We start from the raw sequence: 57671 nt of genomic DNA, 5'->3' as shown, positions 1-57671 counted from the left end.
AGGTGCCGCGCTGCGGCACGGCGGCCAGCGAGGTCCGGATCATGCCGGTGCTGTACTCGTTCGACACCACCAGCACCCCGAACACGATCATCGCCAGCTGGCCGAGGGTCATGCCCGCGAAACTGATGAACGTCGGGTCGAACGAGAGCCGGTCGTCGCGGCTCAGATTGTCGAACTCGTTCTTCGACAGCAGGGAGATCAGCACCCCGAGCGCGATCGTGACGAGCCCGGCCAGCGACAGCGTCCACACCGTCGACGCCACCGAACGGATCTTGGTCCATTCCGAGCGGACGACCTGTGCCGCGGTCACGGCCGGCCCTCCCGCTTCCAGTCGGCGCCCCAGGCGGGCGCGGAGGGCGGGCTCGCCACCGGGGTGCCGTCGTGCGCGTGGTACTCCACCGACTCGGCGGTCAGCCGCATGAACGCCTCCTCCAGCGAGGCCTGTTGGGGGCTCAGCTCGTGCAGCACGATCCGGTGCCGGGCGGCCAGCTCGCCGATCTGTTCCGGTTTTCCGCCGTCCACCTCCAGCGCCCCGTCACCCGTCGCCGCGGACACGACGCCGACCGTGTGCAGCGCGTCGAGCAGCTGTTCCGGCTGGGGAGTGCGGATCCGTACGTACGACCGTGAGTTCCGCTGGATGAACTGCGCCATCGAGGTGTCGGCGAGGAGCCGTCCCTGTCCGATCACCACGAGGTGGTCGGCGGTCAGCGCCATCTCGCTCATCAGGTGCGAGGAGACGAACACGGTCCTGCCCTGGGCGGCGAGGGACTTCATCAGGTTCCGGATCCAGTGGATGCCCTCGGGGTCGAGGCCGTTGACGGGCTCGTCGAACATCAGGATCCGGGGGTCGCCGAGCAGCGCGCCGGCGATGCCGAGCCGCTGGCCCATGCCGAGCGAGAACCCCTTCGCCTTCTTCCGCGCGACCGACGTCAGTCCGACCGTGTCCAGCACCTCGTGCACCCGGGCCCGGGGGATCCCGTTGCTCTGGGCGAGGCACAGCAGATGGTTGAAGGCGCTGCGGCCGCCGTGCATGGCCTTGGCGTCCAGCAGGGCGCCGATGTACGTCAACGGGTCCCGCAGGCGGTCGTAGTGGGTGCCGTCGATCCGGACGTCACCCGCCGTCGGGCGGTCCAGCCCCAGGATCATCCGCATCGTCGTCGATTTCCCGGCTCCGTTGGGCCCGAGGAAACCGGTCACGATCCCGGGCCGCACGGCGAAGGTCAGATTGTTCACCGCGACCTTCTCGCCGTACCGCTTGGTCAGCCCGTCGAGCTCGATCATGCGGCCACGCTAGAACGGTGCCTGGGGCCCTGCCACCGGAGCACTGGTGACCGCCGCCCCGCTTTTCAGGGGCGCGGGGAACTGCGCGCCCAGCCACGTACCGGTGGCAGCCGCGATCCGACGTATACCCCCGACCCAATAGGCACCCGGCGCCAGAGCCGGCTGCCCGCAGGCGGGGGCGGCCGGTTGGCGGGAGCGGCCGGCCGGGCGGCGTCGCGAGGGCACCGAAGGCCAGCCCCCGGAACGCCGAAGCCCGCGCCCCCCGGAGGGGAGACGCGGGCCCGTGGTGCCTCGGCCGGTGGGACGGCAGGAGACGGGGTTACCGGGACTGCTGCGCCGGAACCCCGCGGGAGATCGGCTCGTCGTCGGTGACCGGCGTGCCCGCGGCGGCGACCGCCGCGCCCGTGAGGGTCGCCAGCATCTCGCGCACGTTCGTCAGCTGCGCGTTGATCGAGTCGCGGCGGTTGGTGAGCGCCGCCAGCTCGCGCTCGGATTCCGAACGGATCCGGTCCGCCTTGGCGTTCGCGTCCGCGACGATGTCCTCGGCCTGACGCTGCGCGGTCTCCACCGTCTGGCGGGCGCGGCGCTCGGCGTCGGTGCGCAGCTTCTCGGCCTCCAGGCGGAGCTGCTCCGCGCGGTGCTCGATCTCCGCGAGACGCTTCTCGGCCTTCTGCTGACGCGAGGCCAGGTCACGCTCGGACTGCTCGCGACGCTTGGCGAGGTTCGTCTCGAAGTCGGCGGCGGCCTGCGCGGCCTTCGCACGGGTCTCCTCGAAGAGGGCGTCCGCCTCCTCGCGCTTGGACTGCGCGTCCTTCTGCGCCTCGGCACGCAGCTGCGACGCGTCGCTCTTGGCCTTCTCGACGATCCGGACGCCCTCGTCCTCGGCCTTGGCCTTGCGCTCCGCGGAGAAGGACTCCGCGTCGTTGCGCACCTGCTGGGCCGCCGACTCGGCGAGCTCACGGTGCTGCTCGGCGGCGCGGCGGGCCTCCTCGCGCAGGTCCTTCGCCTCCTCCTCGGCGAGGCGGAGGATCTTCTCGACGCGCGCGCCGAGACCGGCGTAGGACGGCTCGGCGTCGGTCACCGCGGCCTGGGCGTTCTGCGTCTCGAGGTGGAGCTCCTCGATGCGCTTCTCCAGGGCGGTGATGCGGGCGAGAGCGGAGTCACGGTCGGAGACGAGCTTGGAGATACGTTCGTCCACCTGAGCGCGGTCGTATCCACGCCGCACAAGCTCGAAGCCGTAGGGGGAAGTGTCGCTCATGGGGTTCCTGTCGAATGAGACCGGTGAGGTGATAGGTGGAATCCTAGGGGGCGAAGCGGCGTGTCATCGAGCAGATGCACGTTTGATCTGGAGAATGACACCCCTTTTGAGTGGCCGACCATCGGAATACTTGCCAGAAACTTTGCGTAAAGGCCCTGAAAGCACAGACGGCACAGATGGCAAGCACAGAACGAGCACAAATTGGTGTCCGTAACGCCAGGGCGAGGCGGGAAGATACCCGCAACACCCCGGCACCGCTAGCCGTCTGACGACTTGCCACCCGAACGGGTCGCGCCCGCCGCGGCGCCCGTCTTGACTCCACCGTCCTTGCCGCTCGACGGGGCCTCAAAAGACTCCAACGCGACCAGCACGTCCTGGACACGGGAGATCTCCGCATTGATGTCCTCGCGGCGGCGGACCAGCACCTCCAGCTCGCGCTTGCCCTCCTCGACCGTACGGCGGGCCTCGCGGATCGCCTCGGCCTTCAGCTCCTCGGCCTCACGCACCAGCGTGGACTTCTTCTGCTCGGCTTCCTTCAGCAGACCCTCGGCCTTCTTCACCGCGGCGATACGCACCTTGCCCGCCTCGGAGTTCGCCTCGGAAACGATCTCCTTGGCCTTGGCCGTCGCCTTCTCCAACTGCTCCTCGGCGGCCTTGATGAGCGCGTCACAGCGATCACCGGTGGATTTCATCGTCTCGGCGGCCTCACGCCGGGCCCGCGTGTGCAGCGCCTCGATCTCGGCCGTGATCCGGTCGCGCAGCTCCTCGGCCCGCTCCCTTATGGCGGTAGCGTCCCGGCGCGCGCCGACGAGCAGCTCGTCGGCGTCCGTACGGGCCTTCTCCACCGTGGAGTTGCCCTCGACGGTCGCCTCGGCGACCAGCCGCTCGGCCTCCTTGCGGGCCGCGCCGACCATGGAGTCGGCCTGCCCCTCGGCGTCCGCGGTGGTCTGCAGGGCCTGCGTCTGCGCCTCGGTGAGCAGCTTGTCGGCCTCGGCCGCCGTCTCCGAGATGAGCTTGTCGACCTGCTCGGCGGCCTCGGAACGCCGCTTGTTGGCGTCCTTGCGGGCCTCGTCGAGGGTGTTGTCGGCCTCCTCGCGGGCGTGCGCCATGAGCCGGTCGGCCTCCGCCTCCGCCTCGGCCCGCGCGCGCTCGGCGTCGGCCCGGACCCGCTCGGCGTGCTGCTGCGCGGAGCCCACCGTCTCTGCGGCCTCGGCCCGCAGCCGCTCGGCCTCGTCGGTGGCCTCGCCGATCAGCCGGTCGGCCTTGGCGACGGACTCGGCCCGGACCCGCTCGGCCTCCTCGTTGGTCTCCCGGGTCAGCCGCTCCGCCTCGGCCGTCACCTCGGTGATCAGGGTGTCGGCCTGGGTCGCCGCGTCCGAACGCATGCGGTTGGCGTCCTCGCGGGCCTCCGCACGGGTGCGCGAGGCGTCCTGGTCGGCCCGCGCGACGGTGTCCGAGGCCTCCGTACGGACCCGCTGGGCGTGCTCGGAGGCGTCGGAACGCACCCGCTCCGCCTCGGCGATGGCCTCGGCGACCGTGCGCTCGGCGAGCGACTTGGCGGCCTCCGACTCCTCCCGGGCCTCGCGGCGCACCCGATTGGCGTCCTCGGTGGCCCGCTCCCGCTCCGCGTAGGCGTCGGCGCGGACGCGGTCCGACTCCTCCTCGGCCTCCCGGCGCATCCGGTCCGCCACGTGCTCGGCGGTGTTGCGCAGCCCGGCGATCTCCTCCTGGGCCTGCTCGTGCAGCCCGGCGACGGAGTCCCGCACCTGCTGCGCGTGCTGCTCGGCCGCCGACACCATCTCGCCGGCGCGCCGCTCGGCCTCCTCGACCAGCCGTACGGCCTCGGCCTGGGCCTCCTCGACGCGCTTGCGCGCCGAGGCCAGCAGTTCCTCGCTCTGCTCGCGGGCCCGCAGCCGCTCCTGGTCGGCCTCCTGACGGGCCGCGCCGAGGAGCTCCTCGGCCTCGCGGCGGCGCCGGGCGGCCTCCTCCTGCGCGGCGGCCAGCGCCTGAGAGGCCTCCGTGGCGAGCCGCTCGGCCGCGGCCTGCGCCTCCGCCCGTACCCGGTCGGCGGTCTCCTGGGCCTCCGACTTCAGCCGCTCGGCCTCGGACGCGGCCTCCGACCGCAGGCGTACGGCGATGGCCTCGCCCTCGGCGCGGGACGCGGACGCGTCGGACGCGGCCTCGTCGCGCATCCGTTCGACCTCGGCCTCGGCCTGCGCCTGGAGCGTGCGGATGCGCTCGGCGGCCTCGGAGCGCAGCCGGTCGCTCTCCTCGCCGGCCTCGCGGCGGATCCGCTCGGCCTCGGCGCGGGCGTCGGCGAGCGCCTCCTCGGCGGACGCCAGCCGGCCCTCGGCCTCGGTGTGCAGCCGGGTCAGCTCCTCGGCTGCCTCCGCCTTGCGGGCCTCGACGCCGCGCTCGGTCTCCTCGCGCAGCTCACGGGCGGCGCGCTCGGCCTCGGCCTTCAGCTCCTCGGACTGCTCCTCGGCCTCGGCGCGGTGCCGCTCGGCCTCCTTGCGGGTGCGCTCCAGCGTCTCCTCGGCCTGGCGGCGCAGCGTGGACGCGCGTTCGATGGCCTCCGTGCGGACCTTCTCGCTGTCCGCGGTGGCCGTCTGCCGCAGCTCGTCGGCGTCCGTCCGGGCCTTGGCGAGCAGCTCCTCGGCGGTCTTGGCCGCCTCCTCGATCTGCTGGACGGCCTCGCGCCGGGCCTCGGAGCGGATCCGCTCGCCCTCGGCGACCGCGTCGGAGCGCAGCTGCTCGGCCTCGCCGCGCAGCCGGCGCGCCTCCTCCTGCAGCTCGACGGTCTTGGCGCGGTACTCCTCGGTGTCGTCCTTCGCCGTGCCCTTGAGCTGTTCGGCGAGGTCGTGGGCCTCGGCCCGCAGCCGGTCCGCCTCGGCCTCGGCCTCGGCGCGGATGCGCTCGGCCTCCTCGGCGGCGGCCTTGGTGGTGTTCCGGGCCTCCTCGGACGCCTTGTTCAGCACGTCCTCGGCGGTCTTGGCCGTCTTGGCGAGCTGGGAGGCGGACTCCTCCGCGGTGATCGAGCGGGCCTTCTCGGAGGCCTCGGCGACGATCTTCTCGGCCTCGGCCTTGGCGTCGGCGACGACCTCCTCGGCGGACGCCTTGGTCGCCTCGGCCTCCTTGGTGGCCTCCTCGACCAGCCGGGCGACCTGCTCCTTCGCCGTACGCGTGCGCTGTTCGTTGGTCGACTCGGCGCCGGCGATCGACTTGGCCGCGTTCTCCTTGGCCTCGGCGACCAGCTTCTCGGCCTCGGCGCGCGCCTCGCGCAGCGCGGCCTCCGCGTCCGCGGCGCGCTGCTCGGCGGCCCGGCTCAGCTCGGAGGCCTGACGGCGGGCGGAGTCCGACTCGGTGGCGGTCGAGGTACGCAGTTGCTCGGCGTGCTCGGTGGCCTCCTGGGCCTGGGTGGACGCCGCGTTCAGCAGCCGCTCGGCCTCGGCGCGGGCCCGGCGCAGGATCTGGTCGGCCTCGCTGCGGGCGGCCTCCGAGTCGCTCTGGAGCCGCTGGCGGGCCTCGCTGGCGAGCCGCTCGGCCTCGGCGCGGGCGGCGGCCAGCGCCTGCTCGGCCTCCGCGCGCGACTCGTCCACGAGCCGACGGGCCTGGGACTCGCTGCGGGCGCGCAGCTGTTCGGCCCACGCCACGTTCTCGTTGACGTGCGACTCGACCGTCTGACGGCGCTCGGAGAGCTCCTGGTCGAGCTGCTGGCGGCGGGTGACCGCCTCCTGGTGCAGCTCCGCCTGGAGCCGCGCGGCCTGCTCGGCGTGCTCCTGGAGGATCCGCTGGGTCTGCGCCCGGGCCTGGCTCAGCTCGCGCTCGGCGTCCGCGCGCAGCTGGTCGGCCTGCATCTGGGCCTGGCGGAGCATCTGCTCGGCCTGGTAGCCGAGGTCGCCGCCGCTGTCGTAGGCGGGCCGGGACATGAGGGTGCGGCGCGCCTCGTGCAGCTTGGCGCGCAGCACCTCGACCTGGTAGCCGAGGTCCTCGGCGTGCTGGATCGCCTTTTCCCGCTCGGTCTTCAGCCGCTCCATCTCGGCCTCGAACCGAGAGAGGTGGTCGACGTCAGCCGCCGGCTCTCGCTCCTGGCGTTCGTAGCCCCGCACTGCGCGGTCCCATCCGTCCCCTGGTCGCAACCTCTGGCAAACGAGCTCCGTCCAACCGCCGAACGGGGCCCCCGGGGCATGGTGTCAGATCAACGGCGGAGCACGGGCTGCCGCCCTCACCCTCGTCCCCCGAAACCTGGACCCCGGCCCTAGGACAACCGCTGATGGATCTCCGCGGTGCCCTTGGATCCCGCTCCTCGGAAGGCGGCAGGACCCGGGCCGTCCCCCTCGAAGGCGACGGCCGACCCCAACCCTACCGGCCCATATGTACGGGGGTCAGTGCTCAGGTGACTCAACTGGCGCCGAAGTGACCAGTTCTGTCAGTACGCCATGACAATCCTTGGGGTGCAGGAACGTGATCCGTGACCCCATGGAACCGACTCGCGGCTCCTCGTACAGGACGCGTACGCCCTTGTCCTTGATCGCGGCCGCCTCGCCGTCGACATCCGCCGTACCGAAGGCGATGTGGTGGACCCCCTCGCCGTTCTTGGCCAGCCACTTCGCGACCGTGGAGTCCTCGCGGGTCGGCTCCAGGAGCTGCAGGTAGGAGGCGCCGCCGTCGTCCGTGCTGTTGATCTTGAGCATGGCCTCGCGTACGCCCTGCTCCTCGTTGACCTCGGAGTGGAACACCTCGAAGCCGTACGTGGCCCGGTAGAACTCGACGGTGGTGTCGAGATCGAAACAGGCGATTCCGATGTGGTCGATTCGCGTCAGCATGGTGTCAGTGCAGCGCTCCCCGGGCGGTTACGCAACGTGCCAGCGATCACACCGACAGCCCGATGACGGCACGGAGTGCCACTCAGTACATTCGAAGTAAACCCTCGTTCACTCCTCGGCTGTGCAAGCTGGAAGGGGATCGCACCTCATGTCTGGTTCGAACGGCAACACATCGGTGATCGTCGCGGGCGCCCGTACGCCCATGGGACGGTTGCTCGGATCGCTGAAGTCCTTTACCGGAGCCGACCTCGGCGGCTTCGCGATCAAGGCCGCCCTCGACCGTGCGGGGATCGGCGGCGACCAGGTGCAGTACGTGATCATGGGCCAGGTGCTCCAGGCCGGGGCGGGGCAGATCCCGGCGCGCCAGGCCGCGGTCAAGGCGGGCATCCCCATGAACGTCCCCGCGCTCACGATCAACAAGGTCTGTCTGTCGGGCCTCGACGCCATCGCGCTCGCCGACCAGCTGATCCGCGCCGGCGAGTTCGACGTGATCGTCGCGGGCGGCCAGGAGTCCATGACCAACGCCCCCCATCTGCTCCCGAAGTCCCGTGAGGGTTACAAGTACGGGGCGATCCAGATGCTCGACGCGATGGCGCACGACGGGCTCACGGACTCCTTCGAGAACATCGCCATGGGCGAGTCCACCGAGAAGCACAACACCCGCCTCGGCATCCTGCGCCCCGAGCAGGACGAGATCGCCGCGCAGTCCCACCAGCGCGCCGCCGCCGCCCAGAAGAACGGCCTCTTCGACGCCGAGATCACGCCGGTGGAGATCCCGCAGCGCAAGGGTGAGCCGGTCGTCTTCAGCCAGGACGAGGGCATCCGGGGCGAGACGACCAGCGAGTCGCTGGGCAAGCTGCGTCCGGCCTTCGCCAAGGACGGCACGATCACGGCCGGGTCCGCCTCGCAGATCTCCGACGGCGCCGCCGCCGTGGTCGTCATGAGCAAGGCCAAGGCGGAGGAGCTGGGCCTCACCTGGCTCGCCGAGATCGGCGCCCACGGCAACGTCGCCGGTCCGGACAACTCGCTCCAGTCCCAGCCGTCGAACGCGATCCGGCACGCCCTGAAGAAGGACGGCCTGGAGGTGGCGGACCTGGACCTCATCGAGATCAACGAGGCCTTCGCCGCGGTCGCCGTGCAGTCGATGAAGGACCTCGGCGTGTCCCCGGAAAGGGTGAACGTCAACGGTGGTGCGATCGCTCTCGGGCACCCCATCGGCATGTCCGGCGCCCGGCTCGTCCTCCATCTCGCCCTGGAGCTGAAGCGGCGCGGCGGCGGGGTCGGCGCGGCCGCGCTGTGCGGCGGCGGTGGTCAGGGTGACGCGCTGATCGTGCGGGTACCCAAGGCCTGAGGCCCGTCGGTTCCGGGCGTACGTGGCCCTCGTCTTCTCGGATCGGAGCTGTGATGCAGGACGTCCCCACGCTGGTGGCACAGGCCAGGGAAGGGCGGCCCCGGGCCGTCGCCCGGCTGATCTCCCTGGTGGAGGGGGCGTCCCCGCAGCTGCGTGAGGTCATGGCGGCACTGGCCCCGCTCACCGGCGGGGCGTACGTCGTGGGCCTCACCGGCTCGCCCGGCGTGGGCAAGTCCACGTCCACGTCGGCGCTGGTGACCGCGTACCGCAGGGCCGGCAGGCGGGTCGGGGTGCTGGCGGTGGATCCGTCCTCGCCGTTCAGCGGTGGCGCGCTGCTCGGTGACCGGGTGCGGATGTCGGATCACGCCTCCGACCCCGGGGTGTACATCCGTTCGATGGCGACCCGGGGTCATCTGGGCGGCCTCGCCTGGGCCGCCCCGCAGGCGATCCGGGTCCTGGACGCGGCGGGCTGCGACGTGGTCCTCGTCGAGACGGTCGGGGTCGGCCAGTCCGAGGTGGAGATCGCCTCCCAGGCGGACACGTCCGTGGTGCTGCTCGCCCCCGGCATGGGCGACGGCATCCAGGCGGCCAAGGCCGGGATCCTGGAGATCGGTGACGTCTACGTCGTCAACAAGGCCGACCGGGACGGCGCGGACGCGACCGTGCGCGAGCTGAACCACATGCTGGGGCTCGGCGAGTCGCGGGGGCCCGGTGACTGGCGGCCGCCGATCGTCAAGACGGTCGCGGCGCGGGCCGAGGGGGTCGACGAGGTCGTGGAGGCGCTGGAGAAGCACCGGGCGTGGATGGAGGAGCGGGGGGTTCTCGCGGAGCGGCGCCGGGCGCGGGCGGCTCGTGAGGTGGAGGCGATCGCGATGACCGCGCTGCGGGAGCGGATCGGGGACCTGCACGGTGACCGACGGCTGGACGCGCTGGCCGAGCGCATCGTGACGGGCGAGCTGGATCCGTATCGGGCGGCGGATGAGCTGGTCGCGGGACTGACGGAGGGCTGACCTCGGATCTTTCTCGCCCCCGCCGCCCCTACCCGTCCCGTCCTCCAGGGGCTGCGCGCCGCCTCCGACCCCCGCGTCAAAGACTCGGGGCTCCGCCCCGGACCCCGTTCGCGCAGTTCCCCGCGCCCCTGAAGGGGCGCGGGGAACTGCGCGAGAAGCCTCACCGGCCCGTAGACGCCCGCGCACCCGAACCCCCGACCCCTGTCGCGAGCTGCTAGCTTGGCCGCGTGTTCACTCACCTTGCGTAGAGACGCCCCCCCGCAGACGACGTGCCGACGTCGCGCGGGGCATCGGTGTCCCTGTTCACGCCTCCCGGTGAGGAACCTTTCGCATGTCCGCGACCTCCCCGCGGCCGTCGTACGCAGCGGTGCTCCGCCTCCCGTACGCCCGCCGCACCTTCGCCGCCGCACTCGTCGGCCGCCTCTCCTACGGCATGGTGCCGGTCGCCGTGCTGCTCGCCGTGACCCGGGCGACGGGCTCGTACGCCGTCGCCGGCACGGTCATGGCCCTGTTCGGGGCCACCAGTGTCCTCCTGTCGCCCGCGAGGGCGGCGCTCGTCGACCGGTACGGCCCGCGCCGGGCACTGCCGCCGATGGCCTCCCTGTACGCCGTGCTGCTCGGGCTGCTGGCGCCGGCGAGCCTGCTGCCGGGCACCTCGGCCCCGGTGCTGGGCGCGATCGCGGTCGCGGCGGGTGCCTGTACGCCGCCGCTCGGACCGACGATGCGCACGGTGTGGAGCGAACTCGCCGCCGACCGGGGGCTGTTGCCACGCGCGTACAGCCTCGACGGGGTCGCGGAGGAACTGCTGTTCGTGTCGGGGCCGTTGGTGGTGGGCGCGGTGGTGCAGATCGCGCCTCCGGCCGCCGCCGTGGCCCTGGGCGCCGTGCTGGTGGCGGCGGGGACCTTCGCGTTCGCCGCCTCCCCGGCCGTCGCGCGCGTCCCGGGACGGAGCGCGGTCCCGAAGGAGCCCGCGGGCCGACGGGGTTCGTGGGCCGTCTCCGCGATCGTGCCGCCCGTCGTCGCGGCCGGCGGCGTCGGACTGTCGCTCGGCGCGCTCGACCTGCTGGTGCTGGCCTTCGCCGGACAACGGGGCCACGGGGACGACGTGGTGGCCTGGATCTTCGCCGCGCTGTCCGCCGGCAGCGCCGTGGGCGGGCTGCTGTACGGCGCGGTCGGGTGGCGCTCCGGCGCGCGCGCACGGCTGTCGCTGTTGGCGGCCGGGCTGGGCCTCGCCCTCGCGGGTGCCGGGCTCGCGCCGAACCTGGCGGTCCTCACCGGCGCGGTCGTCTGTGCCGGGCTCTTCGTCGCCCCGGCGCTCACCACGGCGTACCTCGTCGCCGACGACTCCGCCCCGCCCGCGGCCCGCACCCGGTCCGGCGCCTGGGTCAACATGGCCGTCAACGCCGGCGTCTCGGTGGGGGCGGCCGGCTCCGGGCTGCTGGTGGCCCGGGTCTCGCCCGCCCTCGGCTTCGCCCTCGCGGGCGGCGTGGCCCTGCTCACGGCGGCGGTCGTGGCCGTGGGGAGCCGGGGAGGCCGTAAGACTGTGCCGGAAGCTGAGGGGCCCACGACCGAGCGGGTCGGGAGTGCGACGGCGGGGGTGACGGAATCCCCGTGAGGTGAGGTGAGCCGACCGTGCGAACGGCGGTAGGGGCACCCGGTGTCGGGTGCCCCTACCTGGGGTGAGGAAGGCCGCTCACCTCTGGGGGGGGCGAGGTGGCGGGCTTCCCGGCGTGGAAGGAGGAACCGGGCTCCCGGGGTGTGGGGGGAGAGCACCGGTCCTCCTGGAGGACGACGCCCGGCCGAGGGGGTCGGCGGGGTCGGTCCTCCCGGTGGTTCAACGGGACCGCGCGGGTCAGTCCTCCGTGCGGTCGGCGGTCAGCTTGCCGGAGTCGAGGTTCACCCTCCAGTCGCTGCCGGTGCCGTCGGCGGCGGTGGTGTCGACCTCCCAGGCCTGGTCCGCGCTCTCCTCGTCGAGGTCCACGGAGGTCACGGTGCCCTTGTCCGCGGCGGCCTCGGCGGCCTCGGCGGCGGTCACGGAGCTGCCCTTCAGCGCGGCCCGGATCTGCGCGGTCTCGGCGGCGTCGTCACCGTCGTCGTCGCGGTCGGCGTGCGTGCCGAGGACCTTGCCGGTGCTCGGGTCGACCTGGACGCTGAACCACTTGTCACCGGCGGTCAGGACGTCGACGTCCCACACCAGGTTCGTGCCCTCGTCGTCGAGGTCGGCGGAGACGGCCGTACCGGCCTTGGACTTGAGCGCGGTGGCGATCGCGTCGGCGGCCGTGACCTGACCGGCCTTCGCCTCGGCCGCGTTCTCGGCCTTGTCGTCGGCGTCCTGGTCCGTGTCGCGGGCGGCCCGGTCCTCGGCCTTGTCGTCCGCGCTGTCCTGGGCGGTGTCGTCGGAGTCGTCGTTCACGTCGTTGACGTCGTCGCGGTCGTTGTCGTCGTTCGACACCGACACGGTCTTCTTCGCCGGCGCCTCGTCGTCACCCGAGACCGCGATGGCGGTCGCGGTGCCGCCGCCGATCAGGGCGACGGCCGTGATGGTGGCGATGACGATGTTGCGCTTCATGGGGTTCCTCCAGGATGCGACTGGCTGCGACCAGTTACGGATGATGTCGCGGTCGCAGCGGGGCTTGTCCGGGCTTATCCGCCTCGTCTGCTTTCGACGTGGACCAATCTGGCCGACCGACGCTGAAGCGGACCTGAAGCCCCCTGAAGACCGCTTCAGGTTCGGTTTGCCAAGCTGAACGCATGCGCCTGTTGATCGTGGAAGATGAGAAGCGGCTCGCGGTGTCGCTGGCCAAGGGCCTGACGGCCGAGGGGTACGCCGTGGACGTCGTCCACGACGGGATCGACGGACTGCACCGGGCGAGCGAGGGGTCCTACGACCTCGTGATCCTCGACATCATGCTGCCCGGCATGAACGGCTACCGCGTCTGCGCCGCCCTGCGCGCCGCCGGCCACGACGTGCCGATCCTGATGCTCACCGCCAAGGACGGCGAGTACGACGAGGCCGAGGGCCTCGACACGGGCGCCGACGACTATCTGACCAAGCCGTTCTCGTACGTCGTCCTGGTCGCCCGGGTGAAGGCGCTGCTGCGGCGGCGCGGCCCCTCGGGCGGCGCCTCGCCCGTGCACGAGGTCGGCGATCTGAAGGTCGACACCGCCGCCCGGCGCGTGTTCCTCGCCGACGACGAGATCACCCTCACCACCAAGGAGTTCTCCGTCCTGGAGCAACTCGTCCTGAGAGCCGGTGAGGTCGTCTCGAAGGCCGACATCCTGGAGCACGTCTGGGACTTCGCCTACGACGGCGACCCGAACATCGTCGAGGTCTACATCAGCGCCCTGCGCCGCAAGCTCGGTTCCCCGCTCATCAAGACCGTGCGCGGGGCCGGATACAGACTGGAGGGCCGCTCGTGAAACGCCGTCTCGGCTCGGTACGGGCCCGTGCGACCCTCGCCGCGACCGTCGTCGTCGCGGTGGCCCTGGTCGCCGCCGGCGCCGCCGTCCTGCTCTCGCTGCGCTTCACCCTCACCGACAAGGCGGACGCGGAGGCCGACTCCGTGGCCCGCAACGCGGCCTCCGCGCTGGCGAACGGGTTCGCCTACGCCGAGTTGCGTCTGCCGGACGGCGACGAGAACCCGGTCGAGGTCCTGGACCGGGACGAGAAGCCCGTCGCCGTCGGCGAGGACGTCGAGGGCATGGACGTGACCGCCATCGACTCGGACCGCCTGAACTCCGAGACCAACGACGACGCCGACGACCGGGCGGAGGGCGACAAGGACGCCGAGGACGGGGGCAGCCTCCGGGCGGGCGAGATCGCCGACGAGACCTGGTACGGCGAGGGCACCGCGACCGTCGAAGGGGACACGGCGGACTACCGGTTCGCCGGGGTCGACGTGGTCACGCCGGCGGGGGTGCCGCTGACCGTCTACGCGGGCGCCCCGCTCTCCACCGAGGAGGACGCCGTCGGCACCGCGCTGACGACGATGCTCATCGGGCTGCCGCTGCTGCTGCTGACGGTGAGCGGGGTGACGTACGTCGTCACCCGGCGGGCACTGCGGCCCGTCGAGGGCATCCGTGCGGAGATGGCGGCGATCACGGCCTCCGAGGACCTCTCCCGACGCGTCCCCGAGCCGGACACGCACGACGAGGTCGCCCGGCTCGCCCGCACCACCAACGAGACGCTGGCCGCCCTGGAGGCCTCGGTGGAGCGGCAGCGCGCGTTCGTCGCGGACGCCTCGCACGAACTGCGCAGCCCCATCGCCTCGCTGCGCACCCAGCTGGAAGTGGGCGCCGCGCACCCGGAGCTGCTGGACCTGGACGGGGCGGTCGAGGACACCGTGCGGCTGCAGAGCCTCGCCGCCGACCTGCTGCTGCTCGCCCGTCTGGACGCGGGGGAGCGGCCGCCGCCGGACGCGCGGTTCGACCTGGCGCGGGTCGTACGGGAAGAGGTGGCGTCCCGGGAGGGCGTGACGCTGGACGGCGTGGACGCGGTGGAACTGCGCGGCTCGCGCAACCAGATCTGCCGGGTCCTCGGCAACCTCCTGGACAACGCGGCCCGCCACGCCCACAGTCGCGTCGCCGTCACCCTGCGCACCACGCCCGACCTGGCGATTCTCCAGGTCACCGACGACGGCTCGGGCGTTCCGCCCGCCGACCGGGAGCGCATCTTCGAACGCTTCGTCCGCCTGGACGAGTCCCGCGCGAGGGACGACGGCGGCGCGGGCCTGGGCCTCGCGATCGCCAGGGACATCGCCACCCGCCACGGAGGCACCCTGACGATCGACGACGCCCCCGGCGGAGGCGCACTGTTCGAACTGAGGCTGCCTTTGCGACCCCCGAGTACTTAAGGGGCGCGGGGAACTGCGCGACCAGCCACGACGAACCCGCGGCCGAAACCGAACCGGCAGCCCCCCGACCCCCTACGGTTTACCCCTGTGGATTCGGAGATGTTCCGCGATCGGCACCAGCGACTTGTGCAGCTCCTCCATCGCCTCCTCCGACAGCAGATCGATGAAGTGCCGCCGCACGGAGGCGACATGGTGCGGAGCCACCCGCTGCATCGTCGCCATGCCGTGCTCCGTGAGCACGGCGAACAGCCCGCGCCGGTCGGACTCGCAGTTCTCCCGGCGCACCAGGTCGGCGTTCTCCATCCGGGTGATCTGGTGCGAGAGGCGGCTCTTGGACTGGAGCGTGGCGGCGGCGAGATCGCTCATCCGCATCCGCCGCCCCTCGGACTCGGAGAGGTTCACCAGGATCTCGTAGTCGTTCATTGTCAGGCCGAACGGCTGCAGATCCCTTTCGAGCTGATGCGTCAGCAGCCTGTTGACGTCCAGATGGGTGCGCCAGGCGCACTGCTCCGCATCGGTCAGCCAGCGCGTGGCCGTTTCGGTCTCCATGAATGAAGTCTACCTAAAATGTTGAAATGCGAACTAGTGAGGGTCGGGTGTGTCTCTCGTGCGGACAGGTCGGGTCTTACGGGTTGGAGCATGACAACGCGCACACGTTCGATGTCACACTCCGCAGACTACCGCTCACAGCCCGAAGCGACGCTGGAGGTCCCCCAGCTGTCCGGGAAGGCGCGGTGCCCCCGCCGGCTGTCCGTGATGCCCGGGTACCCCACCGCCGCCGGGTACGCCCGGCTCGTGCGGGACCACACCCGTGGCCTGCTCGGCCATGAGCGTCTCGGACGACTGGAGCAGCACCGTGCCCGCCCCGACGAACTCGAACTGGTGCTCCTCGCCGGACGCCCCGCCGATCCCCGTCATCGCACGTAGACCGCCCATGACCCCGGACATGTAGGTGTGGTCGTAGTGGTGGCACGGCGAGGGGCAGTCGGCCCACCCGACCAGGGCCTGCGGGTCCACCCGGATGGGGGGTTCCATGAACACCACCGGGCCGTTGGAGGCCGCCACGAACTTGCCCGTGCCGATGAGGGTCAGGAAGCCCGGGACGATCGACTGCTTCAGCGCGAGACTTGGCTGAAAAGCGAGGAGGTTGCCCGAGCGAATGGTGAGGTTGCCGTCCTCCAGGTCATACGAATTGACGTCGAAGGCCCGGTCGGCGAGGAGCATCTTGCCCGATCCCTCCGCCACGACCCAGTCGCTCGCGTGCAGAGGCGAATGGAACGACGTACGGACGAGACCGCCGAGACGGCCGTGCCCGATGCCGTTGAACTCCATCTGGCCGTAGTAGGCGATCATCTTGCCCTTCTGCAGGAACCACTGGCTCCCCTTGAGCTCCACGCAGAAGGTGTAGTTGTTGACGTTGTCGTCGGACGGCAGCGTCATCGGGTCGTGGACGGTCGGACCGGCGACCGGGGCCCCGTACATGCTCACAGCTTCTCCTCCGAGGCCTGGACGTACACCGCACCACTGCCGCTCAGCTCCAGCTGGAACGCCTCGCCGGAGCCCCGGCCCACCATGTCGCGCCAGCCGAGCGCGGTGGAGAGCTTGTTGCGTACGTCGCCGTGGTGCGCCACGTACGCCTGCGGGTCGACATGGACCGGGCGCTGGGGGGTGATCGGGACCTCGATCACCCCGCCGTGCGCCATGACCGCGACCGCCCCGTGCCCCTTGAGGGTGGTGGTGAACAGGCCCTGGCCCGTCACCTGGCCGCGCACCATGCCCATGACGCCGCCCTGCGAGCCCATGAACATCGTGCCCTGCTGGAGGGTGCCGTCGAAGGCCAGCAGCCGGTCGGCCTCGACGTAGAGCGTCTCGCCCGTCAGGCTGATCACCTGGATGTGGTGGCCGCCGTGCCCGAACAGCACCGTGCCGCTGCCCTCGACGGTCATCAGCGGTGTCGCCTCGCCCGCCACCCGGCGGCCGATCATCGACGCGATACCGCCCTGCCCGCCCTGGATGTTGGGAGTGAAGGACACCTCGCCCTTGTAGGCGAGCATCGCGCCGCGCTGGCTGAACAGCCGCTGGCCCGGCATCACGGTCGCCTCGATCATCTTCGAGTTGATCTCACGGAAGGCCATGTCAGACGTCCCCCGCCACCGTGTTGCGCTCGCTGGGCTGGACGTAGACGAGTCCGTCGCCCTCGAAGCGGATCTGGAAGGCCTCGCCGCCGCCCTCGCCCATGAACGTGCGGAACGTCACACCGGACTGGAAGGACTGCTGGAGGTTGCCCTGGTGGGCGATGTACGCCCCGGGGTCCACCGTCAGCGGGTACTGATGGCTCACCCGGAGCACCACCGCCGGGCCGTCGGACATGATCGCCGCCTGGCCGTGGCCCTCTATGGTCGTGGTGAACAGGCCGTTGCCCTGCGAGGCGCCGCGCAGCCCCGTGAAGCTCGTGCCCGTACGCAGCCCGGAGTCCGTCGCGAGCAGATTGCTCGACTCCACGTACAGCTTGTCCCCCTGAAGATTCACGAGGTTGATCTCGGACGCCCGGTCCGCGAACCAGCAGGTCCCTTGCCCGGTCACCTCCATCAACGTCATCTGCTCACCTGTGAGTCGCCGCGTCACCATCCCGCGCAGGCCCTCACCGCCGCCGCTCAGTTTCTTGAACGACATCTGACCGTCGTAGGCGACCATCGAGCCGTTCTTCGCCTTCACGGCGTCCCCGGTCATGTCGACGGCCAGCACTTTGCTGCCTTGAAGTCGGAACATTGCCACGGGGTGACGTTAACCGGCCGATGGCCGGACAGGACAGGGCCCAGGGGTGGATCTCGACCCCGAAGGGACCCTAGGGGGCGCCGGGCGATCGGCGGATGCCAGAATGGGCCGAGCTTGTGCTTCCGTTCACAAACCGACCCCACCGAAGGTGACCCGTGGACATAAAGACCGTCTCCGCCCTCCGCCGTCTGCGCCTCGTCTCCGCCCCCGAGGCCGTCTCCTTCCTGCTGCTGCTCGTCTGCTCGGTGCTGAAGCGGACCACGGAGTTCGACGCGGTGCCCGTGATGGGCTGGGTCCACGCCGGCTTCTTCGTCCTGTACCTGATCTTCTGGGCCGACGCCTGGAACCGTACGAAGTGGTCGCTGAAGACCGCCGCGCTCTACTTCGCCCTCTCCGTCCTGCCCACCGGCGGCTTCTTCGCCGACCGCAGGCTGCGCCGCGAGGCCGACGACGCGGTGATCGCCACGCGCGCCCGCAAGGAAGGGGTCGTGAACGCGTGATCGTCGCCTTCTCCGTGACCCCCCTCGGTGTCGGCGAGGAGGTGGGGGAGTACGTCGCCGACGCCGTCCGGGTCGTCCGTGAGTCGGGTCTGCCGAACCGGACCGACGCCATGTTCACCTCGATCGAAGGTGACTGGGACGAGGTCATGGACGTCGTGCGCCGCGCCGTCGCCGTCGTCGAGGAGCGCGCGCCCCGCGTCTCCCTCGTCCTCAAGGCCGACATCCGCCCCGGCGTCACGGACGGCCTCACGTCCAAGGTGGAGACGGTGGAGCGCCACCTGTCCGAGCCGTCATAGCCCGCCGCGGGCGCTGCCGCGGCTGCCGGAACCCCGGCCCCCGAGGGCCGGGGTTTTCTCATGCCCTGCTGATTGAGCGATCGCTCAAATCGGAGTACGGTCGTCCCCGACAGGTTGAGCATTCGCTCAAAAACTTCGTCGACCTGGGGGAACGCGGATGGGGCTCTACATCGAGGCACGAGTACGGGCGGACCTGGAGGAGGTGTGGGCCCGTACCCAGGACCCCGCACTCCATCAGCGGTGGGACCTCCGGTTCACGGAGATCGGCCACCTCCCGCGGGTGGAGGGCGAGCCGCAGCGCTTCCGGTACGCCACCCGCGTGCTCCCCGGCCTGACGGTCGCCGGGACCGGTGTGTCGGCCGGGGAGAAGGAGCGGCCGGACGGCACCCGCACCTCCGCCCTGCGGTTCGCCTCGCCGCACCCGCTCTCCCTGATCGCCGAGGGCAGCGGCTACTGGCGCTACGTGCCGGACGGCGACGGCGTGCGCTTCCTCACCGGCTACGACTACCTCCCCCGCTGGGGCCGGCCGGGCGCCCTCGTCGACCGGATGCTGTTCCGCCCGCTCATGGGCTGGGCCACCGCCTGGTCCTTCGACCGGCTCCGCCTGTGGCTGGAGCGGGACATCACCCCCGAGCGGGCCCTGCGGCACTGGCTCGCCGAGGCGGTCGTCCGCGTGCTGACGGTCCTGGCCGCCTGCGCCGGGCTCGCGTACGGGGCGCTGGGGGACCCGGCGGGCGCCCTGGCGCCGCTCGCGCTGTTCGCGACCCCGGTCCTGGCCGTGTCGGCGGTCCTGGCCGCCCTGTTGGCGCCGCCCCTGCCCGGCACCCCGTCCGCCCGCCGCTGTGTGCGGACCGCGCCCGCACGCGCGCGTGCGCCCCGACTGCTCGCGACCCTGAAGGGATGACGGGATGACCGGCATGGACGCCACGACTCCGGGGACCACCCCGTCCCCCTCCGCCCCGTCGGCCTCCCCGGCTTCTCCCGCTTCTCCGGCCTCGATCTTCCGTACCGTCATGGGCGCCGACTTCGAGCGGCTGCACCCCGAGCTGCGTCGCCGCTTCTCGGTCGGACTGGCGAGCGGGCAGGCGTGCACGGGCCGGGGGGTGATGGACCGTGTCTGGCACGGGCGGGGCCTGGTGAAACCCTTCCTCGCGCTCGGGGGCACCCGGAACATCCTCGTCCCGCGCGAGGGGCGGCACGTTCCCTTCACCATCGAGAACGTGCCGTACACCGACGGTTTCGGCCGTGAGACGGTGAGCTTCGTGCGTACCTTCGACCTGCCCGGCCGGTCCCGCCGGTTCGACGCCCAGATGGTGCTGAGCCCCCAGGGCGACCGCGTCCTCGACTACCTCGGCACCCACCAGCACCTCGCCAGCGACCTGCACTTCCGTGCGGAGCCCGACGGGTCGCTGCTGATCCGCTCCGGCGAGCACCGCTTCCGCGAGGGGCCCCTCGACGTCCGGGTCCCCGGGCTCATCGGCGCGGACGCCGAGGTGCGGGAGCGGTTCGACGATCGGACGGGACGCTTCCGGATCCAGGTGCGGGTGGTGAACCGGCACTTCGGGCCGCTCTTCGGCTACGAGGGCTCCTTCACCGCGACCTACCAGGACGTCCGGGTGTGCGGGGTCCGGCCCGGGCTGCGGCCGGTCCGCGAGGAGGCGCGGGCGTGAGCGGGGCGACCCGGACGAAGCTGCTGGAGGGCGCGCTGCGGACGCTCGTCGAGCAGGGGATCGCCAAGACGTCCGCCCGTACGATCGCCGCGACCGCCGGGGTGAACCAGGCGCTCGTCTTCTACCACTTCGGGTCGGTCGACGAACTCCTGGCGGCGGCCTGCCGGTACGGGGCGGAGCAGCGGGTCGCCCGCCACCGGGAGCGGATGGCGGCGATCGGCTCGCTCTCCGAACTGCTGGCCTTCGGGCGGGAGATGCACGTGGAGGAGCGGGCGGCGGGACATGTGGCCGTGCTGGGGCAGCTCCTCGCGGGGGCGCAGACCCACGCCCGACTGGCGCCGGCGACGGCCGCCGGGCTGGACCTGTGGATCGCGGAGGTCGAGGGGGTGCTGCGCCGGGTCCTCGCGGCCTCGCCGCTCGGGGAGTTCGCCGACGCGGGTGGGCTGGCGCGGGCCGTGGCGGCGTCGTTCGTGGGGCTGGAGCTGTACGAGGGGGTCGACCCGGAGGGGGCGGGGGAGGCGCTCGGGGCGCTGGAGCAGCTCGCGGGGCTCGTCGCCGCGCTGGACGGTCTCGGGCCGGTGGCGCAGCGGGCGGTGCGGCATCAGTTGCGGAGGGCCGCGGGGCGTTGAGGCGTCGGGGTGCGGGGGCTGCCGTTGGCGCGGCGGGGTTTTGTCGCCCCCGCCGCCCCTACCCGTCCCTCCCCCACTCTCGGCTTCGCTCGAGCGGGAGGTGCCCCCACCCAGGGGCTGCGCGCCGCCTTCGACCCCCGTCAAGGATTCGGGGCTCCGCCCCGGACCCCGTTCGCGCAGTTCCCCGCGCCCCTTGGGGGCGACCGAAAGGCGAGACGGGGCTGACCAGCATGTGACCGGCCGGTAAGGTCGATGCCGTGCCGAAGCCGCTCAGCCTCTCCTTCGACCCCATCTCGCGCGCCGACGAGCACTGGAAGCAGCGCTGGGGAAATGTGCCGTCCATGGCCGCGATCACGTCGATCATGCGTGCCCAGCAGATCCTGCTGGCGGAGGTCGACGCGGTGGTCAAACCGTACGGGCTGACGTTCGCCCGCTATGAGGCCCTCGTGCTGCTGACCTTCTCGCAGAAGGGCGAGCTGCCGATGTCCAAGATCGGTGAGCGGCTCATGGTGCACCCCACGTCCGTGACGAACACCGTCGACCGGCTGGTGAAGTCCGGTCTGGTCGACAAGCGCCCCAATCCCAACGACGGCCGCGGCACCCTCGCCTCCATCACCGACAAGGGCCGCGAGGTCTGCGACGCGGCCACCCGCGATCTCATGGCCATGGACTTCGGCCTCGGCGCCTACGACGCCGAGGAGTGCGCGGAGATCTTCGCGATGCTCAGGCCGCTGCGGGTGGCGGCGGGGGACTTTGAGGAGGACTGACCGGAGGCGGTCAGGAGGCGGTCGGGAGGCGGTCAGGCGGCGGCCGGGTTCGGGGCCGCCTCCTTGATGATCAGCGGCTCGACCTCGCGGCTGACCTTGCGCTCCACGAAGAAGGCGGCCGTCGGCACGGTACCGGCGAGCAGCACCCAGGCGAGGCGGCCCAGCGGCATCTTGGCCTTGCTGCCGAGGTCGAAGGCGAAGACCAGGTAGAGCACGTACAGCCAGCCGTGGGCGAAGCCGATCACCGTGACGAAGCCGTCGAAGCCGTCCATGCCCAGCAGGCGCTTCCCGATCACGCCCACCGTCAGCAGGATCAGCAGCACGGCGGTGACGTAGGCCATCACCCGGTAGCGGGTCAAGACGCTCTTCTTCATGGCACCGAGCGTAACGGGTGCCGTTTCGCGCCCCGCGCGCGCGTCCTGAGCTGCGTTGCTGTCGTTTACTAGGACGTCCTAGTAAATTGGTTCCATGGACGCTGACGCCATCGATGAGGGCCGCCGCCGCTGGCAGGACCGTTACGACTCCGCGCGGAAGCGGGAGGCCGACTTCACGACGCTCTCCGGGGACCCCGTGGAGCCCGTGTACGGGCCCCGGCCGGGCGATGTGTACGAGGGGTTCGAGCGGATCGGCTGGCCGGGGGAGTTCCCCTTCACGCGCGGGCTGTATCCGACCGGCTACCGGGGGCGGACGTGGACGATCCGCCAGTTCGCGGGGTTCGGGAACGCGGAGCAGACGAACGAGCGCTACAAGAAGATCCTCGCCAACGGAGGCGGAGGACTGTCCGTCGCGTTCGACATGCCGACGCTGATGGGGCGGGACTCGGACGAGCCGCGCTCGCTCGGTGAGGTGGGGCACTGCGGGGTCGCCATCGACTCCGCTGCCGACATGGAGGTGCTGTTCAGGGACATCCCGCTGGGTGACGTCACCACGTCCATGACGATCAGCGGGCCCGCCGTCCCCGTCTTCTGCATGTACCTCGTCGCCGCCGAGCGGCAGGGCGTCGACCCGGGTGTGCTCAACGGCACCCTCCAGACCGACATCTTCAAGGAGTACATCGCGCAGAAGGAGTGGCTCTTCCAGCCCGAGCCGCATCTGCGCCTCATCGGGGACCTCATGGAGCACTGCGCGGCCGAGATCCCCGCGTACAAGCCGCTCTCCGTCTCCGGCTACCACATCCGGGAGGCCGGGGCCACGGCCGCGCAGGAGCTGGCGTACACCCTCGCGGACGGCTTCGGATACGTGGAGCTGGGGCTCAGCCGGGGGCTGGACGTCGACGTGTTCGCGCCCGGGCTGTCCTTCTTCTTCGACGCGCACGTCGACTTCTTCGAGGAGATCGCCAAGTTCCGCGCGGCGCGCCGGATCTGGGCGCGGTGGATGCGGGACGTGTACGGGGCGCGCACGGAGAAGGCCCAGTGGCTGCGCTTCCACACGCAGACCGCCGGGGTCTCGCTGACCGCGCAGCAGCCGTACAACAACGTGGTGCGTACGGCGGTGGAGGCGCTGTCGGCGGTGCTCGGCGGGACCAACTCGCTGCACACCAACGCGCTGGACGAGACGCTGGCGCTGCCGTCGGAACAGGCCGCGGAGATCGCGCTGCGGACGCAGCAGGTGCTGATGGAGGAGACCGGGGTCGCCAATGTCGCCGATCCGCTGGGTGGTTCGTGGTACGTCGAGCAGCTGACGGACCGTATCGAGGCCGACGCAGAGAAGATCTTCGACCAGATCAAGGAGCGGGGGCTGCGGGCGCATCCGGACGGGACGCATCCGATCGGGCCGATCACCTCCGGGATCCTGCGGGGGATCGAGGACGGGTGGTTCACCGGGGAGATCGCGGAGTCCGCCTTCCGGTACCAACAGGCGCTGGAGAAGGGGGAGAAGCGGGTCGTCGGCGTCAATGTCCACCATGGGTCCGTGACCGGGGACCTGGAGATCCTGCGGGTCAGTCACGAGGTGGAGCGGGAGCAGGTGAGGGTGCTCGCGGGGCGGAAGGGGGCGCGCGACGACGGGGCCGTGCGGTCCGCGCTCGACGCGATGCTCGCGGCGGCGCGCGGCGGGGCCAACATGATCGGGCCGATGCTCGACGCGGTGCGGGCCGAGGCGACGCTGGGGGAGATCTGCGGGGTGCTGCGGGAGGAGTGGGGGGTGTACACGGAGCCGGCGGGGTTCTAGGCGCGGTTGCCTCCGGCGGGGGCGGGCGAGGGCCGTTGTCGGGTGCGGGTGGGTGGGGGCTTCTCGCGCAGTCCCCGCGCCCCTTGCGGGGCGCGTCTTACGGCGCGCGTTTTATGCAGTGCCCCTCAGGCCGTTCAGCAAGAGGGTCGTGAAGTCCCGGGCCCACTCCTCGTCCGCCGGTTCCGCGCTGACCAGCGTGCGGTGGACGACCGTACCCACGACCACGTCGAAGATGAGGTCGACGGTGCGGGCGGCGGTGGCGGGGTCGGATTCCGGGGGGAGTTCGCCGCGGGCCTGGGCCCGGGCGCGGCCCTCCAGGACGAGGCGTTTCTGGCGGTCGACGACGGACGCGCGGATGCGCTCGCGCAGGGCGTCGTCATGGGTCGACTCGGCGACGACGGCCATGAGGCCGCTCTTGGCCTCCGGGCGGGCCAGGATCGCCGCGAACTGGAGCACCACGCCCTCGATGTCGGCCGCCAGGCTGCCCCGGTCCGGGAGGCGCAGCTCGTCGAAGAGTTCCGCCACCGCGTCCACGACGAGTTCGTTCTTGCCGGCCCAGCGGCGGTAGAGGGTCGTCTTCGCGACACCGGCCCGGGTCGCCACGTCGCCCAGGGTCAGCTTCGACCAGCCCAGGTCGACCAGCGCCGCACGGGTCGCGGCCAGGATCGCGGCGTCCGCGGCGGCGCTGCGCGGACGGCCGCCCGTGGCGCGTGCGGCGGGGGTGCGGCTCTGCATCCGGCGACCATATCCGGCCGTTGTCGAAGTCCTCCCCGTCGTCGTGAGGCAGATCACTGCGGAGTGGGTAGTGAGGGGTGCAGGAGAGTCGCCGGGACGGTTACGCTACGAGTCGTAGCGAAAGCCGGGTGGGTGCCCGGCTCCAGGACGCTTTTCACCTGCGTGCTCGGAAGGGGGAGGATGTACTCATGCAGCCACGGAACATGTCCATGAGCGGAGTCGTCGACCTCGCCGCGGTGAAGGCGGCCCAGGAGGCCAAGGCGAAGGCGGAGCAGGCGCGCGCCGAAACGGCCCGGCAGGGCGGGGGAGGGGCGGTCTCCCCGGCCGACCTGGTCATCGACGTCGATGAGGCCGGGTTCGAGAGCGAGGTCCTGCAGCGGTCCACCGAAGTCCCCGTCGTCATCGACTTCTGGGCCGAGTGGTGCCAGCCCTGCAAGCAGCTCAGCCCGGTGCTGGAGCGCCTCGCCGTCGAGTACAACGGCAAGTTCGTCCTCGCGAAGATCGATGTCGACGCCAACCAGATGTTGATGCAGCAGTTCGGGATCCAGGGGATCCCGGCCGTGTTCGCCGTCGTCGCCGGTCAGGCCCTCCCCCTCTTCCAGGGCGCCGCCCCCGAGCAGCAGATCCGCGCGACCCTCGACCAGCTCGTGCAGGTCGCCGAGGAGCGCTTCGGGCTCACCGGCCTGGTGGTGGACCCGGACGCCGAGTCCGGCGCCCCCGTCGAGGCGGCCCCGCAGATCCCGGCCGGCCCTTACGACCACCTGCTCGAAGCCGCCGTACGAGCCCTGGACGCGGGCGACTTCGGTGGCGCGGTGCAGGCGTACAAGAACGTGCTGAGCGACGACCCGGGCAACACGGAGGCCAAACTCGGCCTCGCCCAGGCCGAGTTGCTCCAGCGTGTGCAGGGCGTCGACCCGCAGGACGTGCGCAAGGCGGCCGCCGAGAACCCGGGCGACGCGCAGGCGCAGATCGCGGCGGCGGACCTCGACCTCGTCGGCGGACATGTGGAGGACGCGTTCGGACGACTCATCGACACGGTGCGGCGCACGGCCGGTGACGACCGGGACGCCGTACGGCTGCGGCTGCTGGAGCTCTTCGAGGTGGTCGGCGGTGACGATCCGCGGGTGGCCGCGGCGCGTCGCTCGCTGGCGCGGGCCCTGTTCTGACCTGTCTGTGGACCCCCTGCCTCGGTTGAGCGTCGGCTGTGACGGGCGGAGGCCCGGGGGCTCGTGAGCACCTCCGTCCCGGAGTGCCGGGACGTGTGGTGCGCGAGTGAGAGATTTGGCGACACAGCGACACCGCGGCCGCGTTTTACCAAATCTTGGTAATCGCGGCCGCTGTTACTGGCAGTAAGAGAATCCCGTCGATCTGTCGGACTCTGTCCGACTGTCCACCCATGTGTCGCCTCACTCGGCGCCACCCAGGGTCGCTGGCCGATGCCGATGGGTCGTTGTTCGGTTATCCGTCCGTTACTAGCCAGTAACGACCCCCCTTGCGGGGGCGGCGAGAATGCACCACGATCGGCGACGCTCGGTCCTGTCCCGTACCCCGCCAGCCAGTCGGGTCAACGGGTTTTCTGGGTCCCCACCGAGTAGAGCGGGCGACAGTGGCGCCGGCTCTTGGGCAGGGGGGTCTCCGCTCAACCGCGGAGCCTGTCCAGCAGGTTGTGCGTGATGCGTGTCAGGCGCGACCAGTGGTTGTCGCTCGGGGGTGATCGCCGGTGATTCGGGCGCTTTTCGCGCCACCGAGCGCGGGCGCTCTCCTTCCCGAGGACGTAGCACTTCTCCCATCCCTGTCCGGCCGAGCCGCCGCCAAGGGGCGAGCCGGTATCAGGAGATGTACGTCCGAGAAGGAGGAAATATGGAGTCCCAGGTGCGTGGCGGGACCAGATGGAAGCGGTTCGCTGTGGTCATGGTGCCCAGCGTCGCCGCCACGGCAGCGATAGGTGTCGCCCTCGCGCAGGGTGCTCTCGCCGCGTCGTTCAGTGTGTCGGGCCAGTCGTTCAAGGTGACGGCGGGTCAGCTCGACGGTACGGGCTTCTCGCAGTACGGAGCGCTCGACGAGGGTTACACCCTCAAGGGCGAGAAGACGGTTCACCCCGTCGCCGTTTCGGCGTTCAAGTCCGCGACCATCACCAACATGTGCCAGTCGGTCGTCACCCCCGGTGTCCCGATCCTCGGTAGCGTCAGCCTCAAGCTGACCGCTGGCACCGGTGGCAAGAAGGTCGAGGCCGAGAACCTCTACATCGACGTCGAGGACCTCGAGGCGGACGCCGTCTTCAAGGGCATCGACATCGGTGTGGCCGCGAAGGACGCCAACAAGGGTCCTGGCATGAAGGGTGGCTCGGAGCAGGCCAACCCCTACGGGTTCGCTCAGCAGGCCGACTCGGCCTCGCTCACCGGCGTGAAGCAGACGGCGTGGGCGACCACTGCAGGAACCTTCAAGCTGAGCAACTTGAAGATGTCGCTCCACAAGGGCGTCGTGGAGTGCTACTAGGCACTCCCTGGGCGGGTGAGGGGGCGTCCGCTTCTTCGCCCGCCCGTCCCTCTCGTCGTGCGCTCCACCGCGCACACGATCTCCGTACCTGAATTCCGTACGCCCGCGTCGTACGCGTCGTACGCGAACTTCTCACAGCAACACCGTTCCAGGGAGCTGTTGTCCATGAGCGCCGAGTCAACGGGGCAGAACGAAGACTATCTCCGCGCCTTTCGGCGGCGCTTTAGCGACTGGAGGGGCTCTCGTCCCTTCTGGGCGGGCCTGTTGGTCCTGCTCGGCGGTTTCCCGATCATGTATCTGCCGTACGCGAACCTGCAGATCGGTCATCTGACGCTCGCCATGTCGACGACGGGCGGCGCGGGATCCCTCATCATCGGCGTGCTGCTGGTGGTGCTCGGGGTCAGCCTCTGGTTCCAGCGGCACGTACGCACCTTCGCCGGTACGGCGGCGATCCTCCTGGCGCTCGTGTCCATCCCGGTCTCCAACCTCGGTGGCTTCGGTGTCGGCTTCCTGCTCTCCCTGATCGGCGGTGCACTGGCCATCGCCTGGGCGCCCGGTCACGAGGAGGCGGCGGTGCCGTCCACCTACAGGACCCCGTCGCGGACACCGGTCGCGCAGGACACGGCTCCCGAGAACACGGCACAGCAAAGTGCGGTCCCCCTGCACAAGGGCGACGCCCCGGAGTCCGCGGGAGCGGGCTCGGCGAGCGGGGCGGCGAACGGCGAGGGCGACGACCTCACAGGTACCACCCACACGAACGGGACGAACGGGAGGCACAGTGCCGGCTGACGAGGTGACCCACGGGACTTCGGTGGGAGAGTCCCGTGCGAGATCCGGACCGCGGCACGCGGCGCCCAAGAAGCCCCTTCTCACCCGGCTGAACATGCCGGCGGGCAAGGCGATAGCCCTGGCGGCGATGCCGACGGCGGTCCTCATGGGCATGGGCTTCACGCCCACGCTGACGCTCGCCCGCGCCGACGACCCGACGAAGCTGTCTCTGACGGCCGACGAGTACAAGGACTGCGTGGAGGCCCTGGAGGCCGCCGAGGAGGGCACCGACGCCTCCGCGACGCCGACGCCGACCCCGTCCGCCGAGGAGAGCACCGACTCCACGGACGAGAGCCCCTCCACGGACGAGGACACGTCGACGGACGAGGGCAAGGACACGTCCACGGGCGACGACTCCGCCGACGACAGCAACTCCTCCGGAGACTCGGCCTCCGACGACACGGCCACGGACGACTCCGCGTCGTCGGATTCAGGTTCCGACGACAAGGACGGCTCCGCCTCGGACGAGTCGTCGACGGACGACAGCGACAAGTCCGCGACCGACACGGCCGGTTCCGGCGAGGCCCCCTCGGCCGACACCTCCGAGACCGACGGCGGCGGCAACGTGCTGGAGGACATCGGCACCGCGATCGAGGACCTGTTCAAGCCGGACGACAAGGAGACGGAGACCACTCCCTCCACGTCGACCAGCCCGTCCCCGTCGCCCTCCCCGTCGGAGGACGCCTCCGGCTCGAAGGAGGACGACGACGCGGGCTCGGACGCCGGCAAGGACGCGAAGGACACCGCCGGCAACGCCTCCGACAAGGTCGAGGACGCCGCCAAGGACGTCACCGACACCGCGGGGGACACCGAGGACGCCGAGAAGGCGGCCGAGGACGCCACCGACGATGCCACGGACGACGCCACCGCCACGCCGAGCCCCTCGCCGAGCGAGAGCGCGGACACCGAGGGCTGCCCGGTCGCCACGGACGACGAGAGCGGCGTCGAGAAGGGCATTCCGCCGCTGCCGAACGACCCCTGGTACCTGGACGCCAGCTCGCTGCTGCTGAAGGGCGCCGACTACCAGGGCGTCGTCAAGGTGAAGACCGCCGACGGCTCGGTCAAGGAGGTGCTGAAGTACGTCATCTCCGACGGCACCGACATCGGCGACCTCCACCAGACGGTCGACGACAAGCAGGCCGGCGTGACCTACCACGTGCAGGCCGGCAAGGGCACGACGTCCACGATCCGTGAAGGCAAGACGGTCATGTACACCGAGAGCATCTCCGGCAACCTGCTCGGGCTGATCCCGGTGACCTTCGACCCGAAGCACCCGCCGCCGCTGAACATCCCGCTGATCTACTTCACGAAGGTCAAGGTCGTCCAGGCGGGCCAGTTCGGCGGAACGCTCACCGTTCCCGGCATGCACCAGTTCATGACCGACTGAGCGGCCGGTCACCCCGCGGCCCGGGTCACCGGGCCGCCCCAGGACCCGTCCGGGAGCCGCACAGCGCCGAGGGCGCCCCCTGTTTCCGGGGGGCGCCCTCGGTGTCGTCCTACGGCGATGACGGCCGCGTCAGTCGCGGGCGCCGCCGCCCAGGTGGTGCACCCGGACCATGTTGGTGGTGCCGGGGACGCCGGGGGGCGAGCCGGCGGTGATGACCGCGATGTCGCCCTCGTTGAAGCGGTTGAGCTTGACCATCTCGTGGTCGACCAGGTCGACCATCTCGTCGGTGCTGTTCACGAACGGCACGACGTGCGACTCGACACCCCAGCTGAGCGCCAGCTGGTTCCGGGTGGACTCGTCGGTGGTGTACGCGATGATCGGCTGCGACGCGCGATAGCGCGAGAGCCGGCGGGCGGTGTCACCGGACTGCGTGAACGCCACCAGGGCCCGGCCGCCGAGGAAGTCGGCGATCTCACAGGCGGCACGGGCGATCGAACCACCCTGCGTGCGCGGCTTCTTGCCGGGCACCAGCGGCTGGAGGCCCTTGGAGAGCAGCTCCTCCTCGGCCGCCGTGACGATCTTCGACATCGTCCGCACCGTCTCCAGCGGGTACGCGCCCACGCTGGACTCCGCCGACAGCATGACCGCGTCCGCGCCGTCCAGGATCGCGTTGGCCACGTCGGAGGCCTCGGCGCGCGTGGGGCGGGAGTTGGTGATCATCGACTCCATCATCTGGGTCGCCACGATCACCGGCTTGGCGTTGCGGCGGCACAGCTCGATGAGGCGCTTCTGCACCATGGGGACCTTCTCGAGCGGGTACTCGACGGCCAGGTCGCCACGGGCGACCATCACACCGTCGAACGCCATCACGACGTCCTCCATGTTCTCCACCGCCTGCGGCTTCTCCACCTTGGCGATGACGGGGACCCGGCGGCCCACCTCGTCCATCACCTTGTGGACGTCCCGCACGTCGTTCGCGTCCCGCACGAAGGACAGCGCGACCAGGTCGCAGCCCATCCGCAGCGCGAACCGCAGGTCCTCGACGTCCTTCTCGGACAGCGCCGGCACGTTGACGGCCGCGCCGGGCAGGTTGATGCCCTTGTGGTCGGAGATGACACCGCCCTCGACGACCTCGGTCCGCACGCGCGGCCCGTCGACCTCGATGACCCTCAGCTCGACGTTGCCGTCGTTGATGAGGACCTGGTCGCCGGGGGAGACGTCACCGGGCAGGCCCTTGTACGTCGTACCGCAGATCTGCTTGTCGCCCGGCACGTCCTCGGCGGTGATGGTGAACTCGTCACCGCGCACCAGCTCGACGGGACCCTCGGCGAAGGTCTCCAGACGGATCTTCGGGCCTTGGAGGTCGGCGAGGACGCCGATGGCGTTGCCGGTCTCGGCGGCGGCGGCCCGGACCCGGTCGTAGCGGCCCTGGTGCTCGGCGTGGCTGCCGTGGCTGAAATTGAAACGGGCCACGTTCATGCCGGCCTCGATGAGGGCGACCAGTTGCTCGTGGGAGTCGACCGCGGGGCCGAGAGTACAGACGATTTTCGAACGGCGCATGGGACGATCCTATCGGTTTGTTTCGCTCCGGAATATTCCGTCTGGCGGAATGCTGCAATTCATATGGGCGGCTATGCGCTCAGGCGTGTTACCGGCGTGTATTGCCCGATGGTGCTCAGTTGTTCTTTTCGAAGCTCAGATGTTCTTTCCGACCAGGGCGTACGTCTGGGCCGCGATCTCCAGTTCCTCGTCCGTCGGGACCACCGCCACGGCGACCCGCGCGCCGGCCGGCGAGATCAGCCGCGGCGCGTCGCCCCGTACGGCGTTGAGGTCGCTGTCCACGGCCAGGCCCAGCCCCTCCAGACCCGCTACGGCGGCCTCCCGCACCGGCGCCGCGTTCTCGCCGACACCCGCCGTGAACGCGACCGCGTCCACCCGGCCGAGCACCGCGCAGTAGGCGCCGATGTACTTCTTCAACCGGTGAATGTAGATGTCGAAGGCCAGCTTCGCCCGTTCGTCGCCCTCGTCGATTCGCCGGCGGATTTCCCGCATGTCGTTGTCGCCGCACAACCCGATCAGACCGCTCTTCTTGTTGAGGAGAGTGTCGATCTCGTCCGTGGACATTCCGCCAACGCGCATCAAATGAAAGATGACGGCCGGGTCCATGTCTCCGGACCGGGTACCCATCACGAGCCCCTCCAAGGGCGTCAGCCCCATGGAGGTGTCCACGCACCGCCCGCCGCGGACCGCCGACGCGGACGCCCCGTTGCCGAGGTGCAGCACGATGACGTTCACCTCGGACGGGTCCCTGCCCAGCAGTTCGGCCGTCGCCCGGGACACGTACGCGTGCGAGGTGCCGTGGAAGCCGTAGCGGCGGATGCGGTGCGCGTCGGCCGTCTCGACGTCGATGGCGTAGCGGGCCGCCGACTCCGGCATGGTGGTGTGGAACGCCGTGTCGAACACCGCCACCTGCGGCAGGTCCGGGCGCAGCGCCCGCGCCGTGCGGATCCCGGTGAGGTTGGCCGGGTTGTGCAGCGGTGCCACCGGGATCAGCCGCTCGATCTCGGCGATCACGGCGTCGTCGATCACGGTCGGCCGGGTGAAGCTCTGCCCGCCGTGCACCACGCGGTGGCCGATGGCGGCCAGCTCGGCGGAGTCCAGGCCGAGGCTGTCCTTGGCCAGCTCGTCCGCCACGGCCCGCAGGGCGGCCTCGTGGTCGGCGATCGGCTCGGTGCGCTCGCGGGAGGCGTCCCCGTTCGTGAGCGGGGTGTGCTTCAGCCGGGAGGTCTCCTCGCCGATGCGTTCCACCAGGCCCATGGCCAGGCGGCTGCTGTCGCGCATGTCGAGGAGCTGGTACTTCACCGACGAGGAGCCGGAGTTGAGGACGAGGACGCGGGTGGCGGTCACGGGGGTGGGCTTCCTGTCGACGGTGGGGGTCACTGGGCCGCGGGCGTGGGCGTCCGGGCCTGGATCGCCGTGATGGCGACCGTGGTCACGATGTCCTGGACCAGCGCGCCCCGGGACAGGTCGTTGACCGGCTTGCGCAGCCCCTGGAGGACCGGCCCGACCGCGAGCGCGCCCGCCGACCGCTGTACGGCCTTGTACGTGTTGTTGCCGGTGTTGAGGTCCGGGAAGATCAACACCGTGGCCTGGCCCGCCACTTCGGAGTCCGGCAGCTTGGTCGCCGCGACACTCGGCTCCACGGCGGCGTCGTACTGGATCGGTCCCTCGATCAGCAGATCGGGCCGCCGCGAGCGCACGATGTCGGTGGCCTCGCGCACCTTGTCGACATCGGCGCCCGACCCGGACGTCCCCGTGGAGTACGACAACATTGCGATCCTCGGCTCGACCCCGAACTGTCGCGCGGTGGCGGCGGACTGGATCGCGATGTCGGCGAGCTGCTCGGCGTTCGGGTCCGGGTTCACCGCGCAGTCCCCGTACACCAGCACCTTGTCGGCGAGACACATGAAGAAGACCGACGAGACGATGCCGGCGTCCGGCCGGGTCTTGATGATCTCGAAGGCGGGCCGGATGGTGGCGGCGGTGGAGTGCACCGACCCCGAGACCATCCCGTCCGCCAGCCCTTCCTGGACCATCAGCGTGCCGAAGTAGTTCACATCGGACACCACGTCGTACGCCAGCTCCATGCTGACGTTCTTGTGGGCGCGGAACTGGGCGTACCTCTCCGCGAAGGAGTCGCGCCACTCGGAGGTCGCCGGGTCCACCAGCATGCTGTCGCCGAGGTCGATGCCCAGGTCGGCGGCCTTCTTGCGGATCTGCTCGACGGGGCCGAGGAGGGTGAGGTCGCAGACGTCGCGGCGGAGGATGACCTCGGCCGCGTGCAGGACGCGCTCCTCCGTGCCCTCGGGGAGCACCACCCGGCGCCGCTCGGAGCGGGCCTGTTCGAGGAGGGTGTGCTCGAACATCATCGGCGTGACCCGGTCGCTGCTCGGCGCCGAGACCCGGCCCCGCAGCTCGGCGGTGTCCACGTGCCGCTCGAAGAGCCCGAGCGCCGTCTCCGCCTTGCGCGGGGTCACCGCGCTCAACTTGCCCTCCATGGAGAAGAGTTCGGAGGCGGTGAGGAAGGAGCCGGACTCGACGGCGACGACGGGCGTGCCGGGGGCGAGGCGGGCGGCGAGGGTGAGGATCTCGTCGCTGGGCCGCTCGTCGAGGGTGAGCAGCAGGCCCGCGATCGGCGGGGTGCCGGCACTGTGTGCGGCGAGGGCGCCGATGACGAGGTCCGCGCGGTCGCCGGGGGTGACGACCAGACAGCCCGGGGTCAGGGCGTTGAGGAAGTTCGGCAGCATGGCCCCGCCGAAGACGAAGTTCAGCGCGTCGCGCGCGAGGCCCGAGTCGTCGCCGAGCAGGACCTTGCCGCCCAGCGCGTGGGTGATCTGGGCGACGGTGGGCGCGGAGAGCGCGGGCTCGTCGGGCAGCACGTAGCAGGGCGCGGGGAGCGGCAGCCGGGAGTCACCGAGCCGCTCGGCTATCCCGTCGCGGTCGGCGGGCGCGACCCGGTTGACGACCATGGCGAGCACGTCGCAGCCGAGGCCCTCGTACGCGCGGTAGGCGTTGTGCGTCTCGGCCACGACCGACTCGGCGGTCTGCTTCCGTCCGCCGACCACCGGGATGACGGACGCGCCGAACTCGTTGGCGAGCCGGGCGTTGAGCGACAGCTCGTCCGGGAACTGGGTGTCGGCGAAGTCGGTCCCCAGGACGAGGACGACGTCGTAGTCCCGGGCGACGGTGTGGAACCGGTCGACGAGCGTGGAGACCAGCTCGTCCGTGCCGTGCTCGGCCTGGAGCGTGGACGCCTCGTGGTAGTCCATGCCGTACACGGTCGCCGGGTCCTGGGTGAGCCGGTAGCGGGCGCGCAGCAGGTCGAAGAGCCGGTCCGGTCCGTGGTGCAGCAGCGGCCGGAACACCCCGACCCGGTCGACCTGGCGGGTCAGGAGCTCCATCACCCCCAGTTCGACGACCTGGCGGCCGTCGCCGCGATCGATCCCGGTCACGTACACGCTGCGCGTCACGTGTGCACTCCGTTTCTGGTTCGACTTCATGTGGTTCGACTGATTCGGCAGGGGAGGGGTGGAAATCACCGTCGCGGCGGACGGAAACCCTCTTGACAATACCCCTGACCATGGATAAGGCGCCCATCAGCGGGGAGGGGTGCCGGGCTGGGCCGGACGGGCGCGGCGACCCCCGGTCGGCCGTGAAACAATCGGACTGGCTCATAAGTACCAGCACCGAGCCGGACACTCAGGACGCTCAGGACGATCAGGACGAGCAGGAGACACAGCACGATGCGTATCGGAGTTCTCACCGCAGGCGGCGACTGTCCGGGCCTGAACGCAGTGATCCGGTCGGTCGTGCACCGAGCGGTCGCCCAGTACGGCGACGAGGTCATCGGCTTCGAGGACGGCTACGCCGGCCTCCTCGACGGCCGCTACCGCACCCTCGACCTGGAGGACGTCGGCGGCATCCTGGCCCGCGGCGGCACCATTCTCGGCTCCTCCCGCCTCCAGCGCGACCGCCTCCGCGAGGCCTGCGAGAACGCGCAGGACATGGCCCACCAGTTCGGCATCGACGTCCTGATCCCGATCGGGGGCGAGGGCACGCTCACGGCCGCGCGGATGCTCAGTGACGCCGGCCTGCCGGTGGTCGGCGTCCCGAAGACCATCGACAACGACATCTCGTCCACCGATCGCACGTTCGGCTTCGACACGGCCGTGGGTGTCGCCACGGAGGCGATGGACCGCCTGAAGACGACCGCCGAGTCCCATCAGCGCGTGATGGTCGTCGAGGTCATGGGCCGGCACGCCGGCTGGATCGCGCTGGAGTCCGGCATGGCGGCGGGCGCGCACGGCATCTGCCTGCCGGAGCGCGCCTTCGACCCCGCCGACCTGGTGAAGATGGTGGAGGAGCGCTTCTCGCGGGGCAAGAAGTTCGCGGTCATCTGCGTCGCCGAGGGCGCGCACCCGGCCGAGGGCTCCATGGACTACGGCCACGGCGAGATCGACCAGTTCGGCCACGAACGCTTCCAGGGCATCGGCACGGCGCTGGCGTACGAGCTGGAGCGCCGCCTCGGCAAGGAGGCCAAGCCGGTCATTCTGGGCCATGTCCAGCGGGGCGGCACCCCGACCGCGTACGACAGGGTGCTCGCCACGCGCTTCGGCTGGCACGCGGTCGAGGCCGCGCACCGGGCCGACTACGGCCGGATGACCGCCCTGCGCGGCACCGAGGTGGTGATGGTGCCGCTGGCGGAGGCGGTGACCGAGCTGAAGACGGTGCCGAAGGACCGGATGGACGAGGCGGAGTCGGTGTTCTAGGGGCTCCTGTCGGTCTTGGGTGGGTCAGTAGGAGGCTGTCCGTCGGACCAGTGACCAGAAGCGGTCGACGATCCCGTCCAGGAAGTCGCGGCCGGCGTCGCCCGAGTCGGTCGCGGCGGTGCCGTTCGCCCAGGTGAGGGTGGCGGCCATCAGGCCCTGGTAGTCGGCGTGCAACTCCTGGAGGACGTCTTCGAGGAGATGCCGGTCGAGGTGCCGGTCGGCTTGCTTGTCGAGGTGCCGGTCGAGGGCGAGCAGTTTGGCGATCGGCCGTACGTGGGCCTGCCAGCGGGTGGTGACCGCGCCGCGGAGCAGTTCCCCGAGCCTGGTCTCGCGCCCCGTCACGGTGGTGAGTTCGGGCAGCGTCAGATCGAGCACGGTGGCGAGGACGGCCGCCTGACGGTCGGTGCCGCGCCACTCCCCGGTCTCCTCCATTCCCAGGTACGGGGTGAGTTCGAGGCCGACCGCGCGGGCGACGTCCTCGGCGGCGATGCCCTGGGCCATGCGGTGCTCACGCAAGGTCCTGGGGGAGCTGATGAGTTCACCGGCCGAGCACCACAACACCCCCGCGAGCGCGGTGAGTTCGGAGCCGGTGGGGGAGGCGGCGCCGCGTTCCCAGGCGGCGACCAGGTCCGGGGTGACGTACGGGAGGCCGTACGAGGAGCGCATCCCGTAGGCGACGTGTTCGGGCTCCATGCCCAGCGCCGCGCGGATCCTACGGGCGGCGGGGGCGTTGAAGGGCGGGGTGGGGGCGGTGGCCTGTGGGGCCGGGCGCGCCTGTGCCTGCGGCTGTGGGTACGGGTGCTGGGGCTGCCGTTCGTGGGCTGAGCGTCGGTGCACGCGCACAACGTAGGGGCGCGGGGCTGCGGTGACTACGGGCTGTTCGGCCACAAACACGGATTGTAGGAAGCTACGGGTGGTGGGAGACCTGTGACTCCTGGGATCCGAGGGGCGTGCGGGCGGATGTCTGGACGGGCCTGGGTAGGGATGACGCCATGACGAAGCTGGACGGGCACATACGGGAGCGCCTACTGGCGCCGAACTTCTGGCACTTGGCGACGGTGGGACCGGACGGGGCGCCTCAGGTGTCACCCATGTGGGTGGACATCGAGAGGGACGGAGAGGACGCCTCCGGGCCCGAGTACGTCATGGTCAACACGTCGGTGGGGCGGGTGAAGGAGGAGAACCTGCGCCGCAACCCCCTCGTGTCCCTGTCCCACCACGACCCCGAGAACCCCTACGACCGTGCCGAGATCCGAGGCCGCGTCGTCCGCTTCGTGGAGGGGGAGGAGGCGGACCGCGCGATGGACCGCCTCACCCGGAAGTACATCGGGCAGGAGCGCTATCCGTGGCTCCTGCCCGGGGAGCGCCGCCTGATGATCCTGATCGAGCCGGTGCGGGTACGGCGGGTGGTGGGGGTGGAGCCGTTCCGGCCCGGGGTGTTGCCCGAGGGGTGAGACCCGCCGCGTGCGCGCGAACTCTGCGCGCAGAGACCACTTTCATGTCGCTCCCGGACAAGCGCCGTCCGTGCGGACCCGTAACTTCTGCGTGCAAGGGGCCTGTTCACGACCGACGGGCTCGCACTGTCGCAAGGAGTGAGTCATGGGTTCGCAGGCGAAGACGTACGGCTTCGGTGTGCCGTGGGAGTCGATCTACGGGTACAGCCAGGCCGTCCAGGTCGGTGACACGGTTCATGTGTCGGGACAGCTCTCCCACGACCGGGACGGCACCTTCGTGGGCGCGGGCGACTTCGAACTGCAGGTCCGCACCACGCTGGAGAACCTGGACCTGGTGCTGAAGGAGTTCGGGGCCGAGCGCGGCCAGATAGTGGAGACCACGGTTCTGGTGCGGAACCTGCGGGAGAACTTCGACACGACGGCACGCCTCCACGCCGAGTACTTCGGGGAGCACCGGCCCGCCAGCACGGTCATGGGTGTCTCCGACCTGGCCCTGCCGGACCAACTCGTGGAGATGGGCGCGCTCGTGCGTCTCGACGTGCGGCCCGGCCTCACCCCTTGACCGCCCCACCCAGAGCGAACCCCCCGCCCAACCGTCTGGCCACCCCCACGTACAACAAGATCACCGGCGTGGAATAGATCACCGAGAACGCCGCCAACTGCCCGTAGACGACCGTCCCCCGGTTCCCGAAGAACTCGTTGATGCTCACCGCCGCCGGCATCTGCTCCGGCGTGAGCAGCAGCATGAACGGGACGAAGAAGTTGCCCCACATCATCACGAACGAGAAGACGGTCACCACCGCGACGCCCGGGCCCATCAGCGGCAGTACGACCCGCAGCAGGGACTGGAGCGACGACGCGCCGTCCGTCCACGCCGCCTCCTCCAGTTCCTTCGGTACGCCGTCCATGAAGTTCTTCATCAGCCAGATGGCGAAGGGGAGTTGGGACGCCGCGAAGAAGAAGATCGTGCCCTGCATGGTGTCGATCAGGTTCACCTGGACGAACAGCGCGTACACCGGCACCATGATCGCCGTGATCGGCAGGCTCGTCGCGAACAGGATCGTCAGGAGGAACGGGCGGTTCAGGCGGGAGCGGAAGCGGGAGAGCGGGTACGCCGCCAGGGCCGCGCACACCACCGTGAGCGCCGTGCCCCCGCCGCACAGCAGCAGGCTGTTGAGCAGGGGCGTGAAGGTGATGTCGGGGGTCAGTACCGCGTCGAAGTTGTCCGGCGTCACCCCGTCCGGCACCTTCACCGTCAGGTCCGCCTTCGGGTCCACCGACGAGAGGATCACCCACGCCAGCGGAAGGACGAAGGCCGCGGCGATGACGAGCAGCCCCGCGTCGGCCGCGAGCCGTCGGGTGTTCGAGGAGGCCACGGCACTCACACCTCCGTCCGCAGCAGCCGCAGATAGACCACCGAGAACAGCGAACCCACCACCAGCAACAACAGCGCCACCGCCGTGCCGTAACCGATCATGCTCTTCTGGAACGCCTCCTCGTACATGAAGAGGGGGAGGGTCTGGCTCTTGCCGCCGGGGCCGCCTCGCGTCATCACCCAGATCAGGCCGAAGACCGACAGGGTCTGGAGGGTGATCAGCATGAGGTTCGTGCCGATCGAGCGGCGGATCATCGGGAGCGTGATGTGCCACATACGGCGCCAGCCGCCCGCGCCGTCCATCTCCGCCGCCTCCGTGATCTCCTTCGGGATCTCGTTCAGGGCCGCCGAGTACACCAGCATCGAGAAGGCCGTCCCCCGCCAGACGTTCGCGAACGACACCGCGAGGATCGGGAGCGTGTACAGCCAGTTCTGGGTGGGGAGATGGAGCCAGTCCAGGACGGCGTTCAGGGTGCCTTCGCGGCGGAAGAAGGCGTAGAGGAGGAACCCGGCCACGACCTCCGGGAGGACCCACGCCGTGACGACGATTCCCCCGACCAGCGTGCGAACCGGCTTCGACGCGCGCTGCATCAGCGCCGCCAGCGCCAGGCCCAGCGTGTTCTGGCCCAGCAGCGCCGAGACCACCGTGAAGACCAGGGTCAGCCAGACCGCGTTGAGGAACGCCTCGTCCCCGAACGCCGTACGGAAGTTCTCGAAGCCGATGAAGGAGTCCTCGGCCTGGCCGGTGAGTTGGAGGTCGGTGAAGGCGATGTAGGCGCAGTAGCCGATCGGGCCGGCGAGGAAGAGGAGCAGGAGGACGGTGGCGGGGGTGAGGGGGAGGGCCCGGGTGAACGCCCGGAACGCGGGGTGAGGAGGTCCCGTCACCGGCCGTCCCGTCACCGGCCGTCCCGTCACCGGCCGTCCCGTGGCCGGCCCCTTCATGCGCGGGGGCTCATTCTTCCGTCCCCTCGACCACCTGGTCGTCCGTCGCCGTCCTCAGCTCCTCGTCGTAGCTCTTCGCCGCCTCCGCCACCGAGGCGTCGCCGGTCGTCACGGATTCCATCGCCTCCTGGATGGCCGTGGAGACCTTCGGATACGCCGGATACGCCGGGCGGTAGTGCGTGCTCGACACCAGATCGGTGAAGAACTTGATGCCGGGCTGCGCCTTCACATAGGCCGGGTCGGCGGCCACGTCCTTGCGGACGGCGATTCCCGAATTGGCGATGTACCACTTCTGGGCGTTCGCCTTCGACTGCATCGTCTTGATGAACTCGAAGGCGAGGTCGGGGTTTCCGGCCTTTTCGGGAATGGCCCAGGTCCAGCCGCCGGACATGCTCACCTTGCCGGGCGACTGGCCGTTCTGGGTCGGCATGGCGGCGAGGCCCAGTTTCTCCGACCACTCCGGCCATTCATGACCGCTGCCGGGCAGCCAGTCCTGGGGGAGCCAGGAGCCGTCCAGGTTGATGCCGAGTTTCCCCTCGGGGAGGAGTTCGCCGCGAACCCGGGTGGAGATGTTGGGGTCGAGGGCGTCGGAGACCTCCGGGCCCAGTTTCTCCTGGTAGACCGTCTCCACGAAGGTGAGGGCGTCCTTGAAGCCCTGGGTGCCCGCCTTCCATTTCTTCGACTTCTCGTCGTACAGCGGGTCGGTCGCGCCGGCCGCCGTCGCGCCCTCCGTGCCGTAGAGCAGCATCTCGAAGCCCTGCATGGTCGCGGCCTCACCGGCCGGTTTGCCCGTGTAGACGTTCAGCGGGATGACGTCCGGGACCTTCCGCTTGATGGCGCGGGCCGCGTCGAGCACGTCAGCCCACGTCTTCGGCTGCCAGTCCGCCGGCAGGCCCGCCTTCGCGAAGATCGCCTTGTCGAACCAGAGGCCGCGGGTGTCCGTGCCATCGGGAATTCCGTACGTCTTTCCGTCCTCGGCCTTCGCCGCGGTCTTGGCCGTGTCGATGAACTGGTCCCAGTCCTTCCAGCCGGCCAGGTAGTCGTCCAGGGGCTTCAGATAGCCGCTGGTGATGTCCGAGTTGATGAGGAACGTGTCCTCGTAGACCAGATCCGGTGCCGTCTTCGGTGAGCGCAGCATCTGCTGCACCTTGGTGTAGTACTCCGAGTCCGGGGCCTTGATCGGGACGAGTTTCACCTTCTTGCCAGGGTGCGCCTTCTCGAACTGCTTCTTCACGTCGGCGAGGAAGGTGTCCATCACCCGGACCTGGTTGTCCGTGGACTGCTTGTAGGAGACCTCCACCGTGTCCGGGTCGCTGCCGGAGCCGCTGCCGCAGGCGGCGAGCACGCCCGGCGCGGTGACCGCGAGGGCGGCGGTGAGGAGGAGACGGAGGGGGGATCGGCGGGAACTGGGTGCGGTGGGGCGCACGAGCACGACCTCCTGCTGGCTACGTCGCTGTGGCCTTGGGTGGTGCCCGGTGACGGTAAGGGGAGTGGTCTAGTCAGGTCAATGCGTCTGCACCGGATCCCCTCAAGGCGCTTGAGCAGAGGCTTCGTCGGCGCCGGGACAGGGGCAGGGGTGTCTTCTCCATGTGCCCCTCACCGTGCTCGCCGCCGTCATCGCCGCCTCGGCGCAGGCGAAGCAGCCGGCCATGCGGGGCGATCTCGGGCTGCGGCCGGCCCGGCTCGCCGGGGCGGAGAGAGTTTTCGACTGGGAAGTCGCACACCGGGCCGATGCGCGCAGGCGCTCCCGCAAGCTCATCCAGTGCGGGATCGATCTGCCGGCCTTCTGCGTCGTCCCGTTCGCCGGGCTGCTGGTGTACTGGGTGAGCGGGCGGACCAGCACCGGACTCGTCGTGCTCTCCGCCGCCGAGGCCCTCACGATCGTCGGGCTCGGCATGCAGGTCGTCGCCCACGCCGCGCCCTTTCGCGCGCCGGGTGCGGCCGGCTGACCCCGGCTCCTCCGCGCGCCCGGTGCTCCCGACCGACCCCGGCCCCTTCGTGCGCCCGGTGCCTCCGGGCTGACCCCGTCCCCTCTACTACCCCTTCACCCATCGGTACTGCAGTTCCGGCCGTCCCACCTGACCGTACTGCGGGCTGCGTGCCGCTCGGCCCGCGTCGACCAGGTGCTCCAGATAGCGTCGGGCCGTGATGCGTGAGATGCCGACCGCCTCCGCCACCCCGGCCGCCGTCAGGCCCTCGCCCGAGTCCCGCAGGGCCACCGTCACCCGCTCCAGCGTCGGGGCGCTCAGCCCTTTCGGCAGCGCCGCCGGGCCGGGGGCCCGCAGGGTCGCCAGCGCCCGGTCCACCTCGTCCTGGCCGCTGGCCTCGCCCGCCGCCGCGTGGAACTCGGCGTAGCGGACGAGACGGTCACGGAGGGTTGCGAACGTGAAGGGTTTGAGGACGTACTGGACCACGCCCAGCGAGACGCCCTCCCGGACCACCGTCAGGTCCCGCGCCGACGTCACCGCTATCACGTCCGCGTGGTAGCCGGCCGCGCGGAGGGAACGGGCCAGCTGCAGACCGTGCACGTCCGGCAGGTGGAGGTCCAGCAGCAGCAGGTCCACCGGCATACGGTCCAGCGCGCGCCGCGCCTCCGCGCCCGTGTGCGCCTTGCCGACCGCGGTGAAGCCGGGGACACGGCCGACGTACATCATGTGCGCGTCGGCGGCAACGGGGTCGTCCTCGACGACCAGGACTCTGATGGGGTCGGACCCGGCCTGCGTCATACGTCGTCGCCTCCAGCCACAGTGGCCCGGGGGGCCTGGACAGCATGTGCGGTCGGTGCGGCCGGTACGGCCTGCCCCGTCCGGTGCGTACCGCTGGTGCCCAGCGGCAGCCGTACCTCGAACTGGGCCCCGCCGCCGGGTGCCTGCGACACCGTCAGCGTGCCCCCGTGCCGGCGCGCCGTCTGCCGCACGAGGGCCAGCCCGAGGCCGCGGCCGCCGGGGCCGGAGGGTTTCGTCGAGAAGCCGCGTTCGAAGACGGCCTCCGCGAGGGCGGGGTCCACGCCGGCGCCGGTGTCGGCGACGCGCAGCACCAGGACGGAGGTGTCCGAGCCGCCCTCCGTCACCTCGGCGGTCGCACCTGCCCCGCCCGCCTCGCTCGTCCAGTCCGTCCCGTCCGTCTCGGCGGGCTCGCCCGCTTCATCCGTGTACGCCGTCACCGTCACCCTCGCCCCCATCGAGCCCTGCGCCGCGTCCACCGCGTTGTCGATCAGGTTGCCCAGGACCGTGACCAGGTCACGGGCCGGGAGGGACTCCGGGAGGAGGCCGTCGTCGATGCGGCTGTCCTCGGAGACCACCAGCTCGACGCCCCGCTCGTTCGCCTGCGCGGCCTTGCCCAGCAGCAGCGCGGCGAGCACCGGTTCGCTGACCGCCGCCACGACCTGGTCCGTCAGCGCCTGCGCCAGCTCCAGCTCCGCCGTCGCGAAGTCGATCGCCTCGTCCGAGCGGCCCAGCTCGATGAGCGAGACGACCGTGTGGAGGCGGTTGGCGGCCTCGTGCGCCTGGGAACGCAGCGCCTGGGTGAAGCCCCGTTCGGAGTCCAGCTCGCCCGTGAGGGACTGCAACTCGGTCACGTCGCGCAGGGTGACCACCGCGCCCCGGCGCTGGCCGCCCGAGACCGGAGAGGTGTTCACCACCAGCACCCGTTCGGCGGTGAGGAGCACCTCGTCCACCCGGGGCTCGGAGGAGAGCAGGGCGCCCGTCAGCGGCGCGGGCAGCCCCAGCTCCGCCACCGAACGGCCGACCGCCTCGTCCGTCACCCCCAGCAGCTCCCGCGCCCCGTCGTTGATGAGGGCCACCCGGTACTGGCCGTCGAGCATCAGCAGGCCCTCGCGCACGGCGTGCAGGGCGGCCTGGTGGTAGTCGTGCATGTTGCTGAGCTCGGAGGCGTTCATGTTGTGGGTGTGGCGGCGCAGGCGGGCGTTGACGATATAGGTGCCGATGCCGCCGAGGGCGAGCGCGCCGACGGCCACGCCGACCAGGGCCGTGAGCTGGTCCTGGACGCGGTCGCTGATCGCCTGGACCCGGATGCCGGCGCTGACCAGGCCGATGACCTCGCCGTTCTCCATGATCGGGGTGACCGCGCGGACCGACGGGCCGAGGGTGCCGGTGTAGGTCTCGGTGAAGGACTCGCCGTTCTGCGGCTTCTCGATGTGGCCGAGGAAGTGCTCGCCTATCCGGTCGGGGTCGGGGTGCGTCCAGCGGATGCCGTCACGGGTCATGATCGTGACGAAGTCGACGCCGGCGTGCTGCTGCACCGCCGTGGCGTACGGCTGGAGCCGCTCGGTCGGATCGGACGTGTGGATCGCCGCCCGCACCGAGGGGGCGTCCGCCACCGTGGCCGCCACGGCCATGGCCTGACGGCGCCCCGCCTCCTCCGCCTGGGAGCGGTCGCTGACGTAGGTGAACAGTGCGTATCCGGCCACGACGGCCGCGATCAGCACCGCCTGCACGGCGAAGAGCTGACCGGCCAGGCTGCGGGGGCGGAGGCGGTGCGGGACGCGCATGGCAACAGTCTGCACGTACGGGTTGGCGTGAACTAAATGAACGGAAGGGTGACCGCCCTCACAGGGAGGGACATAGTCACTGCATCGACTCGTCCAGCACGGACACCGACAGGGAGTACGACTCCCGCCCCCGGGACCCCACAACCCGAGCCGCCGGGAGCCCGACTCCCACCCCCGGGAGCCCCCCAGCTCCCACCGGAGGCCTCGGCCTCCGGCCCCGGAAGCCCGCCGGCTTCCACCGCCGGGAGCCCCGGCTCCCACACCCCACGGGAGCCCCGCTCCCACCGCCGCCGGAAGTCCCCCAGCTGCCGGCTCCGGGAGCCCGCCGGCTCCCGACCCCGGGAGCCGGTCTCCCACCCGGGAACCCGCCGGTTCCCACCCCAGGGAGACCGACTCCCGCATTCCCCCGGACGTGAGCCGCACGCCGGAACAGCGAGCCGACGACGTCGTCGACGAGGAGGGCAGCCGTGGCCAGCAGCACCCATACGGCACCTACCGCTCCCGCCAAGCGGGACCGCACCCACTACCTGTACATCGCCGTGATCGTGGCCGTGGCCCTCGGCATCGCCGTGGGTCTCATCGCCCCCGACTTCGCCGTCGAGCTGAAGCCCATCGGCACCGGGTTCGTGAACCTGATCAAGATGATGATCTCGCCGATCATCTTCTGCACGATCGTGCTGGGCATCGGCTCCGTACGGAAGGCCGCGAAGGTCGGCGCAGTCGGCGGTATCGCCCTCGCCTACTTCACGGTGATGTCGCTGGTCGCCCTCGGCATCGGCCTGGTCGTCGGCAACATCGTCGAGCCGGGCACCGGCCTCGCGGTCACCGACGCGATCAAGGAGACCGGTCAGGCGCAGGTGTCGGCCGAGGCCAAGGACACCACCGAGTTCCTGCTGGGCATCATCCCGACGACCATCGTCTCCGCCTTCACCGGCGGCGAGGTCCTCCAGACGCTTCTCGTCGCCCTGTTCGCCGGCTTCGCGCTCCAGGCCATGGGTGACTCCGGCCAGCCGATCCTGCGCGGTGTCGAGCACATCCAGCGCCTGGTCTTCCGCATCCTCGCGATGGTGATGTGGGCCGCCCCGATCGGTGCCTTCGGCGCGATCGCGGCCGTGACCGGCTCCGCGGGCCTCGACGCCCTCAAGAGCCTCGCCGTCCTGATGCTCGGCTTCTACGTCACCTGCTTCCTCTTCGTCTTCATCGTGCTCGGCGCGCTGCTGCGGGTCGTCGCAGGCATGAACATCTTCACGCTCTTCAAGTACCTGGGCCGTGAGTTCCTGCTGATCCTGTCCACCTCCTCCTCCGAGTCGGCGCTGCCGCGCCTCATCGCGAAGATGGAGCACCTGGGTGTCAGCAAGCCCGTCGTCGGCATCACGGTCCCGACCGGCTACTCCTTCAACCTCGACGGCACCATGATCTACATGACCATGGCGTCCCTGTTCATCGCCGACGCGATGGGTACGCCGATGTCGGTCGGGGAGCAGATCCCGCTGCTGCTCTTCCTGCTGGTGGCCTCCAAGGGCGCGGCGGGTGTCACCGGTGCCGGTCTCGCGACCCTCGCGGGCGGCCTCCAGTCCCACAAGCCGGCCCTGGTGGACGGCATCGGCCTCATCGTCGGCATCGACCGCTTCATGAGCGAGGCCCGCGCCCTGACGAACTTCGCGGGCAACGCGGTCGCCACGGTCCTCATCGGCACCTGGACCAAGGAGATCGACAAGGAGCGGGTGAGCCAGGTCCTCGCCGGGCAGGCGCCGTTCGACGAGGCGACGCTGCTGGACGACGGCCACGGGTCGGCTGCGCCGGCTGCCACCCCCGCCGAGCCGGAGGGTGAGAAGGAGCTCGCCAAGGCGTGATGCTCCGCCTCCACAGCTCCGTACGGCCGGGTCCTCCCCCGTAGACCCGGCCGTACGGACACCAGGCGGAACAACTGAACAACTCCAAGTACACCGAGTGGCCAGGTCCTCCCCCTATAGACCTGGTCACTCGGCTTTTCGCGTCGCTGTCCGCTCTCCGCCGGTGGGGCTTCTCGCGCAGTTCCCCGCGCCCCTGACGGGGCGCGTTGGCGTTGACGTCGGCGTCAAGGAATACCGTCCTCGTATGCGCATCGGGGAGCTGGCCGAACGGGCCGGGACGACGACACGGGCGTTGCGGTACTACGAGGCGCGGGGGCTGTTGCCCGCGCGGCGTACGGGCAACGGGTACCGGACGTACGACGAGGCGGATCTGAGACTGCTGCGGCAGATCCGGACCTTGCAGGACTTCGGGTTCGACCTGGAGGAGACCCGGCCCTTCGTGGAGTGTCTGCGCGCCGGGCACCCGGAGGGCGACTCGTGCCCGGCGTCGCTGGCGGTCTACCGGCGGAAGCTCGACGAACTCGACGCGCTGATCGGTGAGTTGGCGGCGGTGCGGGCGTCGGTCGGCGAGCAGTTGGCGCGGGCCGAGCGGGCGCGGGCGCGGCTGGCGGCCGAGGCGGAGGCTCCGGGGGGTCCGGAGCCCGTGTGCGAACTGGGAGGCGGGGAGCTGTGATCAGGGCGGCGGGTGTGGCAGAGGTGACGGACGCGGACTTCGAGGCGGAGGTGATCGGGGCCGAGTTGCCGGTGCTGGTGGAGTTCACGGCCGACTGGTGCCCGCCGTGCCGGCAGATGGGGCCGGTGCTGAGCGCGCTCGCGGCGGAGGAGGGGGAGCGGCTGAAGGTGGTGCAGCTGGACGTGGACACCAACCCGGAGACCACCAACGCGTACCGTGTGCTCTCGATGCCGACGTTCATGGTGTTCAAGGGCGGTGAGCCGCTGAAGGCCATGGTCGGCGCGCGGCCGAAGCGGCGGCTGCTGGCGGAGCTGGACGACGTGCTCTGACATCTCCGGCAGCAGGGACGAGAAAACCCCCGAGCAATTGCGCTCGGGGGTTTTTTCTGCGTATATTAAATGGTTCGCGACTTCGAGAAATATGTCGCAGAGAAGTTCAGTGAGCACAGTATATCCGGGCGGGAGTGGAATTGTCAAACACCGGCTTTTCGCACGATGAACAGCATGAGGAACACAGCGAATTGCGGCGAGAGCAGGAATTCATCGACGGGGTGTACGCCCGCGTGGACGCCCTGCGCGGTGTAACCGAGCGATCCGTCACGGACGCGCTCGCCCAGGGCAACACGCCCAGGCAGGCCCGCCTGGAGCGGGACATCCTGGTCGCCGAGCGCTCGGGGCTGCTGGCCGCGCTCAACGCCGTCGACGGTTCGCTCTGCTTCGGCCGGCTCGACCTCGCCGACGGCACAATCCATCACATCGGCCGTATCGGGCTGCGCGAGGACGACACCGAGCGCACCCCGATCCTGATCGACTGGCGCGCCGACGTCGCCCGGCCCTTCTACCTCGCCACCGGCCACACCCCGATGGGGCTGCGCCGCCGCCGGCACCTCACCACCGAGGGCCGCCGGGTCACCGCCCTGCACGACGAGATCCTCGACCTCGGCGACGAGACCCGCACCGGGTACGAGGACCCGACCGGCGACGCCGTCCTGCTGGCCGCCCTCGACTCCGCCCGCACCGGCCGCATGGGCGACATCGTGCAGACCATCCAGGCCGAGCAGGACCGCGTCATCCGCGCCCCGCACCAGGGCGTGATGGTCGTGGAGGGCGGCCCCGGCACCGGCAAGACCGCCGTCGCCCTGCACCGGGCCGCCTACCTCCTCTACGAGCAGCGCGAACTCCTCGCCAAACGCGCCGTCCTCGTCGTCGGACCCAACCCCGCCTTCCTCGGCTACATCGGCGAGGTGCTGCCGGCGCTGGGCGAGACGGGCGTGCTGCTGGCCACGGTCGGCGAACTGTTCCCCGGCGTACGGGCCACCGCCACCGACACCCCGGCCGCCGCCCGGGTGAAGGGGAGCGCCGCCATGGCCGACGTCCTCGCGGCCGTCGTACGGGACCGGCAGGCGCTGCCCGACCCGGTGATCGCCATCGAGCACGACCGGGAGATCCTCATGCTCGACGACGACCTCGTACGGGTCGCCCGCGAGCGCACCCGCGAGGCGAAGCTCCCGCACAACGTGGCCCGTGAGCACTTCGAGGGCTACATCCTCAACACCCTCACCGAGATGGTCGCCGAGCGCATCGGCACCGACCCGTACGACGGCTCCAACCTCCTCGACGCCAGTGACATCACCCAGATCCGCGACGAACTGGCCGAGAACCCGGAGGTCTGGTCCGCCATCGGCCGGCTCTGGCCCCGGATCACCCCGCGTCGGCTGATCGCCGACTTCCTGGCCGAGCCGGACGCGTATCTGTCCGAGGAGGACGCCGACGCCGTACGCCGTCCGGTCACGCGCGCGTGGACCGTCGCCGACGTACCGCTGCTCGACGAGGCCGCCGAACTGCTGGGCGAGGACGACCGGCCGGCGCGGGCCCGCGCCGAGCGCGAGCGGGAGACCCGGATCGCTTACGCGCAGGGCGTGCTGGAGGTGTCCTACGCGTCCCGGACGTACGAGTTCGAGGACAAGGAGGACAGCGACCCCGACGGCTCCGAGGTGCTCTCCGCACACGACGTCATCGACGCCGAGCGGTTCGCCGAGCGGCACGAGGAGGACGACCACCGCAGCGCGGCCGAGCGGGCGGCGGCCGACCGGACCTGGGCGTTCGGGCACATCATCGTCGACGAGGCGCAGGAGCTGTCGCCGATGGCGTGGCGGCTGCTGATGCGCCGCTCGCCGACCCGCTCCATGACCCTGGTCGGCGACCCGGCGCAGACCGCAGAGGCCGCGGGCGTCGGTTCCTGGGCCGACATCCTCGCCCCGTACGTCCAGGACCGCTGGGAACACACCCGACTCGGCGTCAACTACCGCACCCCCGCCGAGATCATGGAGGTCGCGGCCGGTGTCGTCCGCGCCGAGCGGCCCGACTTCGAACCGCCCAGCTCCGTACGGTCCACCGGCGTACGGCCCTGGGCGCGCCGCGCGGCGGCACGGGAGCTGCCCGCCGAGGTGGCCGCGGCCGTCGCCGAACTCACCCCCGCCGAGGGGCGCCTCGCGGTGATCGCGCCGCGCGAGCTGCACCGGGCGGTGGCCGCCCGGCTCGACGACGTCACGGCGGGCGAGGAGCCCGACCTGACCCGCACCGTCGTCCTCCTCGACCCCCGGCAGGCCAAGGGCCTGGAGTTCGACTCCGTCCTCGTCGTCGAGCCGGGGCGCTTCGGCACGAGCGATCTGTACGTCGCCCTGACCCGGGCCACCCAGGCGCTCGGAGTCGTGCACGCGGAGGAACTGCCGAAGGCGCTGGAGGAGTTGCCGGCCCCGGCCTGAAGTGGGCAGGGGGAGCGGCCTGCCGGGTACCCGCAAGGCCGCACCCCCACCACCGTCACCACAGGTGCATCAGGGATCACCAACCCGTAACGGTTACCGTCATCGTCACTGCTCGTACACGATTCATGCGGTATGCGTGTCGGCATGGAAACACATCCGTTCGCGGACGCCACGGCCGGCGGCCCCGGCCTGGAATCGCTGCCCGTGGAGCCGTTGCTGACCTCGGAGTTCGACGGGGATCCGGGCAGCGTCTACGAGCGACTGCGGAGCACGTACGGGCCCGTGGCACCGGTGGGGCTGATGGGGGTGCCGGCCTGGCTGGTCCTCGACTACCGCGAGGTGCTGGAGGTCCTGCGCAACGAGAGCGTGTGGCGGCGCGACGTCCGGCACTGGCGGGCACGGGCGGAGGGGCGGCTGCCGCGGGACTGGCCGCTGCTCGCCGGGTACGAGGTCCGGCAGACCATGTTCTTCGACGACGAGGAGCACCGGCACGCGCGGCTGAGCTACCACTCGGCGATGCGGCCCTTCCAGGACGGGCACTCGCCCGAGGGCTGGGAGCTGCGGGCGGCCGTCGCGCGCTACGCCGACGAACTGATCGACGTGCTCGCCGCCGAGTCCGGCACCACCGGGTTCGCCGACCTCGCGGCGCAGTACACTCGGCCGCTGCTGCTGATGGTGACGACCAAGCTGTTCGGGTGCCCCGTCGAACTCGGCGACGAGATGGTCATGGACCTGTGGCGGATGCTGGACGGCGGGCCCGACGCGGGGGCGGCGACCGGGCGGGCGCTGGGGACGATGACCCGGCTCGCCGCGCACCGGCGGTCCCGGCCCGGGGAGGACCTGACCTCCTACCTGCTGCTGTCCGACCCGTCGCTCAGCGACGAGCAGTTGGGCCGCGAGCTGTTCATGAACGCGGTCTACCTCAACGACATCACCGGCAACATGGTCTGCAACACGCTGCTGGAGGTGCTGCGGGGGAACACCACCGTGCGGCGGAGCCTGTCGAACGGGCAGCTCGGGGAGACCGTGAACCGGGCCGCGCTGGTGAATCCGCCGACGGCCAATCTGTGCTTCCGGTTCGCGGCGCGTGATGTGCGGCTCGGGAACTTCCTGATCCGGGCCGGGGACATCGTGTCGCCGTCCGTCGCCGCGGCGCACCGGGACCTGCTGAAGATCGGGTCCTCGCACCTCGTCGACTCCGCGGTCAGTACGCGGGCACATCTGGCGTGGGGGGCCGGGCAGCATCAGTGTCCCAGTGCCGCGCGGGAGTTGGCGGGGACGATCGTGACGACCGCGGTGGGGCGGATCTTCGAACACTTCGGCCGGGCGGAGCTGACGCTGCCGCCGGATCAGTTGCCGTGGCGGTCGGGGCCTGTGGTGCGGGGGTTGAGGCTGTTGCCGGTGCGATATGAGCTGGTGGGGCGTGGGGTGGGGGAGCGGCCGGTGGGGGTGCCTGTCGCTTCGCCGGGGGGTGGGGGTGGGGGTGTCGAGGTGGAGGTGCGGCGGGGTGAGAGCAGTGGGCTGATGGGGCTCCTGCGACGGATGATGTCGAGCCGACGGAAGCCCGGCTGACCCCGGAACAGGCTGGTGGCCTGTCGGCTGCGGGCCGGTGGGGCTTCTCGCGCAGTTCCCCGCGCCCCTGAAAGGCCTCCGGCCTTTCGGGCCTGAAAAGCACGGGGCGCAGCCCCTGCTTTTCAGGGGCGCGGGGAACTGCGCGACCAGCCCCCACCGGACCCGCACGTGGGGGTCGAAGGGGCGCAGCCCCTGGGGATGGGACGGGTAGGGGCGGCGGGGGCGAGGAAAGTCAGGCCGGGCGGAGCCAGAGGGTGGTCAGCGGGGGGAGCGTGACGCGGATGCTGGCCGGTCGGCCGTGCCAGGGGTGGGGCTCCGGCTTCACCGGGTCGGCCGCCGTCACATCCGTCCCGCCGTACACCCCCGCGTCCGTGTTCAGCACCTCCCGCCACGCGGGCACATCCTCGGGAACCCCCAGCCGGTAGTCCTGCCGCACCACCGGCGAGAAGTTGGACACCGCCAGCAACGGAGACCCGTCCTCGGCGAACCGCAGGAACGCCAGGACGTTGTCCTCCGCCGAGTCCCCCGTGATCCAGGAGAAGCCCGCCGGCCGCGTGTCCTGCTCCCAGAGCGCCGGGGTGCGGCGGTACACCGCGTTGAGGTCACGGACGAGATCCCGCACCCCCCGGTGGTCCGCCTCCGCGCCGTACGCCGGATCGAGCAGCCACCAGTCCGGCCCGTGCGCCTCCGACCACTCCGCGCCCTGCGCGAACTCCTGCCCCATGAAGAGGAGTTGCTTGCCGGGATGGGCCCACATGAAGCCCAGGTAGGCGCGGTGGTTGGCGCGCTGCTGCCACCAGTCGCCCGGCATCTTCGACACCAGCGAGCCCTTGCCGTGCACGACCTCGTCGTGCGAGATCGGCAGGACGTAGTTCTCGCTGTACGCGTACACCATCGAGAAGGTCATCTCGTGGTGGTGGTGCTTGCGGTGGACGGGGTCCTTGGCCATGTAGCCCAGGGAGTCGTGCATCCATCCCATGTTCCACTTCAGGCCGAAGCCGAGCCCGCCGAACCCGCCCGGCCCGGTGTGGTGGGTGGCCCGCGTGACACCGTCCCAGGCCGTGGACTCCTCCGCGATCGTCACGACGCCCGGCACCCGCCGGTACACGGTGGCGTTCATCTCCTGGAGGAAGGCGACCGCGTCCAGGTTCTCCCGGCCGCCGTGCTCGTTCGGCGTCCACTGGCCCGGCTCGCGCGAGTAGTCCAGGTACAGCATCGACGCGACGGCATCCACCCGCAGCCCGTCGATGTGGTACTCCTCGCACCAGTGGACGGCGTTGGCCACCAGGAAGTTGCGCACCTCGCGGCGCCCGTAGTCGAACTCCAGCGTCCCCCAGTCGGGGTGCGCCGCCCGCGCCGGGTCCTGGTGCTCGTACAGCGGGCGCCCGTCGAACTCCGCCAGCGCCCAGTCGTCACGCGGGAAGTGGGCCGGTACCCAGTCCATCAGCACCCCGATCCCCGCCCGGTGCAGGGCGTCGATCAGGTACTTGAAGTCGTCCGGGGTGCCGAGCCGGGCCGTCGGGGCGTAGAACCCGGTGACCTGGTAGCCCCAGGAACCCCCGAAGGGATGCTCGGCGACCGGCAGCAGCTCGACGTGCGTGAAGCCGAGGTCGGAGACGTACGCCGGCAGCTGCTCGGCAAGCTGACGGTACGTCAGCCCCGGCCGCCAGGACGCCAGATGGACCTCGTAGACCGAGAACGGCGCCTCGTGCGCGGGGGTCTCGGCGCGCCTGGCCAGCCACTCCTCGTCGCCCCACTCGTAGTGCGAGGCGTGCACGACGGACGACGTGGCGGGCGGGACCTCCGTGCGACGGGCCATCGGGTCGGCCCGGAACGTCCGCGAACCGTCCGGCCGGGTGATCTCGAACTTGTACAGCTCGCCCTCGCCGATCCCGGGCACGAACAGCTCCCACACACCCGAGGAGCCCAGCGCACGCATCGGGAAGCCCGTGCCGTCCCAGAAGTTGAAGGTCCCGGCCACGCGCACACCACGCGCGTTCGGCGCCCACACCGTGAAGCGGGTGCCGGTGACACCCTGGTGGGTCATCGGCTCGGCGCCGAGCGCACGCCACAACTGCTCGTGCCGCCCCTCACCGATGAGATACAGGTCCAGCTCACCGATCGCGGGCAGGAACCGGTACGCGTCCTCGGTCTCCTGCTCGGTCCCCTCGTACGACACCAGCAGCCGGTACGCCTCCGGGACCTCCCGCAGCGGCAGCAACGCCGAGAAGAAGCCGCCCCCGTCGTCGTGCAGCTCCGCCCGCAGCGACCCCACCAGCACGCTCACCCCGAGGGCGTACGGCCGGAACGCCCGGAACACCACACCACCGGGCGCCGGATGCGCTCCGAGCACGGCGTGCGGCTCATGATGCGTACCGGCCACCAATCGCTCCCGGTCACCGCCGTCCATCGCGGGGGAGAACGCGGGCTCGGTGGCCTCGGGGGAGACGACCGGCGCGGCAGCCGGGGGTTCGTCGGGCAGCGGCTCGGTCGTGGACTGCCGGGGGACCACCGGGTCGGGGCCGGACGGCTCCGGGGTGGCCTGATGGGGGACGGTCGGCTCGGGAGGCGTGGCCGAACCCGCCAGAACCGACACGGCGGCGGCCGGCTCGGCCCCGGCCGACTCGGACACCGCCACGGCCTTCCGCGCGGACGCTTTCCCGGCGGAGCCCTGCTTGGCTGCGGCCGTCTTCGCGACGGTCGTCTTCGCGACGGTCGTCTTCGCGCCGACCGTCTTCGCGCCAGCCGCCTTCGCAACAGCCTTCTTCGCGACGGTCTTCTTCGTGGCAGCCTTCTTCGTGGCAGCCTTCTTCGTGACGGCTTTCTTGGCCACGGCTTTCTTGGCGGCGGCCGTCTCGGCGGCACCTTCGGCGGCCACGGATCCCGCCGTGACGGGTTCGGCGGCCACGGCTTGCCCGGCCGTGGTCTTCTCGGCCACCGTGGTCTTCTCGGCCACCGTGGTCTTCTCGCCCACCGTGGTCTTCCGGGGCGCGGTCTTCTTGGCCGCCGCCTTCCGCCCGCCCGCCGCCTTCTCTCCGGCCGCATTGACTCCGGCCGCGGTCTTGACGTCGGCCTTCTCCGCGACGGCCTTCTCCGCGACGGCCTTCTTCGCGACGGCCTTCTCCGCGACGGCCTTCTTCGCGACGGCCTTCTTCGCGACGGCCTTCTTCGCGACGGCCTTCGTGGCCACGGCCTTCTTCGCCGTCGCCTTCTTCACCGCTGCCTTTTTAACCGCGGCTTTCTTCGCCACGGTCTTCGCCGCCGGTGCCCCCGTCGCCGCCTCGGCCGCGACCGCCCCGGTCGTGCTCTTCGCCGCCGTCTTCCTGGTCGCCGACTTCTTCGCCGTCGCCTTCTTCGCGACGGTCTCCTTCGTGGCCGTCGTCTTCTTCGCGGCCGTCTTCCTCGTCGCGGTCTTCTTCGCGGCGGTCTTCTTCACCGGGGCCGGGGCCGGTGCCTCGGCCCCGGTGTCGGGGTGCTGCGTGCTGTCGTCGGACGGCGGGCGGGGAGTCACAGGGACGGTCTCCTCGGGAGGGTGGTGTCAGGGGGTGGTGTCGGTGCAGGGGTCCGTGGCCAGCCGGCGGACGGCGGCCAGGGGTACCGGGAGCCAGTCGGGGCGGTGCCGGGCCTCGTAGAGGACCTCGTACACGGCCTTGTCGGTCTCGTACGCGCGCAGCAGCACGGGATCGGTCCGTGGATCGACCCCCGCCACGTCCGCGTACCCGGAGCAGTACGCGGCCCGGCACGCGGTCGCCCAGTCGGCCGCCGGGGGCTGGAGGGAGTGCGCGGCGTAGTCGAAGGAGCGGAGCATGCCGGCGATGTCACGGGCGACGGGCTGCGGCATCCGCCGCTCGGCCAGCGGCTTCGACGGCTCGCCCTCGAAATCTATGAGCGACCACTCGCCGGAGGGCGAGCGCAGACACTGCCCGAGGTGCAGGTCGCCATGGATGCGCTGGGCCGTCCAGGAGCGCCCCTCGGCCGCCAGGTCGGCCAGTGCCTCGAAGGCGGTGTGCAGGCCGGGCGCGTACGGCCGCAGCGCGGGTACGGCCTGCGCGGCGGCCTCCAGGCGCTCGGTCATCCCCTCGACCAGCGCCTCCAGTTGGGGCCGGCCCAGGGTGACCGTGGGCAGGGCGTGGGTCAGCGCGGTGTGCACCTCGGCGGTCGCCCGCCCCAGCGCCCGCGCCTCGGCGGTGAAGTCCTCGCCTTTGGCCAGCATGCTCAGCGCCAGTTCCCAGCCGTCCGCCGCGCCGTGCAGGAACGGTTGCAGGACGCCCAGCACGTGATGGCCGTCGGGGTCGCCGGCGCGGCCCAGGTCCGCCACCATCCACGCCACCGGCGCCGGGACCCGGGGGCAGCCCTCGCGGGACAGGGTGAGCGGCAGTTCGAGGTCGGGGTTGTCCCCGGGCACGACCCGGCGGAACAGCTTCAGGATGAACGTATCGCCGTAGACGAGCGAGGAGTTGGACTGCTCGGCGGTGGCGAGGCGGGGCACCAGGCCCTCGGGGATGTCATGGCGCATGTCGCGTCCGCACCGCAGCTCACCCACGCGGGCCTGGGTCCGCAGCGCCTCCAGGAGGACATCGGCGAGCCGTGGGTCGTGCAGTCCCTCGTACACCGTCCGCCCGGCGAGCGGTCCCTGCTCCACGTGCCCGATCAGCGCGGGTGCCAGCCGGGGCGGCAGGGTCCGGCGTACGCCGAGCAGCAGCTGGTAGCAGTCGCCGGGATGCGCCGGAGCGCCCTGGGACGGCACCAGCGGCTGGTGCGCGCGGACGAGGAGATGCAAGAGCCCGGCCTTGGACTCGCCGGCCCCCGGCGACCCACTGGCCGAGGCGGGGCCCACCGGCAGCAGTTCCGTCGCCGCCACGAGGCTGAAACCGGTGACCGGCCGCCCTTTCCCCGCGAACCAGCGCTGCCGTGGCAGCCACTCGCGCAGCAAAGGCTCCAGCGAGGTGAGCAGCCCGGCCGGCGGTTCGGCGGCGGGCGGTGGTGCAGGACTTGTCGCGGTGGAGTGCGAAGCGGCTTCCGACATGGAATCGCGTCCTTTCCCCGGGGGGCGGGGTGTTCCTGTCTGCGTGCCCCGGGCGGGCCGGGGGAAACCGGCCCGCCCGGGGTTCCGGTCGGGCTTACACGGCGTCCTTGCGTAGGCGGAACCAGTAGAAGCCGTGGCCCGCGAGGGTGAGCAGATACGGCAGCTCGCCGATGGCGGGGAAGCGGACTCCGCCGATGAGTTCGACGGGGTGGCGTCCCTCGTAGGCGCGCAGATCGAGTTCCGTGGGCTGGGCGAAACGCGAGAAGTTGTTCACGCACAGCACCAGGTCGTCCCCGTGTTCGCGCAGGTAGGCGAGGACGGACGGGTTGGACGAGGGGAGTTCGGTGTAGGTGCCGAGACCGAACGCCGGGTTCTGCTTGCGGATCTCGATCATCCGGCGGGTCCAGTGCAGCAGCGACGACGGCGACGACATCGACGCCTCGACGTTGGTGACCTGGTAGCCGTAGACCGGATCCATGATCGTCGGCAGTGACAGCCGCCCCGGATCGCAGGAGGAGAACCCGGCGTTGCGGTCGGGGGTCCACTGCATGGGGGTGCGGACGGCGTCGCGGTCGCCGAGCCAGATGTTGTCGCCCATGCCGATCTCGTCGCCGTAGTAGAGGATCGGCGAGCCGGGGAGGGAGAGCAGCAGGGCGGTGAAGAGTTCGATCTGGTTGCGGTCGTTGTCCAGGAGCGGGGCGAGGCGCCGGCGGATGCCGATGTTGGCGCGCATGCGCGGGTCCTTGGCGTACTCCGCGTACATGTAGTCGCGTTCTTCGTCGGTGACCATTTCGAGGGTGAGCTCGTCGTGGTTGCGCAGGAAGATGCCCCACTGGCAGTTCGCGGGGATGGCGGGGGTCTTGGCGAGGATTTCCGAGACCGGGTAGCGCGATTCCCGCCGCACGGCCATGAAGATCCTCGGCATCACCGGGAAATGGAACGCCATATGGCATTCGTCGCCGCCGCTGGCGAAGTCGCCGAAGTAGTCGACGACGTCCTCCGGCCACTGATTGGCCTCCGCGAGGATGACCGTGTCGGGGTAGTGCGCGTCGATCTCCTTCCGCACCCGCTTGAGGAAGTCATGGGTTGCGGGAAGGTTTTCGCAGTTGGTGCCCTCCTGCTGGTACAGGTACGGCACCGCGTCCAGCCGGAAGCCGTCGATGCCCAGGTCCAGCCAGAACCGCAGCGCCGAGATCATCTCTTCCTGGACGGCCGGGTTCTCGTAGTTGAGATCGGGCTGGTGGGAGAAGAAGCGGTGCCAGAAGTACTGCTTGCGGACGGGGTCGAAGGTCCAGTTGGAGGCTTCGGTGTCGACGAAGATGATGCGCGCGCCGGGGAACTGTTTGTCGTCGTCGGCCCAGACGTAGTAGTCGCCGTAGGGGCCGTCGGGGTCCTTCCTCGATTCCTGGAACCACGGGTGCTGGTCGCTGGTGTGGTTCATGACGAAGTCGATGATGACGCGCATGCCGCGTTGGTGGGCGGCGTCGACGAATTCGACGAAGTCGGCGAGGTCGCCGAATTCGGGGAGGACGGCGGTGTAGTCGGAGACGTCGTAGCCGCCGTCGCGGAGGGGGGATTTGAAGAAGGGCGGGAGCCAGATGCAGTCGATGCCGAGCCACTGCAGGTAGTCGAGTTTGGCGGTGAGGCCCTTGAGGTCGCCGATGCCGTCGCCGTTGCTGTCCTGGAAGGAGCGGACGAGGACCTCGTAGAAGACGGCGCGTTTGAACCAGTCCGGGTCCCGGTCCTTCTGCGGCGTGTCCTCGAAGGTGTCCGGAACGGGCTCGTTGACGATCATTGTGTGGGTGACCCCCCGATCTGCGGGTTGGACGGTCGCAGGACGGTCAGTACATGGGCGGGCGTGCGACCCGGTTCCAGACGTACGTAGTTGTTCCTGCCCCAGGTGTAGACCTCGCCGGTGAGCTCGTCGCGCACCAGCACCGACTCGTGCCATTCCAGGCCGAGTCGCGGCATGTCCAACGAGACCGTGGCCTCCTGGGTGTGGTGGGGGTCGAGGTTGACCACCACCAGAACCGTGTTCGATCCCGCGCTCTTCGAGTAGATGATCACCGCTTCCTGGTCGGCGTCGTGGAAGTGCAGATCCCGCAACTGACGCAGCGCCGGGCTCCGGCGCCTGATCTCGTTGAGCTTGCCGAGCAGTGGGGCGATCGTACGTCCGTCGCGTTCGGCCGCGCCCCAGTCGCGGGGGCGGAGTTGGTATTTCTCGGAGTCGAGGTATTCCTCGCTGCCGGGTTTGAGGGGGGCGTTCTCGCAGAGTTCGTAGCCGGAGTAGACGCCCCAGGTGGGGGAGAGGGTGGCGGCGAGGACGGCGCGGAGTTCGAAGG

Annotated in this window: 49 protein-coding genes and 1 pseudogene (1 of these 50 running past the window's edge); 25 read left to right on the top strand and 25 right to left on the bottom strand. The window is 70.8% G+C overall.

The window, feature by feature from the left end; all coding sequences use genetic code 11:
• From HW837_RS38915 to mce, 5 genes are all read right to left on the bottom strand, one after another.
• Positions 1-310 carry the start of an ABC transporter permease gene (locus tag HW837_RS38915; protein ID WP_045558910.1) on the bottom strand. Its footprint begins 461 nt before the window's first position, so only the first 310 of its 771 coding nucleotides appear in the window; its start codon is at positions 308-310; the stop codon falls past the left edge of the window.
• Complete coding sequence (locus HW837_RS38910; protein ID WP_045558909.1) at positions 307-1281, bottom strand: ABC transporter ATP-binding protein; 975 nt, start codon at positions 1279-1281, stop codon at positions 307-309. Before HW837_RS38910 ends, HW837_RS38915 begins: the two co-directional genes overlap by 4 nt.
• Before the next feature lie 319 nt (positions 1282-1600).
• Positions 1601-2539 carry a coiled-coil domain-containing protein gene (locus HW837_RS38905; protein WP_013000631.1) on the bottom strand — a complete coding sequence of 313 codons (939 nt, stop codon included), beginning with the start codon at positions 2537-2539 and terminating at the stop codon, positions 1601-1603.
• A 257-nt stretch (positions 2540-2796) separates the two neighbouring features.
• The gene (scy, locus tag HW837_RS38900; protein ID WP_193381845.1) at positions 2797-6648 is read right to left on the bottom strand and encodes a polarized growth protein Scy; all 3852 of its coding nucleotides are present in this window, start codon (positions 6646-6648) and stop codon (positions 2797-2799) included.
• A gap of 276 nt (positions 6649-6924) precedes the next feature.
• Entirely contained in the window at positions 6925-7365 is a 441-nt protein-coding gene (gene mce, locus HW837_RS38895; protein WP_045558907.1) for a methylmalonyl-CoA epimerase, read from the bottom strand.
• Positions 7366-7513: 148 nt separating this feature from the next.
• Between mce and HW837_RS38890 the strand changes: the two genes are divergently transcribed.
• From HW837_RS38890 to HW837_RS38880, 3 genes are all read left to right on the top strand, one after another.
• Positions 7514-8716 carry an acetyl-CoA C-acetyltransferase gene (locus tag HW837_RS38890; protein ID WP_078853576.1) on the top strand — a complete coding sequence of 401 codons (1203 nt, stop codon included), beginning with the start codon at positions 7514-7516 and terminating at the stop codon, positions 8714-8716.
• 53 nt (positions 8717-8769) lie between these two features.
• On the top strand, positions 8770-9726 hold the full coding sequence (gene meaB / locus HW837_RS38885) for a methylmalonyl Co-A mutase-associated GTPase MeaB (RefSeq protein ID WP_193381846.1): 957 nt from the start codon (positions 8770-8772) through the stop codon (positions 9724-9726).
• A 331-nt stretch (positions 9727-10057) separates the two neighbouring features.
• Positions 10058-11341 (top strand): MFS transporter, encoded by a 1284-nt coding sequence (locus HW837_RS38880; RefSeq protein WP_093790648.1) that lies wholly within the window; start codon positions 10058-10060, stop codon positions 11339-11341.
• Positions 11342-11578: 237 nt separating this feature from the next.
• Here the strand turns inward: HW837_RS38880 and HW837_RS38875 are convergent, their stop codons facing one another.
• Positions 11579-12295, bottom strand: coding sequence for a PepSY domain-containing protein (locus tag HW837_RS38875; protein ID WP_060883267.1), 717 nt, complete (start codon positions 12293-12295; stop codon positions 11579-11581).
• 182 nt (positions 12296-12477) lie between these two features.
• Between HW837_RS38875 and HW837_RS38870 the strand changes: the two genes are divergently transcribed.
• The gene (locus tag HW837_RS38870; RefSeq protein WP_045558904.1) at positions 12478-13146 is read left to right on the top strand and encodes a response regulator transcription factor; all 669 of its coding nucleotides are present in this window, start codon (positions 12478-12480) and stop codon (positions 13144-13146) included.
• On the top strand, positions 13143-14579 hold the full coding sequence (locus HW837_RS38865; RefSeq protein WP_045558903.1) for a sensor histidine kinase: 1437 nt from the start codon (positions 13143-13145) through the stop codon (positions 14577-14579). Before HW837_RS38870 ends, HW837_RS38865 begins: the two co-directional genes overlap by 4 nt.
• A 72-nt stretch (positions 14580-14651) precedes the next feature.
• Here the strand turns inward: HW837_RS38865 and HW837_RS38860 are convergent, their stop codons facing one another.
• The 4 genes from HW837_RS38860 to HW837_RS38845 form a co-directional block, all read right to left on the bottom strand.
• A complete protein-coding gene (locus tag HW837_RS38860; RefSeq protein WP_193381847.1) occupies positions 14652-15128 on the bottom strand; it encodes a MarR family winged helix-turn-helix transcriptional regulator in 477 nt (158 codons plus the stop codon).
• Positions 15129-15263: 135 nt separating this feature from the next.
• The gene (locus HW837_RS38855; protein WP_045558901.1) at positions 15264-16061 is read right to left on the bottom strand and encodes an AIM24 family protein; all 798 of its coding nucleotides are present in this window, start codon (positions 16059-16061) and stop codon (positions 15264-15266) included.
• A 2-nt stretch (positions 16062-16063) separates the two neighbouring features.
• A complete protein-coding gene (locus HW837_RS38850) occupies positions 16064-16714 on the bottom strand; it encodes an AIM24 family protein (RefSeq protein WP_045558900.1) in 651 nt (216 codons plus the stop codon).
• A gap of 1 nt (position 16715) precedes the next feature.
• Positions 16716-17348, bottom strand: coding sequence for an AIM24 family protein (locus HW837_RS38845; RefSeq protein WP_045558899.1), 633 nt, complete (start codon positions 17346-17348; stop codon positions 16716-16718).
• A 161-nt stretch (positions 17349-17509) separates the two neighbouring features.
• On the opposite strand from HW837_RS38845, the gene HW837_RS38840 reads away from it, so the two are divergent.
• The 6 genes from HW837_RS38840 to HW837_RS38815 all read left to right on the top strand — a co-directional run bounded on the left by HW837_RS38840 (position 17510) and on the right by HW837_RS38815 (position 21216).
• On the top strand, positions 17510-17854 hold the full coding sequence (locus tag HW837_RS38840) for a DUF3817 domain-containing protein (protein ID WP_045558898.1): 345 nt from the start codon (positions 17510-17512) through the stop codon (positions 17852-17854).
• Complete coding sequence (locus HW837_RS38835; protein ID WP_045558897.1) at positions 17851-18150, top strand: MTH1187 family thiamine-binding protein; 300 nt, start codon at positions 17851-17853, stop codon at positions 18148-18150. Before HW837_RS38840 ends, HW837_RS38835 begins: the two co-directional genes overlap by 4 nt.
• A 157-nt stretch (positions 18151-18307) precedes the next feature.
• Positions 18308-19054, top strand: coding sequence for a hypothetical protein (locus HW837_RS38830; RefSeq protein WP_045558896.1), 747 nt, complete (start codon positions 18308-18310; stop codon positions 19052-19054).
• A gap of 109 nt (positions 19055-19163) precedes the next feature.
• Positions 19164-19820: a DUF4166 domain-containing protein gene (locus HW837_RS38825; protein ID WP_045559229.1), complete on the top strand. Its 657-nt coding sequence runs from the start codon at positions 19164-19166 to the stop codon at positions 19818-19820.
• Positions 19817-20449 carry a TetR/AcrR family transcriptional regulator gene (locus HW837_RS38820; protein WP_045558895.1) on the top strand — a complete coding sequence of 211 codons (633 nt, stop codon included), beginning with the start codon at positions 19817-19819 and terminating at the stop codon, positions 20447-20449. The genes HW837_RS38825 and HW837_RS38820 overlap by 4 nt, the downstream gene beginning before the upstream one ends.
• A gap of 257 nt (positions 20450-20706) precedes the next feature.
• Positions 20707-21216, top strand: coding sequence for a MarR family winged helix-turn-helix transcriptional regulator (locus HW837_RS38815; RefSeq protein WP_045558894.1), 510 nt, complete (start codon positions 20707-20709; stop codon positions 21214-21216).
• Between the two features lie 32 nt (positions 21217-21248).
• On the opposite strand, the gene HW837_RS38810 is transcribed toward HW837_RS38815, so the two are convergent.
• The gene (locus HW837_RS38810) at positions 21249-21590 is read right to left on the bottom strand and encodes a DUF3817 domain-containing protein (RefSeq protein ID WP_045558893.1); all 342 of its coding nucleotides are present in this window, start codon (positions 21588-21590) and stop codon (positions 21249-21251) included.
• A 94-nt stretch (positions 21591-21684) separates the two neighbouring features.
• On the opposite strand from HW837_RS38810, the gene HW837_RS38805 reads away from it, so the two are divergent.
• Positions 21685-23385, top strand: a complete 1701-nt coding sequence (locus HW837_RS38805) for a coenzyme B12-dependent isobutyryl-CoA mutase large subunit (protein ID WP_045558892.1) — start codon at positions 21685-21687, stop codon at positions 23383-23385.
• A 111-nt stretch (positions 23386-23496) separates the two neighbouring features.
• Here HW837_RS38805 and HW837_RS38800 read toward each other — a convergent pair whose 3' ends face one another.
• Positions 23497-24120 (bottom strand): TetR/AcrR family transcriptional regulator, encoded by a 624-nt coding sequence (locus tag HW837_RS38800; protein ID WP_193381848.1) that lies wholly within the window; start codon positions 24118-24120, stop codon positions 23497-23499.
• A 188-nt stretch (positions 24121-24308) separates the two neighbouring features.
• Between HW837_RS38800 and HW837_RS38795 the strand changes: the two genes are divergently transcribed.
• The 4 genes from HW837_RS38795 to HW837_RS38780 all read left to right on the top strand — a co-directional run bounded on the left by HW837_RS38795 (position 24309) and on the right by HW837_RS38780 (position 28831).
• Entirely contained in the window at positions 24309-25286 is a 978-nt protein-coding gene (locus HW837_RS38795; RefSeq protein WP_045558890.1) for a tetratricopeptide repeat protein, read from the top strand.
• 694 nt (positions 25287-25980) lie between these two features.
• A complete protein-coding gene (locus tag HW837_RS38790; protein WP_045558889.1) occupies positions 25981-26616 on the top strand; it encodes a DUF6230 family protein in 636 nt (211 codons plus the stop codon).
• A 165-nt stretch (positions 26617-26781) separates the two neighbouring features.
• The gene (locus HW837_RS38785; protein WP_045558888.1) at positions 26782-27405 is read left to right on the top strand and encodes a DUF6114 domain-containing protein; all 624 of its coding nucleotides are present in this window, start codon (positions 26782-26784) and stop codon (positions 27403-27405) included.
• Positions 27395-28831 (top strand): hypothetical protein, encoded by a 1437-nt coding sequence (locus tag HW837_RS38780; RefSeq protein ID WP_193381849.1) that lies wholly within the window; start codon positions 27395-27397, stop codon positions 28829-28831. Before HW837_RS38785 ends, HW837_RS38780 begins: the two co-directional genes overlap by 11 nt.
• A 129-nt stretch (positions 28832-28960) precedes the next feature.
• Here the strand turns inward: HW837_RS38780 and pyk are convergent, their stop codons facing one another.
• The 3 genes from pyk to pta form a co-directional block, all read right to left on the bottom strand.
• The gene (gene pyk, locus HW837_RS38775) at positions 28961-30391 is read right to left on the bottom strand and encodes a pyruvate kinase (protein WP_045558887.1); all 1431 of its coding nucleotides are present in this window, start codon (positions 30389-30391) and stop codon (positions 28961-28963) included.
• Between the two features lie 135 nt (positions 30392-30526).
• Positions 30527-31738: an acetate kinase gene (locus HW837_RS38770; protein ID WP_193381850.1), complete on the bottom strand. Its 1212-nt coding sequence runs from the start codon at positions 31736-31738 to the stop codon at positions 30527-30529.
• A gap of 29 nt (positions 31739-31767) precedes the next feature.
• Complete coding sequence (gene pta, locus HW837_RS38765; protein WP_045558886.1) at positions 31768-33861, bottom strand: phosphate acetyltransferase; 2094 nt, start codon at positions 33859-33861, stop codon at positions 31768-31770.
• Between the two features lie 273 nt (positions 33862-34134).
• Here pta and HW837_RS38760 point away from each other — a divergent pair, with 273 nt between their 5' ends.
• Positions 34135-35160, top strand: coding sequence for an ATP-dependent 6-phosphofructokinase (locus tag HW837_RS38760; protein WP_045558885.1), 1026 nt, complete (start codon positions 34135-34137; stop codon positions 35158-35160).
• Positions 35161-35184: 24 nt separating this feature from the next.
• Here the strand turns inward: HW837_RS38760 and HW837_RS38755 are convergent, their stop codons facing one another.
• Positions 35185-35997: a helix-turn-helix domain-containing protein gene (locus HW837_RS38755; RefSeq protein ID WP_234442610.1), complete on the bottom strand. Its 813-nt coding sequence runs from the start codon at positions 35995-35997 to the stop codon at positions 35185-35187.
• Positions 35998-36152: 155 nt separating this feature from the next.
• On the opposite strand from HW837_RS38755, the gene HW837_RS38750 reads away from it, so the two are divergent.
• Positions 36153-36614 carry a PPOX class F420-dependent oxidoreductase gene (locus HW837_RS38750; RefSeq protein ID WP_093790645.1) on the top strand — a complete coding sequence of 154 codons (462 nt, stop codon included), beginning with the start codon at positions 36153-36155 and terminating at the stop codon, positions 36612-36614.
• A gap of 145 nt (positions 36615-36759) precedes the next feature.
• On the top strand, positions 36760-37176 hold the full coding sequence (locus tag HW837_RS38745; RefSeq protein WP_045558882.1) for a RidA family protein: 417 nt from the start codon (positions 36760-36762) through the stop codon (positions 37174-37176).
• On the opposite strand, the gene HW837_RS38740 is transcribed toward HW837_RS38745, so the two are convergent.
• From HW837_RS38740 to HW837_RS38730, 3 genes are read right to left on the bottom strand one after another with little or no spacing between them, the layout of a single operon-like run.
• Positions 37166-37990, bottom strand: coding sequence for a carbohydrate ABC transporter permease (locus tag HW837_RS38740; RefSeq protein WP_234379422.1), 825 nt, complete (start codon positions 37988-37990; stop codon positions 37166-37168). The two genes, HW837_RS38745 and HW837_RS38740, sit on opposite strands and share 11 nt — an antisense overlap.
• 5 nt (positions 37991-37995) lie before the next feature.
• Entirely contained in the window at positions 37996-38931 is a 936-nt protein-coding gene (locus HW837_RS38735) for a carbohydrate ABC transporter permease (RefSeq protein ID WP_237270565.1), read from the bottom strand.
• A gap of 10 nt (positions 38932-38941) precedes the next feature.
• Positions 38942-40357 carry an extracellular solute-binding protein gene (locus HW837_RS38730; protein ID WP_193381852.1) on the bottom strand — a complete coding sequence of 472 codons (1416 nt, stop codon included), beginning with the start codon at positions 40355-40357 and terminating at the stop codon, positions 38942-38944.
• Between the two features lie 163 nt (positions 40358-40520).
• Between HW837_RS38730 and HW837_RS38725 the strand changes: the two genes are divergently transcribed.
• Positions 40521-40880, top strand: coding sequence for a hypothetical protein (locus HW837_RS38725; protein WP_052682920.1), 360 nt, complete (start codon positions 40521-40523; stop codon positions 40878-40880).
• 87 nt (positions 40881-40967) lie between these two features.
• On the opposite strand, the gene HW837_RS38720 is transcribed toward HW837_RS38725, so the two are convergent.
• Together HW837_RS38720 and HW837_RS38715 are read right to left on the bottom strand one after the other, a co-directional pair.
• On the bottom strand, positions 40968-41657 hold the full coding sequence (locus HW837_RS38720) for a response regulator (RefSeq protein WP_045558879.1): 690 nt from the start codon (positions 41655-41657) through the stop codon (positions 40968-40970).
• Positions 41654-43441, bottom strand: a complete 1788-nt coding sequence (locus HW837_RS38715) for an ATP-binding protein (protein WP_045558878.1) — start codon at positions 43439-43441, stop codon at positions 41654-41656. The genes HW837_RS38720 and HW837_RS38715 overlap by 4 nt, the downstream gene beginning before the upstream one ends.
• A gap of 467 nt (positions 43442-43908) precedes the next feature.
• Here HW837_RS38715 and HW837_RS38710 point away from each other — a divergent pair, with 467 nt between their 5' ends.
• The 5 genes from HW837_RS38710 to HW837_RS38690 all read left to right on the top strand — a co-directional run bounded on the left by HW837_RS38710 (position 43909) and on the right by HW837_RS38690 (position 50303).
• Entirely contained in the window at positions 43909-45294 is a 1386-nt protein-coding gene (locus tag HW837_RS38710) for a cation:dicarboxylate symporter family transporter (protein WP_045558877.1), read from the top strand.
• 244 nt (positions 45295-45538) lie between these two features.
• Positions 45539-45967 (top strand): MerR family transcriptional regulator, encoded by a 429-nt coding sequence (locus HW837_RS38705; RefSeq protein ID WP_045558876.1) that lies wholly within the window; start codon positions 45539-45541, stop codon positions 45965-45967.
• The gene (locus tag HW837_RS38700) at positions 45964-46296 is read left to right on the top strand and encodes a thioredoxin family protein (protein WP_078853572.1); all 333 of its coding nucleotides are present in this window, start codon (positions 45964-45966) and stop codon (positions 46294-46296) included. Before HW837_RS38705 ends, HW837_RS38700 begins: the two co-directional genes overlap by 4 nt.
• A 191-nt stretch (positions 46297-46487) precedes the next feature.
• Complete coding sequence (locus tag HW837_RS38695) at positions 46488-48731, top strand: HelD family protein (RefSeq protein WP_193381853.1); 2244 nt, start codon at positions 46488-46490, stop codon at positions 48729-48731.
• Positions 48732-48875: 144 nt separating this feature from the next.
• Positions 48876-50303, top strand: coding sequence for a cytochrome P450 family protein (locus HW837_RS38690; RefSeq protein ID WP_237270564.1), 1428 nt, complete (start codon positions 48876-48878; stop codon positions 50301-50303).
• 232 nt (positions 50304-50535) lie between these two features.
• Here the strand turns inward: HW837_RS38690 and glgB are convergent, their stop codons facing one another.
• The 4 genes and pseudogenes from glgB to HW837_RS38670 form a co-directional block, all read right to left on the bottom strand.
• Complete coding sequence (gene glgB / locus HW837_RS38685; RefSeq protein WP_193383565.1) at positions 50536-53814, bottom strand: 1,4-alpha-glucan branching enzyme; 3279 nt, start codon at positions 53812-53814, stop codon at positions 50536-50538.
• Between the two features lie 27 nt (positions 53815-53841).
• On the bottom strand, positions 53842-55329 hold the full coding sequence (locus HW837_RS38680) for a maltokinase N-terminal cap-like domain-containing protein (RefSeq protein WP_093790564.1): 1488 nt from the start codon (positions 55327-55329) through the stop codon (positions 53842-53844).
• Between the two features lie 94 nt (positions 55330-55423).
• Positions 55424-57124 carry a maltose alpha-D-glucosyltransferase gene (treS, locus tag HW837_RS38675; protein ID WP_193382671.1) on the bottom strand — a complete coding sequence of 567 codons (1701 nt, stop codon included), beginning with the start codon at positions 57122-57124 and terminating at the stop codon, positions 55424-55426.
• Positions 57121-57671, bottom strand: a pseudogene (locus HW837_RS38670) (alpha-1,4-glucan--maltose-1-phosphate maltosyltransferase); the annotation flags it as partial. The gene treS and the pseudogene HW837_RS38670, both read right to left, overlap by 4 nt.

This window comes from Streptomyces caniscabiei, assembly GCF_014930365.1.
In the GTDB taxonomy this organism is placed as follows: Bacteria; Actinomycetota; Actinomycetes; order Streptomycetales; family Streptomycetaceae; genus Streptomyces; species Streptomyces caniscabiei.
The sequence above is the reverse complement of the archived record's forward strand: the minus strand, read 5'-3'. Positions and strand labels throughout refer to the sequence as shown.

Excerpts from the sequence above, each read along its gene's own strand:
- HW837_RS38805 (WP_045558892.1), top strand. The coding sequence starts at position 21,685 with ATGGACGCTGACGCCATCGATGAGGGCCGCCGCCGCTGGCAGGACCGT.
- HW837_RS38760 (WP_045558885.1), top strand. The coding sequence starts at position 34,135 with ATGCGTATCGGAGTTCTCACCGCAGGCGGCGACTGTCCGGGCCTGAAC.
- HW837_RS38845 (WP_045558899.1), bottom strand. The coding sequence starts at position 17,348 with ATGTTCCGACTTCAAGGCAGCAAAGTGCTGGCCGTCGACATGACCGGG.
- HW837_RS38785 (WP_045558888.1), top strand. The coding sequence starts at position 26,782 with ATGAGCGCCGAGTCAACGGGGCAGAACGAAGACTATCTCCGCGCCTTT.
- meaB (WP_193381846.1), top strand. The coding sequence starts at position 8,770 with ATGCAGGACGTCCCCACGCTGGTGGCACAGGCCAGGGAAGGGCGGCCC.
- HW837_RS38795 (WP_045558890.1), top strand. The coding sequence starts at position 24,309 with ATGCAGCCACGGAACATGTCCATGAGCGGAGTCGTCGACCTCGCCGCG.
- pyk (WP_045558887.1), bottom strand. The coding sequence starts at position 30,391 with ATGCGCCGTTCGAAAATCGTCTGTACTCTCGGCCCCGCGGTCGACTCC.
- HW837_RS38850 (WP_045558900.1), bottom strand. The coding sequence starts at position 16,714 with ATGGCCTTCCGTGAGATCAACTCGAAGATGATCGAGGCGACCGTGATG.
- HW837_RS38790 (WP_045558889.1), top strand. The coding sequence starts at position 25,981 with ATGGAGTCCCAGGTGCGTGGCGGGACCAGATGGAAGCGGTTCGCTGTG.
- HW837_RS38810 (WP_045558893.1), bottom strand. The coding sequence starts at position 21,590 with ATGAAGAAGAGCGTCTTGACCCGCTACCGGGTGATGGCCTACGTCACC.
- HW837_RS38705 (WP_045558876.1), top strand. The coding sequence starts at position 45,539 with ATGCGCATCGGGGAGCTGGCCGAACGGGCCGGGACGACGACACGGGCG.
- HW837_RS38715 (WP_045558878.1), bottom strand. The coding sequence starts at position 43,441 with ATGCGCGTCCCGCACCGCCTCCGCCCCCGCAGCCTGGCCGGTCAGCTC.
- HW837_RS38890 (WP_078853576.1), top strand. The coding sequence starts at position 7,514 with ATGTCTGGTTCGAACGGCAACACATCGGTGATCGTCGCGGGCGCCCGT.
- HW837_RS38860 (WP_193381847.1), bottom strand. The coding sequence starts at position 15,128 with ATGGAGACCGAAACGGCCACGCGCTGGCTGACCGATGCGGAGCAGTGC.
- HW837_RS38800 (WP_193381848.1), bottom strand. The coding sequence starts at position 24,120 with ATGCAGAGCCGCACCCCCGCCGCACGCGCCACGGGCGGCCGTCCGCGC.
- HW837_RS38690 (WP_237270564.1), top strand. The coding sequence starts at position 48,876 with ATGGAAACACATCCGTTCGCGGACGCCACGGCCGGCGGCCCCGGCCTG.
- mce (WP_045558907.1), bottom strand. The coding sequence starts at position 7,365 with ATGCTGACGCGAATCGACCACATCGGAATCGCCTGTTTCGATCTCGAC.
- HW837_RS38745 (WP_045558882.1), top strand. The coding sequence starts at position 36,760 with ATGGGTTCGCAGGCGAAGACGTACGGCTTCGGTGTGCCGTGGGAGTCG.
- HW837_RS38830 (WP_045558896.1), top strand. The coding sequence starts at position 18,308 with ATGGGGCTCTACATCGAGGCACGAGTACGGGCGGACCTGGAGGAGGTG.
- HW837_RS38750 (WP_093790645.1), top strand. The coding sequence starts at position 36,153 with ATGACGAAGCTGGACGGGCACATACGGGAGCGCCTACTGGCGCCGAAC.
- HW837_RS38880 (WP_093790648.1), top strand. The coding sequence starts at position 10,058 with ATGTCCGCGACCTCCCCGCGGCCGTCGTACGCAGCGGTGCTCCGCCTC.
- treS (WP_193382671.1), bottom strand. The coding sequence starts at position 57,124 with ATGATCGTCAACGAGCCCGTTCCGGACACCTTCGAGGACACGCCGCAG.
- HW837_RS38720 (WP_045558879.1), bottom strand. The coding sequence starts at position 41,657 with ATGACGCAGGCCGGGTCCGACCCCATCAGAGTCCTGGTCGTCGAGGAC.
- HW837_RS38825 (WP_045559229.1), top strand. The coding sequence starts at position 19,164 with ATGGGCGCCGACTTCGAGCGGCTGCACCCCGAGCTGCGTCGCCGCTTC.
- HW837_RS38905 (WP_013000631.1), bottom strand. The coding sequence starts at position 2,539 with ATGAGCGACACTTCCCCCTACGGCTTCGAGCTTGTGCGGCGTGGATAC.
- HW837_RS38855 (WP_045558901.1), bottom strand. The coding sequence starts at position 16,061 with ATGTACGGGGCCCCGGTCGCCGGTCCGACCGTCCACGACCCGATGACG.
- HW837_RS38870 (WP_045558904.1), top strand. The coding sequence starts at position 12,478 with ATGCGCCTGTTGATCGTGGAAGATGAGAAGCGGCTCGCGGTGTCGCTG.
- HW837_RS38735 (WP_237270565.1), bottom strand. The coding sequence starts at position 38,931 with ATGAAGGGGCCGGCCACGGGACGGCCGGTGACGGGACGGCCGGTGACG.
- HW837_RS38875 (WP_060883267.1), bottom strand. The coding sequence starts at position 12,295 with ATGAAGCGCAACATCGTCATCGCCACCATCACGGCCGTCGCCCTGATC.
- HW837_RS38680 (WP_093790564.1), bottom strand. The coding sequence starts at position 55,329 with ATGTCGGAAGCCGCTTCGCACTCCACCGCGACAAGTCCTGCACCACCG.
- HW837_RS38910 (WP_045558909.1), bottom strand. The coding sequence starts at position 1,281 with ATGATCGAGCTCGACGGGCTGACCAAGCGGTACGGCGAGAAGGTCGCG.